General features: G+C 71.5%; 35 protein-coding genes and 1 other RNA gene. 23 read left to right on the top strand and 13 right to left on the bottom strand.

Features of this window, described 5'->3' with window-relative positions; translation table 11 throughout:
• Positions 1-19 precede the first annotated feature (19 nt).
• The gene (locus tag AB0J78_RS13900) at positions 20-1,066 is read left to right on the top strand and encodes a saccharopine dehydrogenase NADP-binding domain-containing protein (protein WP_363789283.1); all 1,047 of its coding nucleotides are present in this window, start codon (positions 20-22) and stop codon (positions 1,064-1,066) included.
• Between the two features lie 70 nt (positions 1,067-1,136).
• On the opposite strand, the gene AB0J78_RS13905 is transcribed toward AB0J78_RS13900, so the two are convergent.
• Positions 1,137-1,688: a VOC family protein gene (locus AB0J78_RS13905; RefSeq protein WP_363789284.1), complete on the bottom strand. Its 552-nt coding sequence runs from the start codon at positions 1,686-1,688 to the stop codon at positions 1,137-1,139.
• Positions 1,689-1,771: 83 nt separating this feature from the next.
• Between AB0J78_RS13905 and AB0J78_RS13910 the strand changes: the two genes are divergently transcribed.
• Positions 1,772-2,257, top strand: coding sequence for a GNAT family N-acetyltransferase (locus tag AB0J78_RS13910; RefSeq protein ID WP_363789285.1), 486 nt, complete (start codon positions 1,772-1,774; stop codon positions 2,255-2,257).
• Between the two features lie 90 nt (positions 2,258-2,347).
• Here the strand turns inward: AB0J78_RS13910 and AB0J78_RS13915 are convergent, their stop codons facing one another.
• Genes AB0J78_RS13915 through AB0J78_RS13930 form a run of 4 tightly spaced genes read right to left on the bottom strand, consistent with a single transcriptional unit; the run spans position 2,348 to position 10,552 of the window.
• Positions 2,348-3,559, bottom strand: a complete 1,212-nt coding sequence (locus tag AB0J78_RS13915; RefSeq protein ID WP_363789331.1) for a DUF2399 domain-containing protein — start codon at positions 3,557-3,559, stop codon at positions 2,348-2,350.
• 35 nt (positions 3,560-3,594) lie between these two features.
• A complete protein-coding gene (locus tag AB0J78_RS13920; RefSeq protein ID WP_363789286.1) occupies positions 3,595-7,713 on the bottom strand; it encodes a TIGR02680 family protein in 4,119 nt (1,372 codons plus the stop codon).
• Positions 7,710-8,909: a TIGR02678 family protein gene (locus AB0J78_RS13925; protein WP_363789287.1), complete on the bottom strand. Its 1,200-nt coding sequence runs from the start codon at positions 8,907-8,909 to the stop codon at positions 7,710-7,712. Before AB0J78_RS13925 ends, AB0J78_RS13920 begins: the two co-directional genes overlap by 4 nt.
• Positions 8,906-10,552, bottom strand: coding sequence for a TIGR02677 family protein (locus AB0J78_RS13930; RefSeq protein ID WP_363789288.1), 1,647 nt, complete (start codon positions 10,550-10,552; stop codon positions 8,906-8,908). The genes AB0J78_RS13925 and AB0J78_RS13930 overlap by 4 nt, the downstream gene beginning before the upstream one ends.
• 138 nt (positions 10,553-10,690) lie before the next feature.
• Between AB0J78_RS13930 and AB0J78_RS13935 the strand changes: the two genes are divergently transcribed.
• Positions 10,691-11,629, top strand: coding sequence for a cobalamin biosynthesis protein (locus AB0J78_RS13935; RefSeq protein WP_363789289.1), 939 nt, complete (start codon positions 10,691-10,693; stop codon positions 11,627-11,629).
• Between the two features lie 42 nt (positions 11,630-11,671).
• On the opposite strand, the gene AB0J78_RS13940 is transcribed toward AB0J78_RS13935, so the two are convergent.
• From AB0J78_RS13940 to AB0J78_RS13950, 3 genes are read right to left on the bottom strand one after another with little or no spacing between them, the layout of a single operon-like run.
• Positions 11,672-12,616: an SURF1 family cytochrome oxidase biogenesis protein gene (locus tag AB0J78_RS13940; RefSeq protein WP_363789290.1), complete on the bottom strand. Its 945-nt coding sequence runs from the start codon at positions 12,614-12,616 to the stop codon at positions 11,672-11,674.
• Positions 12,617-12,663: 47 nt separating this feature from the next.
• Positions 12,664-13,533 (bottom strand): fructosamine kinase family protein, encoded by an 870-nt coding sequence (locus AB0J78_RS13945; RefSeq protein WP_363789332.1) that lies wholly within the window; start codon positions 13,531-13,533, stop codon positions 12,664-12,666.
• Positions 13,533-13,988 carry a low molecular weight protein-tyrosine-phosphatase gene (locus AB0J78_RS13950; protein WP_363789291.1) on the bottom strand — a complete coding sequence of 152 codons (456 nt, stop codon included), beginning with the start codon at positions 13,986-13,988 and terminating at the stop codon, positions 13,533-13,535. Before AB0J78_RS13950 ends, AB0J78_RS13945 begins: the two co-directional genes overlap by 1 nt.
• A 70-nt stretch (positions 13,989-14,058) precedes the next feature.
• Here AB0J78_RS13950 and cobC point away from each other — a divergent pair, with 70 nt between their 5' ends.
• From cobC to AB0J78_RS14030, 16 genes are all read left to right on the top strand, one after another.
• A complete protein-coding gene (gene cobC / locus AB0J78_RS13955; protein WP_363789292.1) occupies positions 14,059-15,105 on the top strand; it encodes an Rv2231c family pyridoxal phosphate-dependent protein CobC in 1,047 nt (348 codons plus the stop codon).
• Complete coding sequence (locus tag AB0J78_RS13960; RefSeq protein ID WP_363789293.1) at positions 15,086-15,961, top strand: Nif3-like dinuclear metal center hexameric protein; 876 nt, start codon at positions 15,086-15,088, stop codon at positions 15,959-15,961. Before cobC ends, AB0J78_RS13960 begins: the two co-directional genes overlap by 20 nt.
• Entirely contained in the window at positions 15,958-16,683 is a 726-nt protein-coding gene (locus AB0J78_RS13965; protein WP_363789294.1) for a C4-type zinc ribbon domain-containing protein, read from the top strand. Before AB0J78_RS13960 ends, AB0J78_RS13965 begins: the two co-directional genes overlap by 4 nt.
• Positions 16,680-17,789, top strand: a complete 1,110-nt coding sequence (locus AB0J78_RS13970) for a bifunctional RNase H/acid phosphatase (protein ID WP_363789295.1) — start codon at positions 16,680-16,682, stop codon at positions 17,787-17,789. The genes AB0J78_RS13965 and AB0J78_RS13970 overlap by 4 nt, the downstream gene beginning before the upstream one ends.
• Before the next feature lie 55 nt (positions 17,790-17,844).
• An RNA gene (gene rnpB, locus AB0J78_RS13975) (RNase P RNA component class A) lies at positions 17,845-18,236 on the top strand.
• A 793-nt stretch (positions 18,237-19,029) separates the two neighbouring features.
• Positions 19,030-19,320, top strand: a complete 291-nt coding sequence (locus AB0J78_RS13980; protein ID WP_132626116.1) for a hypothetical protein — start codon at positions 19,030-19,032, stop codon at positions 19,318-19,320.
• A 6-nt stretch (positions 19,321-19,326) separates the two neighbouring features.
• On the top strand, positions 19,327-19,872 hold the full coding sequence (locus AB0J78_RS13985) for a hypothetical protein (protein WP_363789296.1): 546 nt from the start codon (positions 19,327-19,329) through the stop codon (positions 19,870-19,872).
• Between the two features lie 88 nt (positions 19,873-19,960).
• Entirely contained in the window at positions 19,961-22,738 is a 2,778-nt protein-coding gene (locus AB0J78_RS13990; protein WP_363789333.1) for an ATP-binding protein, read from the top strand.
• Between the two features lie 11 nt (positions 22,739-22,749).
• A complete protein-coding gene (locus tag AB0J78_RS13995) occupies positions 22,750-24,666 on the top strand; it encodes a hypothetical protein (protein WP_363789297.1) in 1,917 nt (638 codons plus the stop codon).
• A gap of 18 nt (positions 24,667-24,684) precedes the next feature.
• Positions 24,685-25,269, top strand: a complete 585-nt coding sequence (locus AB0J78_RS14000) for a hypothetical protein (protein WP_363789298.1) — start codon at positions 24,685-24,687, stop codon at positions 25,267-25,269.
• A 5-nt stretch (positions 25,270-25,274) separates the two neighbouring features.
• The gene (locus AB0J78_RS14005) at positions 25,275-26,288 is read left to right on the top strand and encodes a C40 family peptidase (RefSeq protein ID WP_363789299.1); all 1,014 of its coding nucleotides are present in this window, start codon (positions 25,275-25,277) and stop codon (positions 26,286-26,288) included.
• A 44-nt stretch (positions 26,289-26,332) separates the two neighbouring features.
• Positions 26,333-26,782, top strand: coding sequence for a hypothetical protein (locus AB0J78_RS14010; protein WP_210971255.1), 450 nt, complete (start codon positions 26,333-26,335; stop codon positions 26,780-26,782).
• An 84-nt stretch (positions 26,783-26,866) separates the two neighbouring features.
• Positions 26,867-27,052 carry a hypothetical protein gene (locus tag AB0J78_RS14015; RefSeq protein WP_363789300.1) on the top strand — a complete coding sequence of 62 codons (186 nt, stop codon included), beginning with the start codon at positions 26,867-26,869 and terminating at the stop codon, positions 27,050-27,052.
• 69 nt (positions 27,053-27,121) lie between these two features.
• Positions 27,122-28,510 carry an RNB domain-containing ribonuclease gene (locus AB0J78_RS14020; protein ID WP_363789334.1) on the top strand — a complete coding sequence of 463 codons (1,389 nt, stop codon included), beginning with the start codon at positions 27,122-27,124 and terminating at the stop codon, positions 28,508-28,510.
• 80 nt (positions 28,511-28,590) lie between these two features.
• Positions 28,591-29,256, top strand: coding sequence for an NADPH-dependent F420 reductase (gene npdG / locus AB0J78_RS14025; protein WP_363789335.1), 666 nt, complete (start codon positions 28,591-28,593; stop codon positions 29,254-29,256).
• 203 nt (positions 29,257-29,459) lie between these two features.
• Positions 29,460-29,846: a DUF4326 domain-containing protein gene (locus AB0J78_RS14030; RefSeq protein ID WP_363789301.1), complete on the top strand. Its 387-nt coding sequence runs from the start codon at positions 29,460-29,462 to the stop codon at positions 29,844-29,846.
• Positions 29,847-29,891: 45 nt separating this feature from the next.
• Here AB0J78_RS14030 and panB read toward each other — a convergent pair whose 3' ends face one another.
• From panB to AB0J78_RS14055, 5 genes are all read right to left on the bottom strand, one after another.
• Entirely contained in the window at positions 29,892-30,746 is an 855-nt protein-coding gene (gene panB, locus AB0J78_RS14035) for a 3-methyl-2-oxobutanoate hydroxymethyltransferase (RefSeq protein ID WP_363789302.1), read from the bottom strand.
• Positions 30,747-30,869: 123 nt separating this feature from the next.
• Complete coding sequence (locus AB0J78_RS14040; protein ID WP_363789336.1) at positions 30,870-31,622, bottom strand: transporter substrate-binding domain-containing protein; 753 nt, start codon at positions 31,620-31,622, stop codon at positions 30,870-30,872.
• Between the two features lie 234 nt (positions 31,623-31,856).
• Entirely contained in the window at positions 31,857-32,660 is an 804-nt protein-coding gene (locus AB0J78_RS14045; protein ID WP_363789303.1) for an SWIM zinc finger family protein, read from the bottom strand.
• On the bottom strand, positions 32,653-35,640 hold the full coding sequence (locus AB0J78_RS14050) for a DEAD/DEAH box helicase (RefSeq protein WP_363789304.1): 2,988 nt from the start codon (positions 35,638-35,640) through the stop codon (positions 32,653-32,655). Before AB0J78_RS14050 ends, AB0J78_RS14045 begins: the two co-directional genes overlap by 8 nt.
• Positions 35,641-35,822: 182 nt before the next feature.
• Complete coding sequence (locus AB0J78_RS14055) at positions 35,823-37,568, bottom strand: NAD+ synthase (RefSeq protein WP_363789305.1); 1,746 nt, start codon at positions 37,566-37,568, stop codon at positions 35,823-35,825.
• Positions 37,569-37,651: 83 nt separating this feature from the next.
• Here AB0J78_RS14055 and AB0J78_RS14060 point away from each other — a divergent pair, with 83 nt between their 5' ends.
• From AB0J78_RS14060 to AB0J78_RS14075, 4 genes are all read left to right on the top strand, one after another.
• The gene (locus AB0J78_RS14060; RefSeq protein ID WP_363789306.1) at positions 37,652-39,232 is read left to right on the top strand and encodes an alpha/beta hydrolase; all 1,581 of its coding nucleotides are present in this window, start codon (positions 37,652-37,654) and stop codon (positions 39,230-39,232) included.
• A gap of 103 nt (positions 39,233-39,335) precedes the next feature.
• Entirely contained in the window at positions 39,336-40,904 is a 1,569-nt protein-coding gene (locus AB0J78_RS14065) for a DASS family sodium-coupled anion symporter (RefSeq protein WP_363789307.1), read from the top strand.
• Between the two features lie 73 nt (positions 40,905-40,977).
• Positions 40,978-42,321, top strand: a complete 1,344-nt coding sequence (locus AB0J78_RS14070) for a glutamine synthetase family protein (protein WP_363789308.1) — start codon at positions 40,978-40,980, stop codon at positions 42,319-42,321.
• 239 nt (positions 42,322-42,560) lie between these two features.
• Positions 42,561-46,262: an FkbM family methyltransferase gene (locus AB0J78_RS14075; protein ID WP_363789309.1), complete on the top strand. Its 3,702-nt coding sequence runs from the start codon at positions 42,561-42,563 to the stop codon at positions 46,260-46,262.
• Positions 46,263-46,734 lie beyond the last annotated feature (472 nt).

The raw sequence follows: 46,734 nt of genomic DNA on the forward strand, positions 1-46,734 counted from the left end.
GCACGGCGAGAGGACCGCGATGACCTGGATGATCTACGGCGCGAACGGCTTCACCGGACGGCTGGTGGCCGATCTCGCGGTCGAGCGCGGCGAACGCCCGGTGGTCGCCGGCCGCGACCCGGGCAAGGTGGCCGCGTTCGCCGCTCCCCGCGGACTGGAATCGCGGATCTTCGACCTCTCCGAACCGGCCAGGGTCGCCGAGATGCTGCACGACGTCGACGTCGTCGCGCACTGCGCCGGGCCGTTCTCGGCGACCTCGGCGCCGATGGTCGAGGCGTGCCTGCGGTCGGGCACCCACTACCTGGACATCACCGGGGAGATCGACGTCTTCGAGTCGATCTTCGCCCGCGACGCCGAGGCCCGCGACGCCGGCGTGGTGCTGCTGCCCGGCGCCGGATTCGACGTGGTCCCCACCGACTGCCTCGCCGCCATGGTCTCCGCCGAGCTCCCCGGCGCCACCAGCCTCGACCTGGCCTTCCAGGCGGGAGGGCGGATCAGCCCCGGCACGCTCAAGAGCGCGCTGGAAGGCGCCGCGCTCGGCGGACGAGCTCGCGTCGACGGCGAACTGCGCACCGTTCCGCTGGCGTGGCGGCGCCGCGAGGTGGCGTTCCCGTCCGGACCGCGCCAGGTGACCTCGCTGCCCTGGGGAGACGTGGCGACCGCCTACCGCAGCACCGGCATCGGCACGATCACGACGTTCACGCGGCTGCCGATCCCCGACGTCGGCGACGGGCTCAAGAAGGTCGGCCAGTCGGTGCTGGGATCGCCTCCCGTCCAGCGGGCGGGCAAGGCGGCCATCGGTGCCCTGGTCAAGGGGCCGGGGCGGGCGACCCGCTCGCACAGCTGGGTCGAGGTCTACGCCGAAGCCACCGACGACGCCGGGCGCTCGGTGTCGGCCGCGCTGATCGGGCCGGACACCTACGACATGACCGCCGACTCGGTGCTCCGCGCGGTCAACGCGCTCGCAGCCGAGTCGCCGGCCCCCGGAGCGCACACCCCCTCGACCGCCTTCGGCCGGGACTTCATCCGCCGCCTGCACGGAGTCAAGATCATCGAACCGGCTTAGGGCCTGTTCAGGACTTGCGCTGCTCGTCGGTGCGGGCTGAGTCCCACACCTGGAACAGCGGCTGCGCTGCTCAGTGCGAGAGCGGCCTGAGCATGCCGTGGCGGGGTTCCTCGTTGTGCATGAACTCCAGGTGGGGACCCTCGCCACTGGGTGGGCGCAAGGAGGCGAACTCGCCGTGCTCGGCGACGATGTCGTAGTCGAGCTCCTCGGCCCACGCCCTGGCCTGCTCGCGGGGGTCGGTGGTTTCCACCACCACCGCGGCCACCGGGCCGGTGTACGCGTAGACCTTGCGCGGCTCCAGGACGCACAGCTCGTTGCCCTCGACGTCGGCCATCACCACCCACGGGACCTCGGTGCTCTGCCCGATGTCGGCGAACCGCGCGCCGTGGTTGAACAGGCGTTCCACGAGGTGGGTCTGGTCGCCGTGCGACTCGCTGCGCAGGTCGAGGTGCACGTCGTTCTGCCCGCTCTTGGGCCCGGACGCGGGCACGAACCGCAGCGGAACGCCAGGCCCGTCGGGCCGCACCTCCGCCTCGCCCACCACGGTCCAGCCGAGCACCTCGGCCCACCAGCGCGCCAACCACTCCGGCTCCTGCGCGGCGAACTCCACCACCAACGGCATACCGGGAAAGTACCCGAAACGGACGTCGGCGCCGGGTCGGAAAACGGTTGGCACCCGAGCGGTCGATCGTCGAGGCTGGTCGCATGGAGATCAGGGAGGCCGCAGCGGCTGATTGGGATGCGATCTGGCCGTTCATGCGGCGGATCGTGGTTGCAGGGGAGACGTTCTCGTGGGAGCGGGACCTCGACGAGCAGCGGGCCCGGGAGCGGTGGTTCCCGGCCCCGCCGTGGCGAACCGTGGTGGCCGTGGAGGACGGCCGGGTGCTGGGAACGGCGATCTCCGGCCCGAACCGGGAGGGTCCGGGCGCGCACGTGGCGACCGCGAGCTTCATGGTCGACGCGGACGCAGGCGGACGCGGTGTCGGCCGCGCGCTGGGGCGCCACGTGCTGGAGCGGGCCGAGGCGGACGGGTTCCGGGCGATGCAGTTCAACGCCGTCGTCGAGACCAACACCCGCGCCGTCGAGCTGTGGAAGTCCCTCGGCATGGAGATCGTCGCGACCCTCCCCGAGGCCTTCCACCACCCGACCCGCGGCTACGTCGGCCTCCACGTCATGTACCGGCGCTTCTGACACCGAACGGGGGAGGAATTCGAATTTCGCGCGAAATTCGAGTCCGAACTTCGGCGTTCGAACTTCGCGCGAAATTCGAATCGGGCCGGATCAAAGACCGTTTCGCAGGTCGGTGAGAAGGGGCTGCAGGGTCTGCTCCTCCTCGATGGCCCTGGACGTGGTGGACATGAGATCGGCGAGACGGGGGTCCCACGGGGTGGGGACCGGGCTGCCGATGAGGTTCGGGAGGTCCGTGCGGTCCTGGGCCGCTCGGTCCAGGGCTGCGCGGTAGTCATCGCCGGACATGCGCCAGGGCGTGGCGCCGTGGCGTTGGGCAGTGAGGGCGGCGGCGATGCCCGGCCAGTCGAAGTCGGTGTGCACGTGCAGGACGGCGCCGTCGCCGGACAACCGGTCGAGCAGTTCGCGGGCCGTCGTGGAGGGCAGGCCCGACAGGCAGATCACCGGGTGGCGCAGGCCCTCCCGGACGGCCGCTTCCAGGACGCGGGGGTGCTCGCAGACCGCGACCGCCGTCCCGTCCGCGACCAGCCGGGCCGGGGCGGCGTCGAGGTCCAGGTGCGTCAGGTGCGCCGGCAGTCCCAGCTCGGTGCGGGTGCGGACACCCACCGACCAGGCGTCATCGCCGGAGACCGGGAGCGCCCAGGTCAGAACCGTCGACGACACGGCGTCGGGAGCGACTCCGCAGCGCTCCCAGAGGGCCTTGCGGTCGCGTTCGTTGCCGGGAGGCTCGATGCCCTGGGCCAGCGCGGCCGCCTTGAGCACGACCCTGCTCAGCGCGGTCCCGTCGTCCAGCGAGTGCGGGAAGCCGGTGCGCCCCGCCAACGCCGTCCGCGAGGTCCAGGAGCGCGGCGGTTCGGTCAGCGACATCGCCGTCAGCACCCGGGCGGCGGCGTGCGTGATGCCGGTCAGCTCGGACTCGGCGATCCGCCCGTACTGCCGCACCCACCGCAACCACGGCACCGCCCAGGACGCGCCCGCGAGCCCGTGCTCGTCGAGCACCGGCAGCAGCTCGTCGGCCGCCTCCGGTGCGGGCTCGGCCACCGCGACCGAACCGTGCAGCGCCTCGATCACCTGGGAGAGCCCGACGCCGAACCGGTTCCGCAGCGCTTCGTCCAGTTTGGACACGCTGATCCGGGTGCCCTCGCCCCACATCGGGCGCCCGTAGAGCTCACCGACCGCCGCGCGGGTGGCGTCGTCGGGCAGCTCCAGCCGGAACGTCGGCTTCGACCCCGACAGCGCTTCCCGCGCGGCTGCCCACAGGCCCCGCAACTCCGCGACGTCGAGCGCGTCGCGGACCTCGTCCATGCCGGCCACGGCGAAACCTCCGATCGAAATCCCGGTCAGGCGTTCGGACGCTGCAGGTCCGTGCCGGTCCAGGTGGTGTGCGTGGTCGCGATGCCGTGGCCGCTGCGCGGGCGCAGCACGTCGTAGATGTGCATCTTCGGGATCTTCGGCGACACGCCCCAGCCGCTGGGCCAGGTGATCAGCCAGTCCATGTCCAGATCCACCAGCAGGCCCAGCATCCGCGCGATCGTCGGGTCGTCGAGCCGCTCGAACGCCTCGTCCAGCAGCACCAGTCGCAGCGGACCGCGCCCGTCCGAGGCCACGCTGACCGCGTCGTAGAACGCCGCCGCGGCGGCGAACAGCGTCACGTACGAGATCAGCCGGGTCTCGCCGGAGGACAGCTGCCGCAGGCGGCGAACGCGGGGCTTGCTGTCCGGTCCGGTGTCGCGCACCCGCACGGTGAAGGCGAACCACGACCGGTAGTCCAGCGCTCGCGACAGGATCTCCGCGTAGCCACCGGAGGCGCTGTCGCGCTCCGACTCGATGAGATCGGTGAACACCCGGCGCAGCAACGCGTCCTGGTCATCGCTGCGGTTCGCGAACGGCGTGCGCACCAGGTCGATGGCCTGCTTGATGTCGTCGCCCAGAGCCGCCGACGGCTGCCAGTCCAGCTGGACGTGCACGCCCTGGCTGGACCGGGCGCCGTCGAGGACCTCGTTCATGCGGTTGCACAGGTCCTCGGCGATGGTCATCTGCCCGCGCAGCCGCTCCGCCAGGTCGCGGATCAGGTAGTCCGCGAAGATCGACTGGTAGCGCTCGTTGAGATAACCGCGCTGCTCGCCGAGCCGCTCGGAAACCCGGCGCGCGGCCTCGGCGACCGGCTGCGGGCCCTCCTCGCCGGTGACGGTCACGGTGAGCAAGCCGTGCTGGTCGGAGGCGGTGATGTCGTAGTTGCCGCTGAGCGAGTGCTGCAGCGTCTGCAGCCGGTTGAGCACCGTCGATTCCGTCGAGCCCTTGCGGTCGGAGCCGGCCAGCAGCTCGGCGGCCTCCTCCAGCTCGCCGGGCACCTCTTCGGCGACGTCGGCCGCCGTCCACAGACCCGGGATGCCCAGCGCCTCGCGGAAAGCGGTGGTCGCCGACTCGGCGTCCTGCTCGCGTCCGGCCAGCTGCGCCTGCTTGTTCTCCAGCTGCGTTTCCAGCCGGGCCGCGGCCTCGCGCAGGGTGCTGATCCGCTCGCGCTCCTGCGGCAGCTTCTCCCGCAGCTCGGCGCGCTCGCGCTCGAAACCGCTGACCTTGTCGGCGACTTCCTGCGCCGCCCCACCGACCGCCGAGGTCAGCTCCGTGAGACCGCCCGCCTGCTCGGCGTATTCGGCGCACCGGCGCTCGGCCTGCGACTCGGCCTCCATCCGGTCGGCCACGGCGACGTCGTGGTGCAGCGAGATCTCGCGCAGGTCGGCCAGCGTCGGCAGGCAGCGCGACTCGATGGCCTCGCGCAGCGCGTCGATGCCCGAACGCGCCTCCACCGCCGCCCGGTGCGCCGCGTCGAGCGCCTGCGTCTCGGCCGGCAGACCGGCCTCACCGGCGGAGCGGACCAGCTCGGACTGCGAGGCCTGCCAGCGCTGCTCGACCTCCAGGTGCTGCTCGCGCAGCTGCACGACCTGGCGCTCGGCGTCCTCCGCGGTCTCGATCGCGGTGGTCAGCTTCGCCTGCGCGGTCAGCAGCTCACCGTCGTCCGGGAACACCTCCAGGTGCTGCTCCAGCGCGGCGGCGTGCTCACCGGCTTCGCGCTGGCGCCGCTCGGCCTCGCCGATCGCCTCCCGCGACCGGGCCAGCTCGTCCTCCAGCTCGGCGATCCGGCGGGACCGGGCGTCCTCCCGCGCACCGGCACCGACGTACTCCGCGGCGTCCTTGTGCCACGTCCCGCTCAGGACACCGGCCTTCCAGGACCCGTCGGTGGACACCGACAGCCCCGTCCCGCCTCCGGTCGACACCGTCGCCAGCAGCCCGGCGACCCGCTCCCGGGGGACCGGCGAATCCGCCACGGCGGCCGGGGAGAGCAGCGCTGCGAGCGTGCCCCCGCTCGTCGGATCGACCGGAGCGGCAGGAGCCGCCAGCAGGTCGGCCAGGCCGGGCACCTGTCCGTCGGCGGTGACCCAGGCGTTGAGCAGACCGCTGGACTGCAACGCCGCCTCCAGTCCCGCTCGGTCGGCGTCGCTCAGCGACGGGGCGAAGTCGACGAGCTCGTAGAAGGACCGGCCCTGCGACGGATCGCGCTCGGCCTCGGCCCAAGCGGGCAGCTCCGGGCGGCGCTCGTGACCGGCGCGCAGCTCGGCGAGTTCGCCCTCGCGCACGCGGTTCTCGGCGCGCAGCTCGGTGATCTCCTGCTCCACCGCCGACACCGCGCGCCGCGCCTCGTGCAGCTGCGGACGCGCCCACTGCCGGGCCTGCTCGCGCGCCTTGCGGCTGGCGGCCCGGTCGTTGATCAGGTCCTCGACGTTCGGCGGTTCCGGGGCCGGCTGCTCGGACGCGGCGGGCCACTCGGTGGCCCACTTGCGGGTCAGCTCCACCCACACCGCGGCGGCGTCGGCGAGCTCCTGCTGCGCCTGGTTGCGGCGGCCCGCGGCCTCGGTCGAGGTCAGCTGCGACTGCCGGGCGTTGCGCTGGAGCTCGGCCACCTGCGCCTGCTCGGCGTCGAGCTCGCGGGCCTGCTGGTGCAGCGCGAGCGTCAGCGCCGCGCGCTCCCGCGCCTCGGTGGCGGCTTGCGCGGAACTCTCCACCACGGCGCGGAACTGGTCCGCCAGCGCGTCGGCGTCCAGCTGCGGCGGCTGGTAGCGGTCCACATCGGTCGGTTCGGCGTCCGGTTCCGGTGAGGTGCGCACCGAATCGGGCTCGGAGACCAGCTCAGCGGCCGGAACCGGCGGCGGCTGCGGCACACCCGACCCGCCGAGCCCAGCGGTGCCCAGCTGCTGCCCGGCGCGGGTCGCGGCCTGCCCGGCGGCCTCGGCGTCACCGGCGAGCCGACGCAGCACGCCCAGCACCGACTCCGCCGAGCGGGTCTCCTGCGCCCGGTGCCGGGTCGCCGTGTCGAGCGCGGAAACCGCTGCGGCGCGCGAGCTCTCGACCAGCTTCTCGCGGTCGCGCAGGTTCTGCAGCTCCGAGTAGGCCGGGTGCGAGCGCAGCGCGTCGATGCTCGACTCCAGCTCGCTCTCGCGCTGCTCCAGCTCGGCGATGGTGCGCTGCGCGGTCTCCCGGTCCTCGCGCTTGCCGGTGAACTGCTTGTCCAGGCTCGCGAGATCCTTGCGCAGCGAGGCCAGCTTCTGCTGCGCGGTGCGCATGGCCTCCGCGCGGTCGCGCAGCGCGCCGAACGCGTAACCGGAGTAGGTCGACAGGAACGCCGTCAGCGCCTTGTCCGCGCCGGTGAGCCGGACGATGTTCTCCCGGATCGACTCCAGGTCGTCGAACGAGGTCGCCAGCCGCTCGATCAAGCCGGCGTCCAGCGGCGGCAGCGCGTCGGACAGGATCTGCTCCAGCTGCCCTTCCAGCACCTTCAGACCCACGTCGGGGTTGCGCAGCGTGCGCTGCAGGTGCAGCAGGTCCCCGTAGCGCGCGGCGGGCACGCCGTAGACCGTGGCGGCCACCTTCGCGCGGAACGACTGGTCGTCGAGCACGCAGTCCGCGCCCAGCAGCTCCCGCAGCTGAGCGGCACCCAGCGGCACCCGGTCCGCGCCCACCAGATGCAGGTTGATGCCGACCCGGCGGCTGGTGATGAACCGCCACGAGTCGCTGATCGACTGCGAGGTCTTCGACGCCTTCACGCCGAGCCCGCAGGTGAGGAATTCCTCGCCGCCCTCGGGGGTTTCGCGGCGCAGCTCGATCCAGGCGTAGCCGATGCGGTTCGGCCCGCCCGGGTACTCGTCGAGCATCAGCCGCCGGATGCTGACCGTGTCGAACCCCTTGGAACCCAGCTGCCGCAGGTCGCCGTCCAGGCACAGCGGCAGCAGCAGCTCCAGGGTCCGGGACTTGCCGGAACCGTTGGTGCCCTGGAAGATCGCGCGCCCGCCGTCGAGGTCGAACGTCGTCTCGGCGTACTGCCAGATGTTGACGATCCCGCCGCGGTGCAGCCGCCACCGGTTGGCGGTCTCCGCAACGGCCGCTTCGGTGTTGTGTGCGCTCAACGGGCCGCCTCTTCCATCTCGTCGAACAATGACCAGCCCGGTGCCTCGGGCGCGGGTGGTTCGGATTCGCGTTGCTGCTGCGCCGGCGTCGCGTCCGGCTGCGGGAGCCAGCGGTGCGCCGCTGGGCTGAGCAGCCACGATCCCTCCGACTCGCGCAGCAGGCCGAGCCTGCCCAGCAGGTCGATGACCGCGCGGACCAGGTCCTGGTGGTCCTCGGTGGCCGCCCGCGACCACGCCGACGGGTACGCGTCGACCAGGTCCCCGCACACGTCGGCGAAGTCCTGCCAGCTCACCGGATGCCTGCCCGCCGAGTCCGGTTCGCCCCGGTCCAGCAGCTCCGGCAGCGCCAGCAGCGCGATGCGCGCCACCGTGCCGGGGCCGGGGAAGGCGAGGTCGGTGAGGTAGTCCTCGGGATCGCACACCACCACGCCCTCGGCGCGGGCCTCGCCGACCAGGCCGAAGAACCGCTCCAGCAGGCGGGATTCGTTGATGACGTGCTCGCGCAGCCAGGTCGCCTGCTCCGGCGGCAGGTCCGCGTAGAGCACCACCGGGTCCTCGATCAGCTTGCGCCGCACCGCGTGCTCGGTCCGCCGTGGGCCCGCCGCCGACGCCAGCTCCACCAGCTGCTGCGGCCCGCTCGCCTCCGCCAGCGGGCCGGCGACCAGCTGGCCGAGCATGTCGGTGTCGATGGTGATCAGCGCCTCGGCGGTGGATTCGGCGGTCACCGAGCCCTCGGTCTCGGTGATCACGCCCAGCGCGACCAGGTGCCGCAGCGCGGCGGTCAGCGCTCGTCGGTCGGCCGGGTCGTCGGCGACCTCGATGCCGGCCTCGGACGCCGCCGCGCGCACGTCGCTGACCAGCCGCGACAGCAGCACCTGGCGGCCGATGCCGGTCAGCGCGGCCAAGGTGAGCGCGAAGTAGGCGTAGCCGCGCGGGGTCAGCGACTCCACGCCGCGCCCGGCGTCCTCGCCCGGACCCGACTTGTACAGCCGCGCGAAGCGCCGCTCCACCACCAGCCGGTAGCCCAGCAGCCCGGAGAAGACGTCCTGCAGCGCGGTCCGCTGGCGGTAGATCATCGGCAGCAGGTCGCCGTCGGGCCCGTCGGCCCGCAGCAGCGGCCTGCGCAGCAGCACTCGGGCGCAGCGCACCACGTTCGCCGCGTCGATGTCGGGGAGCTCTTCGAACGTCGAGATCATCGGGCGGCTCCTCGGGCAGGCGCCTCGGAATCGGGCAATCCGCCGTCACCGGCCAGTTCCAGGACCGTGTCGCGCAGCGTCAACTCGCCTGCCGCGCTGCTGATCCGGGTGTCCTGACCGGCCTCGGGGCGGATGGTCACGCGCAGCCGGTGCACCGGGTCCAGCGCCGAGCCCTTGTCGTCGGAGCCGTCGCGCTGCGCCATCGCCAGCGTCAGCAGCTCGCACAGCACGCCCAGCGCGTCCGGTGACAGCGTGCGCCGGCCGACGTCGGCACCGGCCTCGGCGAGCTCGGCCACCGCCGCGCTGCGCCGCTGATCGGCCTGGCGGGCCTGCTGCAGCAGGGTCTCCTCGGTCATCGGGTCGTCGAGCACCCGCGAGGTGCGGCCGCGCGCCCCGCGATCGCCCCGGCTGCGGACGCTGACCGTCACGTCCTGCACCGGGCCGTCGCGCCACGGCACCTTGTCGTTGTCGGAGTCGTAGTCCGGCGCGGGCTGCAGGTGCCGCGCGGAGTGCAGGCCGAAGGCCGCCGCGTAGAGCCGGTGCGAGGTGCTCTCGTCGGCGCGGTCGAACCACTTCGCCAGCTTCAGCAGCTCGCCGCGCCTGCCGGGGACCAGGCCGCCGCCGGAGGTGGCGCGCTTGACGCTGGCCAGCAGCGAACCGATGGCGCGCGCGGTCGCCTCGCGCAGCGCGGCGACCTGGCTGGGGCGGCCGGGGGCGTCGACGAACCAGTCCGTCAGCTCCTGCCAGTCGGCCGGGGTGCGCCCGCGCGCCCGCTCGACGTCGGTGCCCAGCTGGTCGGCCGGGCCGAGCAGCCGCAGCAGCTCGCCGCGCACCCCGGTCAGACCGGCCAGCGAACCGGCGATGGTCTCGGTGTGCCGCAGCACGTCCTCCACGACCATCTGGATGTACTCGACCAGCAGGTTCCGGAACCCGGAGATCTCGTCGGGTGCCAGCTGGTGGCGGGTGACGACCTGGCCCAGGTAGGCGTAGAAGTCGCGGACCGTGGCGGCGAGCTCGGCGTGCTGCAGGAACACCGTGGTGACCTGCTCCGCCAGCCGCTCGCGGGCCTGGCGCGCGGGTTTGGTGCTCGGGTCGTGGCGCTCGGCGGCCAGCGCGTCCGACAGGGCCTTGCCGATGCCGGCCAGACCCCGGTCGATCGCGGGCAGCAGCTCGCGGGAGACCTCGCGGGCGCCTTCGGGCACCCGCAGCAGCGCGTCGACGTCCCGCTGGACGCGGACGGCGAGCTTGCTGACCTGGTACCGCACGCTGCCGTGCTGGAACTCGGCGATGCTGGAGGCGATTGTCTCCCGGCGGCCGACGACCAGGTTGCCCCACTTGACGAGCTGCTTGAGCCGGTCGATCACGGTGTCCACATCGGACTCCCCGGCGGCGACCCGGCCCTCGCGCTCGGCCGCGGCCAGCGCGGCGGCGACCTCACCGGCCGACAGGTCCGCCAGCAGCGTCGAGGTGAACAGCCGCATGATCGCCAGGTAGGTGCGGTGCTCCGGGGCCTGCAAGTAGACGAACAGCTGCAGGCGCTGGGCGTCGTCCAGCGACGTCTCGGCAGCAGGCTGCGGCACGTCGGTCGCGTTTCCCGCGACACCGGCGCGCAGCACGTCGGCTTCGTGATCAGGGGCCGTCACGGTCCGCCACGATATCCCGTCGCCCGGACACAGCCGGTCACGCGGGATGCAGTGATCGGTCACAGCCGCTCGCGGGGTAGCGTGCGGTGCTGCTTTTCGAGGTGGTCGAGATCCTTCTTTCGGGTGCTGGAGGTGCCGGTGAGCGCGGGACGAGCGGTCGGGCTGCTGCTCGGCGTGGCGGCGGACGCGGCGTTGGGCGACCCCCGGCGCGGACATCCGGTCGCGCTGTTCGGACGCGTGGCGCAGACCGCGGAGAAGGCGTTCTACCAGGACCGCCGGTCCGCGGGCGTCGTCCACACCGGTGTGCTCGTCGGCGGTACCGCCGTGCTCGGAGCCCTGGTGCAGCGCGCCGCCCGCCGCAGCCCCGTGCTGGAGGCGGCCGCGACCGGGGTGGTCACCTGGGCGGTGCTGGGCGGCACCTCGCTGGCCGATGAGGGCACGGCCATGGCGCGGCTGCTCGACGCCGGTGAGATCGACGCCGCGCGCGACCGGCTCGGCCACCTCTGCGGGCGCGACGCCGCCGTCCTCGACGGGCAGGGCCTGGCCCGCGCCACCGTCGAATCCATCGCCGAGAACACCTCCGACGCCGTCGTGGCCCCGCTGGTGTGGGGTGCCGTCGCAGGGATTCCCGGGCTGATGGCCTACCGCGCGGCCAACACGCTCGACGCGATGGTCGGACACAAATCGCCGCGCTACCGCGAGTTCGGGTGGGCGTCGGCTCGCCTGGACGACCTGCTGAACCTGGTGCCGTCCCGCTTCGCCGCCGCGCTCACCGCGGTGTGCGCACCCGTCGTCGGCGGATCCGGCGGCGGTGCCTGGCGCACCTGGCGCCGCGACGCGGCGGCCCACCCGAGCCCGAACGCCGGGCAGATCGAGGCGGCCTTCGCCGGTGCCCTGGAGATCCGCCTCGGCGGACGCACCATCTACGGCCACGTCACGGAGCAGCGCCCGATCATGGGCGAGGGCCGCACGGCGGACGCCGGCGACGTGACGCGCAGCGTGGAGCTCTCCCGCCTGATCGGCACGGTTACCGGAGCGGTCGCAGCCACCGCCGCCGTCCTCCGCCGCGAGCGCTGACCCCACCGCACCCGGGCGCGTCACCGGGGGCCTCGGCAGCGGTCAGTCGGTGGGCTTGTCGAGGGATTCGGCTTCGCGGCGCTCGTCCTCGGCGATGGCCTCCGCCACCGAGAGCTTGCGGCGGCGCTTCCGGGTCGAGGTGTGGGAACCCGCGTAGCGCGGCCCGCCCTCACGGGAGCGCGCGGTGGAACCGGGCTCGGCGCCGTCGTCCCCGTCGCCGGAGGCTCCCTCCTCGGCGTCCCGGCGCCACGCCGGGGCGGCCTCGGGCCGGAGCTCGGTGTAGATGAGGTAGCCGATCGCGATGATCGCCATGATGCCGAAGGCGATCCACTGCAGGGCGTAGGAGAAGTACGGCCCCGACTCCAGCCGGGGCAGCGGCAGCGCGCCGAGCACGCCCGGCTGGCCCTCGGCGAGGGCGACGTAGCCCGGGCGCAGCGGGACGCCGGTGCCCTCGGAGATCGTCCCGGCGTTGACCGCGTAGGCCCAGCGGTGCCCGTCGTGGTCGAACAGCGAACGCTGCTTGCTGTCGGTCTCGTCGCCGCGGATCCGCGCCGTGATCGTCACCGGACCCGAAGGCGCGGCGGCGTAGTCGGGCGCCCGGGTGCCGTCGACCGGACGCACGAAGCCCCGATCGACCAGCACCGTCGTCCCGTCGTCCAGCCGGAACGGGGTGAGCACCTCGAACGCGGGCTCGCCGAGCACCGTGCGCTGCCAGGCCAGCGTCTCGGCCGAGTGCAGGTACTGGCCGGTCAGCAGCACCTGCGACCACTCGGTGGTGACGTCGGGCGCGCGACCGGCGGGCAGCACGTCGTTCAGCGGCTTCGGCGAGGCGTGGAAGGACTCCGCGATGGCCTTGTTGCGGATCTCGGTTTCCTCGCTGCGCCCGAACTGCCACGGCGCGAGCGTCGTGAAGCACAACGCGGCGAACACCACCACCAGCGCGATCGCACCCAGCCACCCGGGCCGCAGCAAGAACTTGAGACGCACACCCACACGGTAGGCGGCGCTGCCAGGGGAGAGTCTGAGACCCCGTCTCAGTGTGACCGCGTCGCCAGCGCCCGCCGAGCGGACCGGGCGGCCTGACCGCCGTAGCCCGAGCCGAAGAGCACCGCGTGCACCAGCAGCGGGAACAGCTGGTGCAGCGCGATCCGGTCCCGCCACCCCTCGGCCAGCGGGCTGACCTCCTCGTAGGCGGCGACGACGCGCTCCAGGTGCGGGCACCCGAACAGGTGCAGCATCGCGAGGTCGGTCTCGCGGTGACCGCCGTGCGCCGCGGGATCGATCAGCCAGGCCCGCTCCGAGCCCCAGTGCACGTTCCCGCTCCACAGGTCCCCGTGCAGCCGCGACGGCGGCTCGGCGGGGCCGGCGAGCTCGGCGATGTCCTCGCAGACCTGGTCGAGCACCTTCGCCGACTCCGAGCTCAGCGCCCCCTCGTCGACCGCGCGGCGGACGTAGGGCTGGACGCGGTGCCGCGCGTAGAACGTCGGCCAGTCGTCCTCGGGCTCGTTGCGCATCGGCGCCAGCCCGATCCAGGCGTCGGCGGGGCCGCCGGGAGGCGGGCTCCCGAACGCCGGAGCCCCGGAGGAGTGCAACCGGGCCAGACCCCGACCCAGCTCCTCGGCCGCCCGCGCCGTCGGCGACGAGGCGGGGACGTGCTCGGTGACCAGGCAGTTCGCGCCGTCGCCGAAAACCTCGGGCACCGCGACGACATCGGGCTCGGCGAGCCATCGCAGCGAGGCCGCCTCCGCCTCTGCTGCCCCGGGCATCGACGGGGAGGTGGACTTGGCGAACACCTCGGTGCCGTCGTCGAGGCGCACCGCGAACGCCGCCGCGGTGTCCCCGCCCGACAGCCGCCGGGTCTCGGCGACGCCGCGCCCGGTGATCCGGGAGACCTCGTCGGCGATCACATCCGCTCCCGCACCCACGCCATCAGCCCCGGCATCGCCGCTTCCACCATCGCCAGCACGCCGTCGAACCCGTTGGGCCCGCCGTAGTAAGGATCGGGCACCTCGGTCCCGTCCGCGTCCGGGTCGAAGGAGCGCAGCAGCCGCACCCGGTCCGGATCACCGGTGAGCCTGCGCACCGCGCGCAGGTGCCCCTCGTCCATCGCGACCAGCAGGTCGGCGCCCAGGTGCCGCTCGTCGATCTGCGCGGCGACGTGATCGGTGGGGTAGTCGTGGGCGGCCAGCACCTTCTCGGTGCGCGGATCGGCGGGCTCGCCGACGTGCCACGGACCGGTGCCCGCGCTGGAGAACTCGACCTGCGAGTCCAGCCCGGCCCGGCGCAGTTCCTCGGCGAAGATCAGCGCCGCCATCGGTGACCGGCAGATGTTGCCCGTACAGATAAAAGACACATGCACGCCCCGAGGGTACGGACGAGCGCGCCCCGTGCTCTGAAGCGTTCCGACGAGCACGTTTAAACTGCCCCCGATGAGCGGGGACGATCGAGAACTACTGCGCCACCACGGCGATGTGGACGCGGCGCGCGGACTCGCCGACTTCGCCGTCAACGTGCGGCTGGAGCGGCCACCGGAGTGGCTGCGCGCTCGCCTCGCCGAAGCCCTCGGCGACCTCGGTTCCTACCCCTCGGCCGCAGCCGACGAAGCCGCTCGCCGAGCCGTCGCCACCAGGCACGACCGGCACCCCGACGAGGTCGTGGTGCTGGCGGGAGCCGCCGAGGGGTTCGCGCTGCTGCCCGCGCTGCGCCCGAAGCTGGCCGCGCTGATCCACCCCTCGTTCACCGAACCCGAACTGGCCCTCCGCAACGCCGGAGTCGACGTCGAGCGCGTCGTCCTCGACCCCGCCGACGGCTACCGGCTGCACGCCGACCAGGTCCCCGATGAGGCGGACATGGTCGTGCTCGGCAACCCCACCAATCCGACCTCGGTGCTGCACCCGGCCGACGAGATCCGGAAACTGCTGCGGCCCGGCCGGATCGTGGTCGTCGACGAGGCGTTCATCGACACCGTGCCCGGCGAACGCGAATCCCTCGCGCACCTCGCCGAACCGGGACTGCTGGTGCTGCGCAGCCTCACCAAGATGTGGGGCTTGCCCGGCCTGCGCGCCGGCTACGCGCTCGGCGCCCCGGAACTGCTCGCCGAGCTCGGCCGGAACCGTCCCCACTGGCCGGTCAACTCCTTGGTGCTGACCGCGGTGCGCGCCTGCTGCGAACCGCACGCGATCGACGAATCGCAGCGCGCGGCGGCCGAGTTCACCGAGCACCGGGCGGGGCTGCTCGCCGAACTCGCCGATCTGCCCGGCATCGACGTGGTGCGCGCGGCCGAGGCGCCGTTCCTGCTGCTGCGGGTGCCGGACGGGCAGCGGGTGCGGGAGGCGCTGCGGGACCGCGGCGTCGCGGTGCGCAGGGGAGACACCTTCCCCGGCCTCGACACCGATCACCTCCGGGTCGCGGTGCGCGAGCCGGAGCAGAACTCGTTGTTGGTCAAGGCTTTTCGAGATGCAGTGGAAATTGGGTGAAACGGTGCGTATTCGGGACGTGATCGGCGCGCTGGAGAAGGCGTACCCCACCGGGCTGGCCGAGGACTGGGACGCCGTCGGCCTGGTCTGCGGGGATCCCGACTCGGTGGTGCAGCGCGTGCTGTTCTGCGTCGACCCGATCGAGGCCACGGTGGACGAGGCCATCGACTTCGGCGCGCAGCTGCTGATCTCGCACCACCCGCTGCTGCTGCGCGGGGTGCACGGAGTCCCGGCCGACGACCACAAGGGACGCGTCGTGCACCGTCTGATCCGCTCCGGCATCGGCCTCTACTGCGCCCACACCAACGCCGACAAGGCCAACCCCGGCGTGTCCGACTCGCTGGCCGGTGCGCTCGGCCTGACCGCGACGCGGCCGCTGGTGCCCACCGCGCCCGGAGCCGACACCGGCCTGGGCCGCATCGGCGAACTCGCCCGGCCCGAACCGTTCCGTGCCTTCGTCCGCCGCGTCGCCGACGGCCTGCCCACCACCGCGTGGGGCGTGCGCGGCGCCGGTGATCCGGACCGCGAGATCCGCCGCGTCGCCGTCTGCGGCGGAGCCGGCGACTCGTTCCTGGCCACCGCCGCCGAAGCCGGCGTCGACGCTTACGTCACCGCCGACCTGCGCCACCACCCCGCGGGCGAGCACCTCGCCCGAGCCGACGTGCCCGGCACCTCCGTGCCGGCCCTGGTCGACGTGGCGCACTGGGCCAGCGAATGGCCCTGGTGCCAGCAGGCCGCGGACCTCGTGTCCGCCGCGCTGCCGGATACAGTCGAAGTCCTCGTATCCACCCGACGCACCGACCCGTGGACCGTGCACGCCGGTGCGACACCAGACCCAGGGAGGGCGCTCGCGTGAAAGCCGACCCCGCCGTACAACGACGGCTGCTCGATCTCGCGGAAGCCGACGCGGAGATCAACCGCGTCGCGCACCGCAGGCGCACGTTGCCGGAACTCGAGCAGATCGGTGACGCCGAGCGGGAGGTCCAGACCAAGCGCGACGAGCTCGTGGTCGCCCAGACCGCGTTCAACGACCTCGACCGCGAGGTCAAGCGGCTGGAGACCGAGGTCGACAACGTCCGCAAGCGCGAGACCCGCGACCGCGACCTGATGGCCGCAGGCGGACCCGCCAAGCAGCAGGAGGAGCTGGAGCACGAGCTGCAGACCCTCGCCCGCAGGCAGGCCGTGCTCGAGGACGAGCAGCTGGAGGTCATGGAGCAGCGCGAAGCGCTGGAGACCAACGTGACCAAGTCCCGCGAGGCCGTCAGCGACGCCGAGCAGCGGCTCGGCGACATCCAGTCCCGCCGCGACGAGGCGCTCAGCGAGCTCGAGGTCGCCGAGACCCGCAGGCAGAACGAGCGCGACCTCATCACCAAGTCCCTCCCGGACGACCTCGTGGCCCTCTACGAGCGGGTCCGCGCCCAGCGCGGGATCGGCGTCGGACTGCTCCAGGGCGCCCGCTGCGGGGCCTGCCGCATCGAACTCGACCGGCACGCCCTCAACGAGGTCCGCGAAGCCGCCGCCGACGACGTGGTCAGGTGCGAGGAGTGCGGCGCGATCATGGTCCGGGAGAACAAGTGAGAGTCGTCGTCGAGGCCGACGGCGGATCGCGCGGCAACCCCGGCCCCGCCGGCTGCGGTGCGGTCGTGCTCGACGCCGACACCCGCGCCGTCCTCGCCGAACGCGCCATCGGACTCGGCGAGACCACAAACAACGTCGCCGAGTACCAGGGGCTCATCGCCGGACTCCGCGCCGCCCGCGAACTCGGTGCCTCGCAGGTGTCGGTCCGGATGGACTCCAAGCTGGTCATCGAGCAGATGGCCGGGCGCTGGAAGGTCAAGCACGCCAACCTCCAGCCGCTCAACGCCGTCGCGCGAGAGCTCGCCGCCGACTTCGAGCGGGTCGACTACGAGTGGATCCCGCGCGCCGAGAACTCCACCGCCGACAAGCTCGCCAACGACGCGATGGACGGCAAGACCGTCGAATCCGGGCAGGTCACCGAGACCGAGAGCGCCTCGGCGCGCACCCGCCCGTCCGGCTGGCAGAACCTGCGGGGCGCGCCCACCAAGATGCTGCTGCTGCGGCACGGCCAGACCGCCATGTCGGTCGACAAGCGCTACTCCGGTCGCGGCGACGTCGAGCTGACCGAGCTGGGGGAGCGGCAGGTCCGGGCCGCGGCCAAGCGCCTGGCAGCCATGGACGGCGTCGTCACCCCCGACGGCACCGCCCCCATCATCGCCTCACCGCTGACCCGGACTCGGCAGAGCGCGCAGGCCGTCGCCGACGCCACCGGCGGTGAGCTGGAGTTCCACGACGGCCTGATCGAGACCGACTTCGGCGAGTGGGAGGGCCTCACCTTCCTCGAAGCCGCCGACGCGTACGCCGAACTGCACCGGAAGTGGATCGGCGACCCCGCCGTCGTGCCGCCCGGCGGCGAGAGCCTCGCCGCCGTTCACCAGCGGGTCACCGACGCCCGCGACGACCTCGTCGAGCGCTACGCGGGCAAGACCATCATCGTCGTCAGCCACGTCACCCCGATCAAGTCCCTGCTGCGCATGGGCCTGGACGTGGGACCCCAGGTCTTCTACCGCCTGCACCTGGACCTGGCGTCGCTGTCCATCGTGGAGTTCTACCCCGACGGCAACGCCTCGGTCCGGCTGGTCAACGACATCTCCCACTGGGGCTGAACCCCGGGCTGGCCGGAACCGGGAGCGGGCACGGCGGTAAAATCGCCGGTGCGGAAGAGTCGGTCGGGTGACCGCGGCGGGCCACGACCCGTCGAGGAAAGTCCGGACTCCACAGAGCAGGGTGGTTGCCAACGGCAACCCGGGGAAACCCGCGGGACAGTGCCACAGAAAGCAGACCGCCCGGCGCTCGCGCCGGGTAAGGGTGAAACGGTGGTGTAAGAGACCACCAGCACCTCGGGTGACCGAGGTGGCTAGGTAAACCCCACCTGGAGCAAGGCCAAGATGGGCGTTCCGACGCCTGCGCGGACGTTCGAGGGTTGCTCGCCCGAGGTTCGCGGGTAGGCCGCACGAGCTCGTCGGCGACGGCGGGCCTAGATGGATGGTCACCGAACGGGCTGGTCGTAAGACCACCGGGAACAGAATCCGGCTTACAGACCGTCTCTTCCGCATTCTCTTCGTTTTTTCGCGTCTTCGGGGGCGTCTCTTTCCGGTCCTGGGCGTGCTGGTTCTCGGGTGAGGTCTGTTTCACTGATCAACTGCTCAGTGGTCTTGCTGCGTGGCGGTGCGGGTAGCGGAACCTCAGACGCCGTCTGGCTCCGGGATCCGAGACTGATGTATGCCAATACACGGCGCTACGGCTGTCCTCCCCAGACGACGTCTGAGAACCCGCGGCGGTGCGGGTTGCTCAGGTGGGTACTGAGGAAGCACCTTCGGTGCTTGCCTGACGGTTGTTGGTCTGTTGTTGGTCTGTTTGTTGCAGTGGTTTTCGTGCTTTTGGTCTAGGTGGCGAAACCCATGCCCTGGGGGGAACTCTTCGTGCGGGTGCCGTTACCCTGATTCGTGCGCGTCAAGATCACCTCGTTCTTTCGAGTGCGGCGATCACGTCGAGTGATCCAGTCGGGTGCTTCCTGGCGCGATGTGCGGAAATCCACTGGACCACCGGAATGTTCACGGTGCGTTACGAAGGGGCTCGCAAGCGGGTGAACAGCCACGAGGATCAGGCTCGAAACCGGCCGAACGGGCGCCTATTCCGCGATGACCAGCCAGTGGTGGCTTGCTCGAACGGCCTATTCACCGCGTGATGTCCGATTCGCTGTCGCGCTGTAACCCGCCACACCCGAGCTCGCAACCACTACTTCTGGTGACCATGTCATGTTCTACTCGTATCTGCGCGTTGCGGATCACCGCGACGCGTTGAGGTACCGGCCCGCAGACACTCCGCGTACTCAGGGGTAAAGAGATGACCGCCATGCCGCTGGAAACACTGGCGCACCTGGACGTACTCGCTCAGCAGACACAGCTGGGCACCGACGGCATCCGCGGTTGGATCCTGAACAACGTGCTGCCGCTGCTGCTGCTGACCGTGGCGATCCTGCTGCTGTGGCTCGGTGGTGGCAAGGGCGACAACGCCGGCGTGATGCGCCGTGTCGGTGGCGTGCTCGTCGCCCTGGCCATCGTCGGCATCGCGGTCACCAACGCGGGAATCGACATCGGCACCTTCATCGCACAGCTCTTCAGCACCAACGGGTGATGTCCAGTGCGGATACGCACCGATGACGAGGTTTACCGGGTAGACGCCATCTGGCTCGGCCCGCCCAAGGCGACCTTCCCCTGGCGTGCGCGCTACGTGGCGTGGGGCGTCGGCACCGTGGTGTTCCTGCTGGTGCTGGCCATCGAACGCCGGATGAACATCGGTTTCGGTTTCTTCTCCACGGCTTGGGCCCTGGTCATCACGGTGGCCTTGACCAGGCTCATCTGCGCCAAGATCGGGCACGAGCGCCCGCTCGGCGCCGTGCTGGTCATGTGGATGCGAGAGCTGACAGCACCCCGCGAGAAGTCGCAGGCCAACGGCGGGGCGGCCAGCGCTGCCCGGGTCCGGGTCCGGCGGCGTCGTCCCGTGCCCAAGGACAAGCGCTCTCGCCGCGGACAGCAGCGGCAGGGGCAGGCCCCGCGACAGTCGCAGGCCAGAAGGCAACGAGCCCGGCAAGCGCAGTCGCGCTCCACCCGGACCGGGCAGCAGGTCGGAAGCAGGCGCACGCGTAGCAAGGAGGTTCGCGGTGTTCGGTCGCCGTCGAGGCGGTGAGCAGCAGCCGCAGCAGGTACCCCGCGGTTCCAGCGGCAAGGTCCGCGGTGCCAAGGGCAACGACAAGCCGCGCAAGCGCGCGCGAGGTCTGGGTGACGAGCAGTCCATCCCGACCTACACCCCGTCGATCGCCGCGCGCACCATCGACGGGCACCTGCTGCGAACGGGCCAGGACGTCTTCGCCTGGTACCGGCTCTCCCCGCAGCGCTGGTCCTTCCGCTCGGACTCGCAGCGCCAGGACCTCGTCGCGGCCATCGCGGGCCAGTACGCGGAACTGCAAGGGCGCTGGCTGCACCTGCGGGTGACCAATCGCCCGTACCCGATCCGGATGTGGGCCGAGGCGCACGTGCACAACGCGCGCAACCCGCTTCCCGACGCCGAGGGCGCGCTGTCCTTCGACGACTACATGGTCGGCGAGCAGCAGCAGCTGATGGGCCGATCCATGGCGGAGAAGGAGGTCTACCTGGGAGTCCAGGTGCAGACCCGCAACGTCGTGGACCGCGCGGTGGAACGCGCCGCCCCGCTGCTGCACAAGGTCTTCCCGGAAGCCGTCGACGCCGAGCTCGTCGCGCTCGACAGCGAGATCGAGCACCTGGACCAGGTGATCGGCTCCGCCGGGCTGGACGGCCGCCCGGTGACCGCCGAGGAGATCTCCTGGCTGATGCACCGGTCCTGCTCGCTGGGCCTCCCGGCTCCGCGCAACCTGCCCGCGGTGCCCGGAGCGCCGTGGGAACCCGAGGACCTCGCGTCGTTCACCGACGCCTCCGACATGCACCAGGACCCGTACGCGCCGACGGTGACCGTGCGCGGCCGGACCGGCTCCAACGCCGGCGTCACCCGGCACGTCGCGGTGCTCACCGTCGGTCAGACGCACGGCCTGCAGATCCCGGAGATCGACGACCCGTGGATGCAGCACTCCGACCGGCTGCCCGCTCCGGTGGAGTGGTCGGCGCGGATCTACGTGCGGCGTCCCGAGGACGTCGGCGGTGAGCTCCAGCGGCAGATGAACAAGGTCCGCTCCCAGGTCCGGCACTACACCGAGGAGCACGGCCTGGAGCCGCCGACCTCGCTGGCCCGGCAGGCGGGCCGGGTGCTGGAGATCGACGACGAGATGACCTCCGGCTTCACCGCCCTGGCCACCCGGGTCAAGTCCTGGTGGCGGATGTCGGTGTCCGGCCCCACCGAGCGCGACGCCCTGCGGCTGGCCCAGCAGATCCTCGACCTGTACAAGCCCAAGGTCGCCATCGAGCACCCCGAGGCGCAGTACGCGATGGCGCGCGAGTTCATCCCGGGCGAGCCGCTGGCCAACACCGCCTACCTGCGCCGCGGCTCGGTGGTGTGGGCGGCTTCCGCGGTGCCGCAGGCGACCGCCGAGGTCGGTGACCGGCGCGGCATCCTGCTCGGCGAGACCTGCACCGCCACCCGGCGTCCCGTCGCCTGGGACCCGTGGATGGCGCAGGAGGTCCGCGACGCCTCCGGTCTGACCGCGATGGTCGCCGGGCTCGGTGGCGGCAAGTCCTTCCTCGGCGGCGGCATCGTCTACAAGACGCTGCGGGCCGGCGCGCACTGGACGCTGCTGGACCCGTCGGGGCCGCTCTCGGAGCTGTGCAACCTGCCGGAGCTCAAGCCCTACGCGCGCAACATCAACCTGCTCAACGCCCAGCCAGGCATCCTCAACCCGTACCGGGTGGTCGCCGAACCGGAGCTGGAGCACTTCGTCGACGAGGAGGACCCGGAGCGCGGGTGGCGGCGGGAACGCGCGCTGGCCGCCGCGACCCGGCGCCGCCTGGTGCTCGACGTGCTCACCGGCCTGCTGCCCTACGAGGTCGCGAAGCTGCCGCAGACCCGGATCGTGCTGCTGCGCGCGGTCCGCGCCGTCGGCGGACGGGTCGACGCGCACCCGGGCATGGTCTTCGAGGCGCTGCGCCGCGACGCCAGCGAGCACCACGAGCACGCGGTGGTCGTCGCCGACTTCCTCGACGAGATCCGGGAGCGGATGGCGCTGCTCATCCCGGAGAGCAACGCCGACCCGTACTCCGAGACCCGCGACGACCGGCTGACGGTGCTGACCATGGCCGGCCTGACGCTGCCCAAGGACGGCGTCGGCCGCGAGCACTGGACCGACGCCGAGGCGCTGGGCGTGGAGATGCTCAACCTGGCGGCCTGGCTGACCCAGCGGTCGATCTACGAGCGGCCCAAGGGCGAGCGCAAGGGCGTCTGGATCGACGAGGCGTTCTTCCTCTCCGAGGTGCCGACCGGTCGAGTCCTGATGAACCGCTTCGCCCGAGACTCGCGGAAGTGGAACGTCCGAGTGCTGCTGTCCAGCCAGATCCCGGCGGACTTCCTGCGCATCCAGGGCTTCGTGTCGCTGCTGGACTCGGTGTTCATCGGCCGGCTCGACGACGAGCAGGCCCAGGCCGACGCGCTGCGGCTGCTCAAGGTGCCGGTCGACGCCGGTTACGAGCAGGTCGTCTCGGCGCTGGGACGGCGTCCCGGCCCGGCGCGCAACGCCACCCAGCGGGACCGCGCGCCGCGCCAGTTCATCTTCGGCGACGGCGCGGGCGGCGTGGAGAAGATCCGCATCGACTTCTCCGGCCCGCACCTGGAGCACCTGCGCGATTCGCTGGACACCACACCGGCCTCCGAACCCGACGCCGAACCGCGGGCCTTGAGCTCCGCGCCGGACGGCGACGGCGTGAACTCCGACTCCAGCACGTCCGCGCTGAACCCGGCGGAGGACGACTACGGGGACGATTTCGAATCGTTCGACGAGTTTGAACTCGAAAGCGTCGGCATCGGTTTCGATGACGGCACCGAGAGCTCGACCCGCCGGCCGGGCGAGCGGGGTGGGGACGACGCGAGGTGAGCGGCGCGGTCGTGAGCATCGTGGTGATCGCCGCTGCGCTCGCAGCGGTGGTCGCCGTGCTGGTGGTCAATCGCCGGACGCGTTCGGCGGAAGTGCTGACGCCCCGTCGCCGTAGGGCCTACCTGCTGATCGCGGGCCTGCTGGCGATCCAGTCGCTGATGGCGGCCCCGGCCTGGGGCCAGAGCCTGGACTGCAAGGAGGCTCCGAACCCGGAGCGTCCCGGCTCCGGCATGGTGGGCGCGCTGGACCCGGCGCCGATGGGTGCGGGCAACCCGGGCAGCGCCTACGACGAGGTCGGCTACGCCGGTCTGATCTGGCACACCTACGACCTCGGTTGCGGCCCCCAGGGCGTGACCAACCCGAACGCGCTGGTCGACACCTGGGTCGGCAACGAGCTGTTCAACCTCGCCAAGAACCTGGTGGGCGCCACCAACGGGCTGCACTACGCGCTGCTCAACGGCGACCTGATGGACCCGCTGGACGAGGTGATCGCCACCGGCACGGTCGCCCTCTACGACAGCGTGTTCGCGCCCTGGTTCGGCCTCGTCGCGCTGGTGCTGGCGGTCGTGCTGTTCCGCTACATCTGGCAGGGCGACCTGGCCAGCATCGGCAAGCGCGGCATGTGGGCGCTGGCGGCGTTGTGGTTCGCCTCGGCGACCTACCTGACGCCGCTGGTCTACACCCACGCGCTCGACGAGATCGTGATCACCGGGACCTCCGCGGTGCAGGCCGGTTTCCTGCACGAGGTCGGCGTCGACGAGGCCAACGCGCTGCCGACGCTGCTGCACGACCAGGTCATCTACCGCAACTGGCTGCGCGGCGAGTTCGGTTCGCCCGACTCCCCGCAGGCCCAGCAGCTGGGCCGGGAACTGCTGCGCGCCCAGGCGTGGACCAAGCAGGAGGTCAACGCCGGGGCGGACGGCGGTTCACCGGAGCCCAAGAAGCAGGCGTTCGAGGACGTCGCGGGCAAGATGGGCAGCGCCTACGGCTACTTCCAGGGCATCGACGGCAGCCGCGTCGGCGCGGGCGTGCTGGGCAGCGTGCAGTCGCTGGCCTACGCCTCGTTCCAGCTGCTGGCCAAGGCCACCATCCTGCTCGCGCAGGTGCTGCTGCGGGTGCTCATCCTGGCCGGTCCGCTGATCGGCCTGATCGCGCTGGTCTACCACCAGATCCTGCGGATGATCGGTCGCGTCGCGGGTGCGGCGGTGCTCAACGTCGTGATGGTCTCGGCGCTGGCCGGTCTGCACACCCTGATCCTGACCTGGATCTTCGACCCGACCCGCGGGTTCTCCGCGCTCACCCAGATCCTGCTGGCCGCGCTGATCACCATCGTGTTCCTGATGATCGCCAGGCCGATCCGGCGGATCGCGCAGATGGTCGAGCTGTCGGTGGGCACGGTCGGACGCGCGGCGCCGCGTGCGCAGGGCGGGATCTTCGCCCGCTTCGGCAGGCGGGGCGAAACCCCTTCCGGCGGGGAGTTCTGGGAGCAGGTCCGCGACAGCGACACCGACGACGAGTACGGCGACCGGCCGCGCCGGAGGCGCCCGGAGGCGTTGCTTCCGGCCGTCGCCCAGCGGCTGGACCGCGACGACGACTCCGCACCGCAGGGCTCCATCGGCTCGGGCGGTGCGGCAGCCGGAGCGCTGCCCGCCGGTGGCGGTTCGCCGCGTCGGCCGGGCGGCGCGCAGGGCGTCCCGGAGATGCGGGCGGCCAGCCGAGTGGTCGATACCAACCCGGTGGCGGATGCCAAGTGGGACGGGAACGACGAAGATCCGGTGTTGATCCCGTCGCGGGCGACGGTGGAGCGGGTGTCTGACCAACCGGCCGGCGCCGACTCGCCGCGCCTGGCCGACCGCGAGGTCGTGCAGGGGCGTCCGGTGCACGTGATCTACCGGCCGTCCCGGGGACTGGAAGTGGCCGATGGCTGACCACAAGAGGGGGAGCTGATGCCGATCCGGACGCACCGCGGGCGAGCCGCGGTGTACCGCAGGTTCTGGGGTTGGCCGCTGCGCTCGCCCAAGCACCTGGCGGCCGCTCTGGTCGTGGTGGGCGCGGCGGCCACCGTCGTCGGACTCCTGCTGCCCGAACCACCGCCGAGCCGCAACGAGGCCGCGGGTGGGCGGACGACCGAGTACACGCTCCCGCCGCAGCGCTCCGCCGTGGTGCCCACGACCAAGCGACCACCGACGATCTCCGTGCCGCAGGCCGGTCCCACTCCGACCGCGCCGGACCCGGCGGGCGTCGCGATCGTGGAGAAGTGGGGCGAGGCGTGGGTGAACCACCCGGTCGGCGCCGACCGCCAGCAGTGGCTGAACGGCCTGCGCCCGCTGACCACTGACGAGTTCCTCACCGAGCTGTCGACCGTCGATCCGGTGAACGCGGGCAACGTGATCACCGGAGCGCCGTCCGCGGTGAGCTCGACCGAGGGCTCGATGGTCGTCCGGCTGCCCAGCGACATCGGGGTGCTCAACGTGACCGTGAACAGGACCCCGGCCGGTTGGCGGGTGGCTCAGTACGACAAGGAAGGTTGACGCGCATGCGCAAGCTCGTGGTCGCTTTCATCGTGCTCGCGGGTTTCGCCGGAATGATCGGTCTCGGTGCGCTGACCATGCTGATCAGCAGCAGCGGCGGCAACCAGGGCTGGTCCAACTGCAGCGCCAACCTCGGACCGTGGGGCAACGGAGCCGGGAGAGGTGAGCAGGACGCCGGCTCGCTCAAGCCGGAGTCCGTCGCGCTGGCCAAGCGCATCATCGAGGTCGGCAAGCAGCGCGGCCTGCCTCCGCGCGCGTGGCAGATCGCCATCCAGGCGGGCAAGACCGAGTCGAACCTGGCCAACCTGACCCACGGCGACCGCGACTCGCTGGGCATCTTCCAGATGCGGCCCTCGATGGGCTGGGGAACGATCGCGCAGGTCACCGACGTCGACTACCAGGTCAACAAGTTCTACGACGTGCTGCTGGCCGTTCCCGGCTGGGAGGAGCTTCGGCCCGGTACCGCGGCGCAGCGCGTCGAGCGCTCCGCGTTCCCGCTGCGCTACCACCGCTGGGAGCCGATGGCGGCGCACCTGGTCAGCGTCGAGGGCAACGTTCCCGGCATCTCCGGCTGCGAGGACCTGCCCGGTTCCAGCGTGCTGGCCGGCCAGGCCCTGTCGTACGCGAAGGCCCAGCTCGGCAAGCCCTACGTGTGGGGTGCGGCGGGCCCGGCGTCGTTCGACTGCTCGGGTCTGACGCAGCAGGCGTGGAAGGCGGCGGGCATCGAGATCCCGAAGTACTCGCAGACCCAGTACTTCCAGGGCGGCGTGCACGTGCCGCTGGCACAGGCCCAACCGGGTGATCTCGTCTTCTGGGGCTACGGCCGCGATCCGAACGGAATTCACCACGTCGGGCTCTACCTGGGCGACGATCAGCTGCTGCACGCACCGCAACCGGGTGAATCGGTGGAGGTCACGAAGTTGTGGGACGGCGGGCAGCTGCTGCCGACGGTCGTCCGGCCCGCAGCGGACACGCCCGCGCCGCCCGGCGCGGTACCCGCCGCCGGAGGCGCGCGTTAGGTAAGAATGGCGTCGGCCTGCTGAAACTCCGGAAAGGGTTGCTCATGTTCACTCCGGACCCGATCCCGCGGCCGACCGGTCCGCCCGCGTCGAGCACGCCGCTCGGTGACTACCTGAACCAGTCTCCGCCCGGAAGTTCGTCGGGTTACGCGGTGTTACCGCGTTCGCTCGCCGAGGCGATGCCGCTTCCGTGGCAGCACCAGATGCGCAACCTGCTCGCGGAGTTCCACCAGGCGTTCGGGCACGTGCAGTGGCCCGTCTACCGCGTGGTGCCGTCCCGCTACGAGCGGCTGGCCAACCTCGACGACGACCAGCTGGCCGAGGTCGGCTGCACCGTGGAGGTCGGCGACGACGGCGAGCTGGAGTACCGGATGCGCGACGGACGCCGGATCGAGAACCCGGAGGACCACCAGGTGCTGGTGTCCTGCCTGGACCCGATCCCGCCGCGCGGCGTCCAGCCCCCGGCGGCCCCGCCGCCACCTCCGGCCTGGTGACGAGTCGTGACGGCCGTTCGGACATCCCGGTCGAACCGGCGCGCGACGCGTGACAGGCGGGCGATGTCGTGCGAGGCTCGGGGCATGGCCCGCGGAGGTTGGTACTTCTGTTTGAAGCATCGGCAGGTCGAGCCCAAATCGGGCTGCCGTGCCGCCGATCGCTTGGGCCCGTACTCGGACCAGCAGACCGCTGCTCGCGCGCTCGAGATAGCCGAGGAGCGCAACGAGGCGGCCGATGAGGCCGACCGCCGCTGGAAAGAAGAGGACTGAGTTCTCGTGGCGGCGGCGGAGAGGTCCCCGGACGGCGTCCACGCTGTTCCTCCCGTTGCCGCGCACCCGTTGGGTCTGGACTTCGCCGCCGTGCGGCGTGAGCTGAACCTGCCCCGCGACTACCCGACCAGCGGTCTCGCCGAGGTCGAGCAGACCGTCGCCCAGCCGCTGCAGACCGGTTTCCGCCACGACGCCACCGACCTGCCGCTGGTGACCGTGGACCCGCCGGGCGCCAAGGACCTCGACCAGGCGGTGCTGCTGCGACGCCGAGGCAGCGGATACCGCGTCCACTACGCCATCGCCGACGTCGCCGCGTTCATCCCGCCCGGCGGTGCGCTGGACCTGGAGGCGCGGCGCCGGGGGCAGACGCTCTACCTGCCGGACGGCAACATTCCGCTGCACCCGACCCGGCTGTGCGAGGACGCCGCGAGCCTGCTGCCCGACCAGGTGCGCGTGGCGGTGCTGTGGACCATCGACCTCGATCCCGACGGCTCCCCGCAGCGGGTGGACGTGCGCCGCGCGCTGGTCCGCTCGGTCGCCCGCCTGGACTACGACGGCGTGCAGCGATCCCTGGCGCACGGCTGCGCGCACCCGTCGATCGAACTGCTGCCGGAGATCGGCAGGTTGCGCCGCGAGCAGGCGTTGCGGCGCGGCGCGATCGAGCTGGGGCTGCCCGAGCAGCAGGTGGAATCCGACGGCGAGGGCGGCTGGCGGCTGGCGCTGCGGCCGAGGCTGGTCGTGGAGGAGTGGAACGCCGAGATCTCGCTGCTCACCGGCATGTGCGCGGCGGAGATCATGCTGGAGGCCGGTGTCGGTGTGCTGCGCACGGTGCCCGAACCCGATTCCGCCACCGTTGACGTGCTGCGGCGCTCGGCGAACCAGCTCGGGGTGCACTGGCCGGTCGGCCTGTCGGCGGCCGAGGCGCTCGCCGAGCTCGACCCGGCGCGCCCGGAGGCGCTGGCGGTGCACGTGGCCGCCACCCGGCTGCTGCGCGGCGCCGGCTACACGGCGTTCGACTCCGGCGCGCCCGCCAAGTCCGGGCACGCGGGCATCGGCGCCTCGTACGCGCACGTGACCGCGCCGATCCGGCGCCTGGTGGACCGGTACTGCGCGGAGATCTGCCTGGCTGTGACGGCCGGGCGCGAGATCCCGGAGTGGGTCACCGAGGCGCTGGGCGAACTCCCCTCGGCGATGGGCGGCTCGGACCGGGTCGCCGCCCAGGTCGAGCGGGCCTGCATCGCCCAGACGCAGGCGTGGTCGCTGGTCTCGCGCGTCGGTGAGGAGTTCCCGGCGACGGTGCTGCGGGTGCCCAACGGCGTCGCGGGTGAGGTCTTCGTCGCCGATCCGCCGATCATCGCCCGCTGCACCGGCAGCGAGCTGGGCGAGGGCCAGCAGGTTCGCGTGCGGCTGGTGACCGCCGATCCGGAGCGTCGCGACGTCGAGTTCGAAGTGGCCTGACGCACACCTCGTGGCATTCTCGTGGCCAGTGGGTCGATTGTGGATCGTGAATGTCGATGGCGACGAGAGGGGCCGTGAAGGTGACTGGCGTGCGGGAGATGACCGTCGGAGTGTTGGGCGGTACCGGAGCTCAAGGTCGGGGACTGGCGATCCGCTGGGCCAAGGCCGGGCTGAAGGTCGTGATCGGGTCCCGCAACGCGGAGCGCGCTCAGCAGGCCGCCGATGAGATCAAGGAGATCGCGGGCGGCGACGTCACCGGCGCCGACAACGCGGGCTGCGCGGCGGCCTCGGACCTGGTGCTGGCGGCGCTGCCGTGGGAGGGCCACGCCGACACGCTCAAGTCCCTGCAGACCGAGCTGGCGGGCAAGATCGTCATCGACTGCGTGAACCCGCTCGGCTTCGACAAGAAGGGCCCCTACGCGCTGCCGGTCGACGAGGGGAGCGCCGCCCAGCAAGCGGAGCGGATCCTGCCCGACTCCCGCGTCACCGCGGCGTTCCACCACGTCTCCGCGGTCACTCTCGCCGACCTGGCCGTCGACCACGTCGACCTCGACGTCCTGGTCCTGGGCGACGACCGCGAGGCCACGGACACCGTCCGCGAACTGGCCGACGTCATCCCCGGCGTCCGGGGCATCTACGGAGGCCGCCTCCGCAACGCCCACCAGGTCGAGGCCTTCACGGCCAACCTCATCGCGATCAACCGCCGCTACAAGGCCCACGCAGGCCTCCGAATCACCGACGTCTGACCCAGGCAACAATCCGCTCCCGAGTCTCAGACCCACCCCGATTGCTCCAGCGTTCAGGTGACCGATCACCGGAGTAATCGGTTCGGGTGGGCGGATTGCGGCGGTATTCGGTCCCCCGATTACGGCGGTGTTCCGGGTGTCGGCTGCGGCCGCAGTCGTGGTGTCGCCGCGGGGACGGCAGGCTGGGGACGGAGGTGGTTCGGGTGCTGCCGGACGAAGCGAGCAGTTGGAGCGATGACGAGCGCGAGCGGGCGGACGCCCTGCTCGACGGGCACGCGGTGGTGGTCAACGTCCGCAAGGACGGACCGCACAAGCACCTGGTCCCGTGGCTCCTCGAACAGGACCTGGTGACCTACGTGGGACATTCCGGCCCGAGGCACTCGTGGCCGCAGTCGGACTTCGCCAGCCCGTTCGTCTCCGAGGCCAAGACCGACCGCGAAGCCATGGTCCGGCACTACGAGCAATGGCTCGACGGCCGCCCGGACCTGCTGGAACGCCTCCGCGAAGGAGAGCTCTCGGGCAGGGCGCTGGGCTGCTGGTGCGCCCCCAAGCCCTGCCACGCGGACGTCCTCGCCCACCGGGCGCGCTGACGGCCGGGAGCCGGGGCGCGCCGAGCACGCCCCGGCTTCAGCGGGTCAGTGGAACGAGTGCTCCGGGCCGGGGAAGTTGCGGCCCTTGACCTCCTCGGCGAACTGCTCGGCCGCGCCGGAGAGGATGCCGCCGAGGTCGGCGTACTTCTTGACGAACTTGGCAGTGCGGCCGGTGTTCATGCCCGCCATGTCGGTCCAGACCAGGACCTGGGCGTCGCAGTCCGGGCCGGCGCCGATGCCCACGGTGGGGATGCGCAGCTCGTTGGTGACGCGCTTGGCGGCTTCGGCGGTGACCATCTCCAGCACCACCGAGAACGCGCCGGCCTCCTGCACGGCCAGGGCGTCGTCGAGCAGCTGCTCGGCCTGGTCGCCGCGGGCCTGCACGCGGTAGCCGCCGAGGCCGTGCTCGTGCTGCGGGGTGAAGCCGATGTGGGCCATCACCGGGATGCCCGACGAGGTCAGCGCCTCGATCTGCGGGGCGAAGCGGCGACCGCCCTCCAGCTTCACCGCGTGCGCGCGGCCCTCCTTCATGAAGCGGGTCGCGGTCTCCAGCGCCTGCTGGGGAGAGGCCTGGTAGGAGCCGAACGGCAGGTCGGCGACCACCAGCGCGTGCTCGGCGGAGCCGGTCACGGCGCGGGTGAGCGGCAGGAGTTCGTCGACGGTCACCGGAAGCGAGGTCTCGTAGCCGAAGACGTTGTTGGCCGCCGAGTCACCGACCAGCAGGACCGGGATGCCCGCCTGGTCGAAGATGCGGGCGCTGTACATGTCGTAGGAGGTGAGCATGGGCCACGGCTCCCCGCGCTCCTTGAGCTGCTGGAGGTGGTGGATGCGCACCTTGCGCCGGGTCGGTCCCGATCCGTACGGGGCCGCGGTCTCGCCCTGGTTGTGGGCAGCAGTCATCGTTGACCGTCCTTTTCCCTCGAGGCCCGAAACGGGTCCCCGGGTCGTTGCGGATGGTTGTACTCGCCAGCGTCGCACGCAGATCCCGGAGAGGCGATGACTGCTGCCTCACATCACAGCCGGTCAGCCGATCCAGGGCGCGGCGAAGCGCTGGTAGGTGCCGTCGTTGCGGGCGATGTCGAGGTAGTGGTCGACCCACTGCTGGAAGACCACGTCGCCCTGCGGCAGCAGGTAGGCCTTCTCGGCGAAGGTGAACGGCTGCTCCGGGTGCACCGGGCACAGCTCCGGGTGCTGCCGGGCCTGCCAGCGGGTCTCCGATGAGTCGGTCATCATCAGGTCGGCGTGGCCGTCGATGATCTGCTGGAAGATCGTGTTGTTGTCCGGGTGCTCGACGATGGTGGCGCGCTTGAGGTTCTGCTTGGCGAACTTCTCGTTCGTGCCACCCGGGTTGACCACGGCGCGCACGCCGGGCTGGTCGATCTGCTCCAGCGTCTGGAAGCGGGCGGCGTTCTCGCAGCGCGTGATCGGCGTCTTGCCGTCCACCCCGAACGACGTGCTGAAGAACGCCTGCTGCGCTCGCTCCAACGTCACCGACACACCGCCGACGGCGATGTCGCAGCGCTGGGCGAAGTCGTCCAGCAGCGTCTTCCACGTGGTGGGCACGATGGTGGCGCGCACGCCGAGCTCGGCCGCCATGTCGCGGGCGACGTCGATGTCGATGCCGCTCCACGCCCCGGCTGCGTCGCGGTAGGTGAACGGCCGGTAGTCGCCGGTGCTGCAGATCCGCAGCTCACCGCGCTGCTGCACCTCCTGCAGCCGGTTCGGCGCCGGTTGCGGCGGCGGTGCGGCGCACCCCACCGTCACCGCCGTGGCCATGACCAACCCGATGCCGAACTTCACCCAGCGCATGCGCCCTCCCGATCTTCGTTCAGGACAAGGCATAACCCGCCGACACCGGGAAAGCCAGACCCGGACCGCGAAGTCCGGTAATAACGGGAAATCCCGGCAGGCAACCTCGTGCGGTGGGAAGCGTCTAACGGTCGGAGCGCGTGGGAGTCGTGCCGAGTCGGGGAGGGGAGCCACCTGGGGGTACTCCCCTCCCCGCACCGCTCATCCGGTGAACGCCCGGTACGCCGGCCGCAGCAGGTCGGTGACCGAGATGCCGTTCACCTTCAGCGGCAGCGGCTCCAGCTCGTCGAGCACGGGGGTCCCGCTCGTGGCGGACTCGGGGGTTCCGGCGAGGGAGGGGCTGGTCCAGAAGTCGTGGAGGTGATCCGACAGCGGCGCCTCCTCCGAGGTCTCCTCGGGCGTGACCTGCTGGGTGCCGCGCAACGCGCGCAGCCGGTCGAGCAGTTCCTCCCGGCGGCGGCCGCGCCACGCCAGGATCTGGAACGGGTCCTCGTCGAAGGACTCGGCGAGCAGGTAGCAGGTCGCGGCCAGGTGCTTGCACGGAATCTCCCAGTCCGGGCACGTGCAGTCCATGGTCAGCTCGCGCATCGTCGACGGGAACAGCTCCAGCCCGAGCTCGGCGAACACCTGCTCCAGGTCGGTCGGCATCTCCCCGGCCAGCAGCTTCGCCGCGTACAGCGCCTGGCCCGCCAGCTCCCGCTCGATGTGCGCCCACTGCTGCGAGGTGAACGCCTTGATGCCGATCCGTGCCCGGTACGGCTCCTCCCGGGAACCCTGCACGAGGCCGACCACGACGCTGGTCGACAGGGTCATGTTCAGCACCTGGCCGGAGCGCGCGTAGTTCTTGCCGCGCTGCAACCGGCCGCCCATGCCGAACGACTCCAGCACCTCGATGAACCGCTGCGACCACCAGGTCTGCGCGATCGTGCCGCGCTTGCTGCGCGCCTTGATGCCGCCGGTGACCCGGATCGGTCCGCGCGCCTCGAACTTCCACTGCTCAGGCACCGGTCGCCTCCGCGTCCAGCGTGACCAGCTCGCGCAGCTGCTGGGTGGACAGCTCGGTCAGCCAGTTCTCGCCGCTGCCCACCACCAGCTGCGCCAGCGCCTTCTTGTCCTCGATCATCTTGTCGATCTTCTCCTCCAGGGTCCCGATGCAGGTCAGCTTGCGCACCTGCACGTCCTGGCGCTGCCCGATGCGGAACGCCCGGTCGGTGGCCTGGTCCTCGACGGCCGGATTCCACCAGCGGTCGAGGTGGATGACGTGGTTGGCGGCCGTCAGCGTCAGCCCGGTGCCGCCCGCCTTCAACGACAGCAGGAAGATCTTCGGCCCCTCGGGGTCCTGGAACCGCTCGACCATGGCGTCGCGGGCCTTCTTCGGCGTCCCGCCGTGCAGGAACGGCACCTCGGTGTCGAAGCGCGCCGACAGGTGCGGCACGAGGTGCCCGCCGAACTCGGCGAACTGGGTGAACACCAGGGCCTTGTCGCCTTCGGCGAGCACGGATTCGAGGAGTTCCTCCAGCCGCGCCAGCTTGCCGGAGCGGCCGGACAGCGCCGAGCCGTCGCTGAGCAGCTGGGCGGGGTGGTTGCAGACCTGCTTGAGCTTGGACATCGTCGCCAGGACCAGCCCCCGGCGCTCCATGCCCTCGCTCTCGGCGATGCGCGCGAGCATGTCGTCCACCACCGCCTGGTAGAGCGTGGCCTGCTCGGAGGTGAGGTTGCACAGCTGCTTCATCTCGATCTTGTCCGGCAGGTCGCTGATGACCGCGGGATCGGTCTTGACCCGCCGCAGCACGAACGGGCCGGTGACCCTGCGCAGCCTGGCCGCCGCGTCGGTGTCGCCGTCGCGCTCGACCGGAACGGCGTAGCGGGCGCGGAAGGTGCTCAGCGACCCGAGGATTCCCGGGTTCGCGAAGTCCATGATGGACCAGAGCTCGGCCAGCCGGTTCTCCACCGGCGTGCCGGTCAGCGCGATCCGCTGCCTGGCCGACAGGCCGCGAACCGCCTTGGCCTGGCGGGAATTGCTGTTCTTGATGTTCTGCGCCTCGTCCAGGACCACCCGTTCCCAGCGGATCTCGCGCAGCCCCTCGGAGTCCCGCGCGGCCAGCGGATAGGTGGTGATCACCAGGTCGTAGCGCTCCACTTCCTCGCGCAGGTCCTCGCCGCTGAGCCTCCGGCCGCCGTGGTGGACGTGCACTCGCAGAGCGGGAGCGAAGCGCTCCGCCTCGCGCTGCCAGTTCCCGACCACCGACATCGGGCACACCAGCAGCGTCGGAGGGCGGGATTCCTCCCGGCGGGTGAGGGCTTCCAGGGCGAGCAGCTGCACGGTCTTGCCCAGGCCCATGTCGTCGGCCAGGCACCCGCCGAGGCCGAGCCGGTTCAGGAACACCAGCCACGCCAGCCCGCGCCGCTGGTACGGGCGCAGCGTCGCGCCGAAACCGGCGGGCGGGTCGACGGGTTCGAGGTGCTGGTCGGCCTGGCCGGACATCAGCTCGCCGAGCCACCCGGTGGCGTTGACCTCCACCACCGGCAGCGGTCGCTGCTCCTCGCCCTCGCCACCGGCCTGCTTGAGCAGGTCGAGGGCGGTCATCTGGCCGGTCGCGTCCTGCTCCAGCATCGCCAGCCCGGCGGCGAGCCGCTTGCGGTCGACCTGGACCCAGCGACCGCGCATCCGCACCAGCGGGACCTTGGCGGCGGCCAGTTCGGCGAGCTCGTCCTTGGTCAGGGTTTCGTTGCCCAGCGCCAGTTCCCAGCGGTAGTCGATCAGGGCGTTCTTGTCGATGCCGGATTCCTTGGTGACCGTGCCCGCCGTCCCGGAACTGGTGGCGTTGAGCTTCAGGCCGAGCTGGCGCTGACTGCGTCCCCACCAGGACGGCAGCAGGACGGCGAATCCGGCCTGGTCGAGCTGGGCGGCCCGGCTGAGGAACTCGTAGGCGCCCTCGGTGTCGAGCACCAGCTCGGTCGGGTGCGCGGAGCGCAGCGCGGAGTCGAGCTCGGGGCAGATCCGGCTGGCCCGGCCGAGTTCGGTGAGCAGCAGTTCCTGCGGTTGGTCCACCCAGCGCCGCAGCACCTGGGTGTTGTCGGCCCACACGTCCTGGGCGGAGATGAGCACGCCCGGGTCGTCGACGGCCTGCAGCATGAACTCCACGATCCAGTCGGGATCGTCGTCGTCCGGTGCGTGCAGCCGGAAGCAGGTGCGCAGCGGGCTCTGCCCGGCGAGGCCGCTGCGCCAGGACTCCAGCTGGTGGGCGAGCTTCCGCAGCTGGGCGCGGTCGCCGTCGAAGTGCGGGGCACCGGACAGCGCGTTCAGCCAGGCCGCCGCGACACCTCTGCCCGCGCCGAGCTCACCCGTGAGCCTGCCGCGGGCGATGCCATCGACGAGCGCGTTGAGCGCCGCGTGCAAGACCTTCTCCGGGGCGTCGCCGTCGGCGGCGCGCAGCGCGTGCGGCATGGACTCGCGCAGCGCGACGAACCGCGCCGAGTCGGAACCCGACAGCGCCGGGGTCCAGCGCGCGGCGGGCCGTTCGTCCTCGAAGACCAGCGAGGGCAGCACCCGTCCACCCGCGACCAGGGTTTCGGCGAAGTCGGCGAGCTCGCGCAGGAATCGCGCGTCCGACCCGATCCGGCATCCGGGCAGTTCGGCGGCGAGCAGTTCGGGCAGGTCGGCGGGCCGGATCGCCACGGCGGGCACCTGCCAGTGCCGCAGCCGCAACTTCCCGCGCGGTGCGGCTCCTGCGGTCAGCGGGTCCCGGACGAGCTCGGGTGACGCCATCGGCGCGGCGGCGAACGACGGGAGCGCCAGCTCGACGCCGTCGACGGCGACGCCCTCGACGGCGAGCGCCTGGAGCAGCTCGTCCGCGGGGACCCCGAACGGATGCGCCAGGACCCCGGCGGGAGCCCGACCGGGCACCCGAGCCGGCAGCTCCGAGTCCTCCGCCCACACCAGCAGCCGGTCCGCGGAGTCGCACAGCGCATGCACAACCCACACAACCTGCCCCCAATGCCTCGGACGAACGCGGTCAGCCGTCCAGCGGCTCCCCGAAACGAGTGCCCGCGAGTCTAGGGTCCGCGCTTCCCCTCATGTTCGGGTGGCGGCGGCCGGACCTGGACGGTTCTGGTCCGAACCGCCCCTCTTGCGCGGTCAGTTCGGACCCACCCGAGGCGAGACGCCTACGGCGCGATCTCGCGCCAGCGGTTGGTGATGGGCAGCCGGCGGTCGCGGCCGAACGCCTTGAACGTGATCTTGGTGCCCGGCGGGTACTGCCGGCGCTTGAACTCCGCCCCGTCGACCATCCGCAGCACCCGCTCGACCAGCTCCGCGTCGAAACCGTCCGACACCAGGTCCTGGTAGCCCTTGTCGCCCTCCACGTAGCCGTCCAGGACCACGTCCAGAACGTCGTACTCGGGCAGCGAGTCCTGGTCGGTCTGATCCGGGCGCAGCTCGGCCGACGGGACCTTGCTGATCGAGTTCTCCGGGATCGGCGGCACCTCACCGCGCTTCTCGGCGGCGTCGTTGCGCCACCGGGCGAGCTTCCACACCAACGTCTTCGGCACGTCCTTGATCGGCGCGAACGCGCCCACCGCATCGCCGTAGATCGTCGAGTAGCCCACCGCCAGCTCGGTCTTGTTGCCGGTGGCCAGCACCAGGTGGCCGTGCTGGTTCGACAGCGCCATCAGCAGCACGCCGCGCACCCGGGCCTGCACGTTCTCCTCGGCCAGCCCGGTCAGCTGCAGCTGCCGCACGTAGACGTCGACCATGTCGGCGACGGCGTGGGTCTCGAAGTGGCAGCCGAGCCGTCGAGCCAGGTCGGCGGCGTCCGAGCGCGAGTGCTCCGAGGAGTACACCGACGGCATCGACACGCCGTGGACCGAATCCGGGCCCAGCGCGTCGACGGCCAGAGCCGCGCACACCGCCGAGTCGATGCCGCCCGAGAACCCGAACGTCACCGTCCGCGCGCCGTTCTTGTGCACGTAGTCGCGCAGGCCCGTGACCAGCGCGCCCCACACCTCCGCCTCGTCGGACAGCGGTTCGGCGGGCACCGGCAGCGGACGCGGTTCGTAGCTCGGCGCCGGCTCGGGCTGCAGGACGATCCGGCTCACGTCGAAGGCGGGCATCCGGATCGGACCCGGCTCGGCCGGAACCGTCGTCGAAGTGTGCCCGCCCGAGGTCAGCTCCAGATCGGCGACCAGCAGGTGCTCGGCGAACTGCGGCGCCCGCGCGATGATCCGCCCCTCGGCGTCGGCGACCAGCGAATCGCCGTCGAAGACCAGCTCGTCCTGCGCGCCCACCAGGTTCACGTAGGCCAGCGGTGCACCCGCCTCGACCGCGCGCGCCGACACCAGCGGCACCCGCTGGTCGTCCTTGGAACGCTCGTACGGCGAGGCGTTGATGCACACGACCACGTCCACGCCGACCTTGCCCAGCGCTGCCACCGGACCGCCGTTCTGCCAGATGTCCTCGCAGATCACGACACCGACGTCGACGCCGTGCAGCTTGACGATCGGCAGCTCGAAGCCGGGAGCGAAGTTGCGCGCCTCGTCGAAGACGCCGTAGTTCGGCAGGTGGTGCTTGTTGTAGGTGGCCACGACCTCGCCGCTGTAGAGCAGCGACGCGGAGTTGCGCGGTCCCTCGTCGTCCCGCCCGAGGTGACCGACGACGACCAGCGCGTCACCGCAGCCGTCGGCCTGGAGATCGCGCGCCAGCTGCTCCAGCGCGTCGCGGTTCGCGGCGGCGAACGACTTGCGCAGCGTCAGGTCCTCGATCGGATAACCGGACAGGGTCATCTCCGGGAACGCCACCACGTGGGCGCCGTCCTGCACAGCCCGCCGAGTCCAGTCCCGGACCATCGAGCTGTTGCCGGCAATGTCGCCGACACACGTGTTGACCTGTGCGAGTGCGATCCGCAACTGGGGCATGCGCCCATCTTCGCGCACCCGCTCAGGTGGCGTGCCCCTGCCCGACATGAATCACACGGGCATGTTCATGTCACGATCTCGGAATGGCCCGACCACACCGAGTGCTCACCGCGATGGCCCTGCTCGTGCTGGTCGCCGGAGGTTGCGGCGTCCAGGGCGACCAAGCCCTGCAACCGCACAACGAGCGCAAGGGACCGGTCGGTCCGATCCCCACCGGACTCGAGCGGTTCTACGGCCAGGAACTCGCGTGGGGCCCGTGCTCCGGCTACGCCACCACTTCCGCCGACCGGACCGCGTTCCAGGACCCGGCTCTGGAGTGCGCGCGGCTGGAAGTGCCGATGGACTACGCGCATCCGGAGGCCAAGACGATCCGGATCGGCGTCCTGCGCAAACCGGCCACCGACCAGCAGTCGCGCATCGGAGCCCTGACGGTCAACCCGGGCGGCCCCGGCGCGTCGGGGATGAGCGCGGCGGCGAGCCTGACCACGAGCGTCGGCGACAGCGAGCTGGGGGAGCGCTTCGACCTGGTCGGCTTCGACCCGCGCGGCATCGGCGCCTCCGAACCGGCGGTGCGCTGCCTCAGCGACTCCGAGCGCGACGCCGAACGCCTCGACTCCGACGCCGACACCTCCCCGGCCGGCGTGGCTCAGTCCGAGCAGGAGGAGCGCGAGTACGCGGGCAAGTGCGCCCAGCGCACCGGCGCGGACATGCTCGCCAACGTCGGAACCCGCGACGTGGTGCGAGACCTGGACGTGCTGCGCTCCGCGCTGGGCGAACCGAAGCTGAACTACCTCGGCTACTCCTACGGCACCCGGATCGGCTCGGAGTACGCCGAGAGCTTCCCCGGCAACGTCCGCGCGATGGTGCTCGACGGCGCGATCGATCCCGGGCAGACCACGGTGGACGCGCTGGTGGCGCAGGGCGCGGGCTTCCAGCGCGCCTTCGACGACTTCGCCGACTGGTGCGCGGCCCGCTCGCAGTGCGCGCTCGGCAACGACCCGAAGCAGGCGGTCAGTCGGTTCCAGCAGCTGACCCGCCCGCTGGTCGACGACCCGGTGCAGGCGGGCTACGGCCGCGAACTGTCCTATCCGGACGCCACCATGGCGGCGATCCAAGCGCTCTACGCGCCGACGCTGTGGGAGACCCTCGAGACCGGGCTCGCCGAACTCCAGCAGCGCCGCGGTCAGACGATGCTGAGCCTGGCCGACAGCTACTTCGGCCGGGAGTCCAGCGGCCGCTACAGCAACACCACCGACGCCTTCGACGCGATCCACTGCGTCGACGACAAGCGGGTCACGGATCCCGAGGAGGTCCGCAAGGCCGACCGCCGCTACCGGGAGGCCGCGCCGTTCCTCGACGACGGCAACCCGCCGACCTCGGCCCGCGACATGTGCGCGTTCTGGCCGGTCCCGGTGACCGGTGAACCCACCCAGCCGCAGGTCGGCGCGCTGCCGCCGGTGCTGGTCATCTCCACCACCGCGGACCCGGCCACGCCGTACCAGGCGGGAGTGCAGCTCGCGCAGGCGCTGCACGGCAGGCTGCTGACCTACGAGGGCACCCAGCACACGGTGTACATGCAGGGCGTGAGCTGCGTGGACGAAGCGGGGACGAAGTACCTGGTCGATCTCCAGGTTCCGCCGGAGGGAACCCGCTGCTCGGGTTGATCGATCCGCTCGCCGCGAGCGGTGGTGAAACAGGTCACATGGCGCCTATCGTCGGCGCATGGATCATGCGGACGAAACGGGCGGGAAGCCTGCGGAGCAGAGCGTGACTTCGGTGCTCCTCTCCGGCAGCACGTACAAGAGCCTCGGTGAACAGGTGCTCTCCCCGGCGGAGGAGCGGTTCGAACGCGCCCGCCGCACCACCGGCCTGTTCCTCGCCCCGGCGTTGACCATCCTGTTCCTGCTCCTGCCGACCCAGCTCGAACCCGCCCAGCACAAGCTCGCCGCCGTGCTGCTCGGGGTGATCGTGCTGTGGGTGTGCGAACCGGTGCCGATCCCGGTGGGCGGACTGATCGGGGTCGCCGCGGTGGTGGTCCTCGGCGTCATGCCGCCGGACGACGTGCTCGCACCGTTCGGCTCCTCGACGGTGTTCACCTTCATCGGGGCGTTCATCCTCGCGCAGGCGATGCTGCGGCACGGCGTGGCCAGGCGCTTCGCCTTCACCATCCTGTCGCTGCCGGGCGTCGGCAAGAGCGCCTGGCGGGTCATCACCGCGTTCGGCCTGATCACCTGCCTGCTCTCGGCCGTGGTGTCCAACACCGCCACGGTCGCGATGCTGCTGCCCACCGCCGTCGGCATCCTCGCCGTCATCGCCGAACTCGTCCGCAAGCAGCTGCCGGAAGGCGAACCCTTCGACCCGCTGCGACTGCGCGTCGGCGTCGCCCTGATGCTCATGCTCGCCTACGGCGCGAGCGTCGGCGGACTGCTCACCCCGATCGGCTCGCCGCCGAACCTCATCGGCCGCGGCCTGATCGAGGAGGTCACCGGCCAGCGCATCTCCTTCCTGCAGTGGATGGCCATGGCGGCACCCGTGTGCTTGGTGATGTTCGCGGTGCTGGCCGTGGCGCTCCTGCTGCTCAACCGGCCGGAGATCAAGAAGCTGACCGGCGTCGAGGAGTACGTCGCCGGGGAGCGCGCCAAGCTCGGCCCGCTGTCGCGCGCGGAGAAGAACACCCTGGTCGCCTTCGCGATCACCGTCGTGCTGTGGGTGACGCCCGGGTTCGTCGCGCTGATCGCGGGCAACGACTCGGCCGCCTACGACGCCGTCAGCGACCGCCTCGACGAGGGCATCGTCGCCGTCCTCGGCGCCTCCCTGCTGTTCCTGCTGCCCACCGACTGGTCCCAGCGCCGCTTCACGCTCACCTGGACCGAAGCCTCCCGCATCGACTGGGGCACGGTGGTGCTGTTCGGCACCGGCATCATCTTCGGCTCGCTTCTCGCCGACACCGAACTCGCCAAGACCATCGGCGAGGGAACGGCCGGGTCGCTGGGCTTGACCAGCGGCATCGCGATCACCGTCTTCGCGATCGTGCTGGCAGTGCTGGTCTCCGAGACGACCTCCAACACCGCCGCCGCTTCGGTGGTGGTGCCGATCGTCATCCCGGTGGCCCTGGCGGCGGGGACCAATCCGTTCGTGCCCGCCCTGGCCGCCACCTTCGCGGCGTCCTTCGGGTTCATGCTGCCGGTCTCCACACCCCAGAACGCCGTGGTCTACGGCTCGGGCGCGGTCCCGATCACCAAGATGATCCGCTCCGGTGCGGTGTTCGACGTGGCAGGCGCGCTCGTCATCGGACTCGTGCTGCCGTTGATGGTCGCCGCCATCGGGTTCGGGTAAACACCTCGGCACCAGCTCGTGACCTGCCGCGCCGATCAAGACGATCCCGAGGCCAGGAAGTTAGAGTGCGGGCATGAACCGCCAGCAGGAGTTTGTGCTCCGCACCCTGGAGGAACGTGACATCCGCTTCGTGCGGCTGTGGTTCACCGACGTCCTCGGCATGCTCAAGTCAGTGGCGATCTCGCCTGCGGAACTGGAGGGCGCCTTCGCCGAGGGCATCGGGTTCGACGGCTCGGCGATCGAGGGCTTCGCCCGCGTCTACGAGTCGGACATGGTCGCCAAGCCCGATCCGAGCACGTTCCAAGTGCTGCCCTGGGAAACCGCAGACGGCGAGCACTACTCGGCCCGGATGTTCTGCGACATCCAGATGCCCGACGGATCGCCCTGCTGGTCGGACCCGCGGCACGTCCTGCGCCGGACCTTGTCGCGCGCCACCGAATCCGGCTTCACCTGCTACGTGCACCCCGAGATCGAGTTCTTCCTGCTCAAGGGGCTTCCCGGCGACGGCAGCGAGCCCGAGCCCGCCGACTCCGGCGGCTACTTCGACCAGTCCAGCCACGACGCGGCCCCGCACTTCCGCCGCAACGCCATCGAAACCCTCGAAGCGATGGGCATCTCCGTGGAGTTCAGCCACCACGAGGGCGCACCCGGCCAGCAGGAGATCGACCTGCGCTACGCCGACGCGCTCACGATGGCCGACAACGTGATGACCTTCCGCTACGTGGTCAAGGAAGTCGCGATCACCCAGGGCGTGCGCGCCTCGTTCATGCCCAAGCCCTTCAGCAACCAGCCGGGCTCCGGTATGCACACCCACTTCAGCCTCTTCGAAGGCGACCAGAACGCCTTCTACCACCCCGAAGACCCGTACGAGCTGTCCGAGACCGGCCGGGCGTTCCTCGCGGGCATCCTGCACCACGCGCGCGAGATCAGCGCCGTGACCAACCAATGGGTGAACTCCTACAAGCGGCTCGTCGTCGGCGGCGAAGCCCCGACCGCGGTCTGCTGGGGTCACGCGAACCGGTCCGCGCTGGTCAGGGTGCCGATGTACTCGCCGGGCAAGTCCTCGTCCCGTCGCGTCGAGGTCCGCAACCCCGACTCGGCCTGCAACCCGTACCTGGCCTACGCGGTGATCCTCGCCGCCGGCCTGCGCGGGGTGGAGAAGGGCTACGAGCTGCCACCGGCCACCGAGGACGACGTCTGGAGCCTCACCGAGCACGAGCGCAAGGCCGCCGGCTACGCCAACCTGCCGCAGAACCTCACCGAGGCGCTCGGCGAGATGGAGAACTCCGAGCTCGTCGCCGAAACCCTCGGCGAGGAGGTGTTCAACTTCTTCCTGCGCAACAAGCGCGAGGAGTGGAACAACTACCGGAGCCGGGTCACCCCGTACGAGCTCTCCTCGATGCTCCCGGTGTTGTAACGGAATCTGTGCTCTTCTCGCTCAGCGGTGCGGGTAGGGGAACCTGAGCGGCGCTGTGGACTCCGCGCGCCTCGACTTGTGCATGTCCAGACACAGCGTCGAGGCGTGCCCGCCACAGCACCGCTCAGAACCCCCGGCGGTGCGAGTTGCTCAGGTGGGGCAAGGAGAAACCGGCTTCGCCGGTTGCCTGATGGGACCATGGAGTTCTTCTGAGATCCGTGGGGCGATAGGTTGCGGGCGTGACTGATTCGCAGCCGCACCCCGAGCACGACGAAACGCGCTCCGGCGAGTCCGCCGTCGAGCTCCAGTCGGGCGTTCTGGAGCAGTCGTCCCTCGAACCGGAGTGGCCCGCCGAGCAGCCGGCCGCGGGACGGTCCTCCGCGCTCACCCTGCTCGGCTGCACCCTGGCCTGTCGCGACCAGCTGCCCGCGGCGCGCGTGCTGCGCAAGAGCTTCCGCGAGCACCACCCCGGATCCGGGTTCGTCCTGCTGATCGTCGACGAGCCCGACGCCGTCCGCGACGAGCCCGACGCGCTGTCGATCACCGACATCGGCGTCGACCCGCAGGAGTTCGCCAGACTGGCCATCGGCTGCACCGCCGAGCAGCTCCGCGGCGTGCTGCGTCCGCGACTGCTCAAGCACCTGCTCCGGTCGGGCTCGACCGTGCTGCACTTCGAACCCTGGGTGCAGGTCTTCGGCCCGTTCACCGAACTCGTCACCGGGCTGACCGCCGAACGCCCGGTCGCCCTGGTTCCCCGCGTGCTGCACCCGCTGGCCGCCGACGGACTGCGCCCCAGCCCGGCTGATCTCGCCGAATCCGGCACCTTCGACTCCAGCGCCTTCGCGGTCCGCCCCGGCGCCGAGGACCTGCTGACCACCTGGATCGAGCAGCTGCGCCACGACCCCACGATGACCGCGCCCGTCCTCGACGGCGCCCCCGCGCTGGTCGACCACGAGGTGATCCGCGATCCGGGCGTCGGGCTCTCGGTGTTCAACGCCGCGCAGCGCCGACTGGACGTCGCCGACGGCGAGCACGTCGTGGACGGATCGGTGCTGCGCAGCGTGCACTTCGACGGCTTCCAGCCGCAGCGCCCGTGGTTGCTGTCGGCCGACTACGCCGACAACCCGCGACTCCTGCTGTCGGAGAACCCGGTGCTGGCCGGGCTGTGCGCGAGCTACCGCAACGCCCTCGTCGAGGCCGGCTACAGCCGCGAACAACCGCACCCCTTCGACGCCCTGGCCGACGGCGTCCTGCTGCCCGACAGCCTCCGCAGGCAGTACCTCGACGTCTGGCTCGGCGAAGGCGACGCACCGCCGAGCCCGTTCGAACCCGACGGAGCCACGGCGTTCAAGGAGTGGGCCTGCGCCCCGGCCGACGACCGGCAGCGCACCTCCGGCGGATCCCGCTGGACGGCGGCGGTCTGGGCGGACGACGCCTTCCTCCGCCGCGACTACCCCGATCCGTTCGGTGCCGACGCCGAGGCGTTCCACGAGTGGTGCGCGGGCGTCGGGGTGGCCAGCGGTCGGGTGCCTGCCGAGGCGGTGCACCGCCGCACCGGCGGTGACCTGGCGCTCGTGGACCAGCTCGGGGTCGCGGTCCTGGGCAGCGGACCGCTCGCCGACCTGATGCGCACCGCCGTCGGCGCCTCCGGCCTGCCCTCCGCCGACACCGCCTACTACCCGGTGGTGCTGCGCTGCGCGCCCGGCCTGTCCGTGCCGGCGGGCCGCTACGTCATCGACGTGCATGCGGGCAGCGGCGGCCTCGGCTCGGACGCGGCCGAGACCTGGGTGCTGTCGGAGAGCAGCCGCCTCGCGGTCCGCCGGAACGGGTTCAAGACGCGCGTCGTCACGCTGCCCGCACCGGAGCGCGAGCGCATCGACCTGCCGACCCGCAAGGGAGCCCGCGCGCGGTTCGAGCTCTCCGACGAGTTCGTCATCGCCGCCCACGTCGACCACGCCGCGGAACGCGCGGACAACGCGCTCGGCATCGTCTCGGCGTTCCTCACCGCGTTCGCCGAGCGCGAGGACGTGCGCCTGCTGATGGCGGTGAACGGAGCGGCCCGCCACCCGGAGGCCGCCGAACGGCTCCGCCTGGCCACCGCCGCGGATCCCCGCGTGCGGCTCGTCGAAACCGACGTCGACCTGCACGCGCTGCTCGCGGCCGCGGACTGCTTCGTCTCGCTGCACCGGGGCGACGCCGGTGATGAGCACGCCCTGCGTCTGCTGGAGGTCGCCGCGCACGGTGTGCCGGTCATCGCTGGTGAGCACGGCGCGGTCGCCGAACTCCTCGGCGCCGAGTGCGCGCGCCTCGTGCCCTGCCAGGGCGTCAGCGAACCGGACGTCGAGGCCGCCGCCGAGATCATGCGCGACGCCGCCGACGACCCCGAAGGCACCGCGGCCTTCGGCGTCGCCGCCAGGGAGACGTTGCTGGGCACGCACACCGTGGCCCGTGCGGGCGCTCGCCTGCGGGAACGCGTCGAGCACGCCTACGGCAACTGGCGCACCAAGTGGTCCGGTGACAAGCACGGCCAGTTCGACGACCCGTTGCGCCCGCTGCTGGTGGCGCGGCACGCGCTGCACCGGGCCCCGGAAGTGGGCCAGGGCGGCACCAACGCGATCGCCCCGACCCTGCGCAAGGCGGTGCTGCGCGCGCTGAGCCACTACGACGACCACATCCGCGACGTGCTGCGCTCGCTGGTCGACGGGGTCGAGCAGACCGCGGGCGAGCTGCTGCGCCGCCAGTACGAGTCGGACGGCGACGGCGACGCCGAAGGCATGCGCGCCGAGCTCGCGCAGCTGCTGCGCAGGCAGGACCAGTTCGGCGCGCAACTGGTCGGCACCGACGACGGCCTGGTCCGCGCCCGAGCGGACCTCGCGGATCAGCACCGCAGGCTCCGGCGTCTGGAGGAGTCGGGGGTACCGGCGAGCTCCGGAGGTTCGGACGACCGGGTCGATGCGCTCGCCGAACGCATCGACGGCCTCACCGGCGCGCTGGAGAAGGTCCTCGACCGCATGGACGCGATGGAGGCCAGGCAACCTCGGCACGACCTCGAATCCGGGGTCCGCAGCGCGGCGGGCGACGCGGCGAACGCGTTGCAGCGCACCGACGTGCTGCAGCGGATCCTGCTGCGCGAGCACGAGCGCGCCACCGGTGGAGGAGACGGCACCACGACGCCGGTGCTCTGCGATGCCGGGCTGATGCGCCTGCCCGCGGACGACGCGCTGATGCTGCCGTGGTTGTCGTCGAACCCCTCCTGGGACGCCGACACCTCAGCGCTCATCGATTCGCTGCTCGAACCGGACGGTGTGTTCCTCGACGTGGGCGCCTACGTCGGTTACCAGACCGTGCGGGTGCTGAGCAGGCTCGGGAACAGCGGCGCGGTCGTCGCGGTCGAACCCAGCCAGCAGGCCCGCGCGTTGCTCAAGCACAACGTCGAGATGAACGTGCCCTCGGCGTGGGCCAACCGGCTGCTGCTCATCGAGGGCGCGGCCTGGGACGGCCCGGGGGAGCTCGCGGGCGAACCCGCGCTCGCCGGCGGCGTGTCGGTCAGCCCGATCGCACCGGATGCCGAGCAGGAACAAGGCGACCGGGTGCCGGCGTTCCGGCTCGACAAGGAGCTGGAGAACCACGCCTCGCTGGAGAAGCTCAAGCTCTCCGTGGTGCACGTGGACGTGGGCGCCAGGGTCCACCGGGTCCTGGGAGGTCTGGTGCGGTTGCTGCGCCGCGATCGTCCCTCGATCGTGTGCTCGTTCACACCGGACGCGATCAGCGGCCTCGGCGATGATCCGGCGGCTGCGCTCCGTGAGTTCGGCACGTGGGGTTACGAGCTGGTGCCGGTCGGCCGCGACCGTCCGGTCGAGGCCTCTGACCTGCTGGAAGCGATGAAAACGGCCGGCGGCGGAAGCAGCGTGAAGCTCTGGCTGCGGCCGAAGCAGAAGTGATCCACACTGGGCCGAACGGGTGGCGTCAAGATCTGACCAGGCGATTTGACATTGACGCAGAGTGTGCGTAACTTTCTCTTTGTCGCACGGAAAGCCGAACGACGCGGAGTGTTCGCGGCGAACGGCACTGGGAGCGCCACGAGGTTCCGGACTCGGTTCGGGCTCACGTGACAGCGCAGACCGGTTCGGGGCGCGCGGTTTGACACCGCGGAGCGCACCGGGTAACGTAAGACAGTCGCTAGGTAGAGGCGGAGCTCCGGTTCCGCGTCCGACCAGCAGTTGATAACTCGAATATGGCTCGCGCTTCCGGCGAGAAAGTAAGGGGACCCCCCTGAAAACGCCGAAAAGAGAGCCTGCTAGAGTTACCAACACAAGAACGAGGAAATGACTCCCCGGAGTTCACGCCCTGGAAGTGGGGTTGTGGCGATGGTGTGGGTGTGTTCTTTGAGAACTCAACAGTGGACTGTTTTGG

It is taken from the genome of Saccharopolyspora sp. NPDC049426, from assembly GCF_040676935.1.
In the GTDB taxonomy this organism is placed as follows: Bacteria; Actinomycetota; Actinomycetes; order Mycobacteriales; family Pseudonocardiaceae; genus Saccharopolyspora.

Excerpts from the sequence above, each read along its gene's own strand:
- AB0J78_RS13900 (WP_363789283.1), top strand. The coding sequence starts at position 20 with ATGACCTGGATGATCTACGGCGCGAACGGCTTCACCGGACGGCTGGTG.
- AB0J78_RS13905 (WP_363789284.1), bottom strand. The coding sequence starts at position 1,688 with ATGCCGTTGGTGGTGGAGTTCGCCGCGCAGGAGCCGGAGTGGTTGGCG.
- AB0J78_RS13910 (WP_363789285.1), top strand. The coding sequence starts at position 1,772 with ATGGAGATCAGGGAGGCCGCAGCGGCTGATTGGGATGCGATCTGGCCG.
- AB0J78_RS13915 (WP_363789331.1), bottom strand. The coding sequence starts at position 3,559 with ATGGACGAGGTCCGCGACGCGCTCGACGTCGCGGAGTTGCGGGGCCTG.
- AB0J78_RS13925 (WP_363789287.1), bottom strand. The coding sequence starts at position 8,909 with ATGATCTCGACGTTCGAAGAGCTCCCCGACATCGACGCGGCGAACGTG.
- cobC (WP_363789292.1), top strand. The coding sequence starts at position 14,059 with ATGAGCGGGGACGATCGAGAACTACTGCGCCACCACGGCGATGTGGAC.
- AB0J78_RS13960 (WP_363789293.1), top strand. The coding sequence starts at position 15,086 with ATGCAGTGGAAATTGGGTGAAACGGTGCGTATTCGGGACGTGATCGGC.
- AB0J78_RS13980 (WP_132626116.1), top strand. The coding sequence starts at position 19,030 with ATGACCGCCATGCCGCTGGAAACACTGGCGCACCTGGACGTACTCGCT.
- AB0J78_RS14000 (WP_363789298.1), top strand. The coding sequence starts at position 24,685 with ATGCCGATCCGGACGCACCGCGGGCGAGCCGCGGTGTACCGCAGGTTC.
- AB0J78_RS14005 (WP_363789299.1), top strand. The coding sequence starts at position 25,275 with ATGCGCAAGCTCGTGGTCGCTTTCATCGTGCTCGCGGGTTTCGCCGGA.
- AB0J78_RS14010 (WP_210971255.1), top strand. The coding sequence starts at position 26,333 with ATGTTCACTCCGGACCCGATCCCGCGGCCGACCGGTCCGCCCGCGTCG.
- AB0J78_RS14015 (WP_363789300.1), top strand. The coding sequence starts at position 26,867 with ATGGCCCGCGGAGGTTGGTACTTCTGTTTGAAGCATCGGCAGGTCGAG.
- panB (WP_363789302.1), bottom strand. The coding sequence starts at position 30,746 with ATGACTGCTGCCCACAACCAGGGCGAGACCGCGGCCCCGTACGGATCG.
- AB0J78_RS14040 (WP_363789336.1), bottom strand. The coding sequence starts at position 31,622 with ATGGCCACGGCGGTGACGGTGGGGTGCGCCGCACCGCCGCCGCAACCG.
- AB0J78_RS14055 (WP_363789305.1), bottom strand. The coding sequence starts at position 37,568 with ATGCCCCAGTTGCGGATCGCACTCGCACAGGTCAACACGTGTGTCGGC.
- AB0J78_RS14060 (WP_363789306.1), top strand. The coding sequence starts at position 37,652 with ATGGCCCGACCACACCGAGTGCTCACCGCGATGGCCCTGCTCGTGCTG.
- AB0J78_RS14070 (WP_363789308.1), top strand. The coding sequence starts at position 40,978 with ATGAACCGCCAGCAGGAGTTTGTGCTCCGCACCCTGGAGGAACGTGAC.